Origin of the sequence: Alteromonas sp. RW2A1 (genome assembly GCF_001886475.1) — a bacterium.
GTDB lineage: Bacteria > Pseudomonadota > Gammaproteobacteria > Enterobacterales > Alteromonadaceae > Alteromonas > Alteromonas hispanica.
This window is the reverse complement of the sequence record NZ_CP018031.1, coordinates 498,872-556,542: the sequence shown is the minus strand read 5'-3', so window position 1 is coordinate 556,542 and position 57,671 is coordinate 498,872. Positions and strand designations below refer to the sequence as shown.

Sequence of the window (57,671 nt, the reverse complement as noted above, 5' to 3'; positions counted from 1 at the left end):
GAAACAACGGCAGCATCATCTATTAACTTTATTTCACGGCTAACAATGGTTTGAATTGACATGATCATTTGCGCCGCAGTGACTACAGGGTCAACACTTTTCCACGGATAAGCACCGTGAGCTTGTTTACCGTGAATCACTATTTTAAACGGATCTACCGCTGCCATAGTGCCGCCTGGCTTGTAGCGCACTTTGCCTACGTCGGTATTGGCATTGATGTGAAGCCCAAAAATCACATCTACATCGGGATTTTGAAGTACGCCTTCCTTAACCATAACCTCTGCTCCACCGGTTTCTCCGGCAGGCGCCCCCTCTTCTGCAGGCTGGAATATAAATTTAACTTTACCCTTAAGTTGGCCTTTAATGTCGGTAAGGATTTTGGCGGCCCCCATCAACATGGCCATATGAGTGTCGTGTCCACAGGCATGCATCACAGGAACTTCATTGCCGTTGTATTCACCCATTTGCTCAGACCGATATGGCAAGTCGTTTTGCTCTTTAACAGGCAAGCCGTCCATGTCTGCTCGAAGTGCAACCACAGGACCTGGTTTTCCTGAATCAAGAATGGCTACTACCCCAGTTTTTGCAATGCCCGTTTGTACTTCAAGGCCAAGGGACGTCAAATAAGATTCGATATATTCGGCAGTTTTAAATTCTCGGTTTGATAGCTCAGGATATTGGTGGAAGTGATGGCGCCATTTAATGACATCGGGTTCAACATTGGTAGCAAGGGTATCTACATCGACAGAGGCTGCGCTAGCAGAGACTGCGATGGCCGTGCTAAACGTAAAAAGACTCGCTAAGGTTAACGCAACTAAATTTTTCCTAAACATGATGATTTTCCTTTGTTGTTTTCATCAGAATAAAGCATCTGATTACAGAACACATCACTAACCTTATTGCTGATAATCAAAATAACGCATAGTGAAAAAGAAAAGTATTGTACGGAAGTCTAATGCCTTAGTTAGCGCCGCCAGTTAGAGAAGGTATAAGGGGGCTTAGAAACAAAAAAGCGCCTGGTATCAGGCGCTTTTTTAAAACAATAGCTATTTATTAGCTTTTTTGTCTTCGCATTGCATCGAAAAACTCATTGTTAGTCTTCGTCATAGAGAGCTTACTGATTAAGAACTCCATGGCATCAATTTCTGACATCTCGTGAACGATTTTACGAAGGATCCACATTTTTTGAAGTTCATCTTGCTTCGTAAGAAGTTCTTCACGACGAGTACCAGAACGATTAAAGTCGATAGCTGGGAATACACGTTTTTCCGCAATTTTGCGGTTAAGGTGAAGTTCCATGTTACCAGTACCTTTAAACTCTTCGTAGATAACTTCATCCATTTTAGAGCCGGTATCGATAAGCGCTGTAGCGATAATAGTTAAACTACCACCTTCTTCAACGTTACGGGCAGCACCAAAGAAACGCTTTGGCTTGTGCAACGCATTGGCATCTACACCACCGGTGAGTACTTTACCTGATGATGGAATAACCGTGTTATAGGCACGAGCAAGACGAGTAATTGAGTCGAGAAGGATGACCACATCTTTCTTGTGCTCTACCAACCGCTTCGCTTTTTCAATTACCATCTCTGCAACTTGAACGTGGCGACTTGCTGGTTCATCGAACGTCGATGCGACTACCTCACCTTGTACAAGACGATGCATTTCTGTTACTTCTTCTGGACGCTCATCGATAAGCAATACCATTAGCTCACACTCAGGGTGGTTGGCAGCAATAGATTGAGCGATATTTTGAAGTAGAAGAGTTTTACCTGCTTTAGGCGGTGCTACAATAAGACCGCGCTGACCGCGACCAATAGGCGATGCTAAATCAAGTACTCGCGCTGTAATATCTTCTGTTGAGCCATTACCACGTTCCATGCGCAAACGGTCTGCTGCATGCAAAGGAGTAAGGTTTTCGAACAAGATTTTGTTTCGTGAGTTTTCAGGCTTGTCGAAGTTTACTTCGCGTATTTTTAACAGCGCAAAGTAACGTTCACTGTCTTTTGGTGGACGAATTTTTCCTGCAATGGTGTCACCAGTTCGCAGATTGAAGCGACGTATCTGGCTTGGCGATACATAAATATCATCCGGACCTGCAAGATAAGAAGAGTCAGCTGAACGTAAGAAGCCGAAACCGTCCTGTAAAATCTCTAAAACTCCATCTCCGAAGATATCTTCGCCGCTTTTCGCATGCGTCTTCAAAATGGAGAATATGATGTCTTGTTTTCTGGCGCGAGCCATATTTTCAAGGCCCATTTTTTCGGCCATGTTAACCAACTCGCTAATTGGTTTATTCTTTAATTCGGTTAAATTCATACTGGTGGGTCTTTGTGCTTGAACTTCGCTTACAGGACTTTTGGTCACTCTGTTCTCGTTTAGATTTGGTATCGCCCGGATTTGGACATGTGCAGAATGCTGCTCGGATGAGCGCTGAGAGAAAAGTTAGCACTATATTTAATCAACGTCCAGCGATTTGCTCACTAAATGTTAATTAAATTGGGCTTACTATCCTAAAGTGTAATGCAACAGGGCGTGATCAAAAAACCGATGTAGAGGTTAGCTACACCGGCTTTTCTTGTTCAATTACAGGTTTTCGTTAAGAAACTCTGTAAGTTGAGTTTTTGATAACGCACCTACTTTCGTAGCAGCAACATTACCATTTTTGAAAAGTAACAGTGTTGGAATGCCGCGAATACCGTATTTCGGCGGAGTTTCGTTATTTTCATCGACATTCAACTTGCCAACTGTTAACTTGCCATCAAACTCGGTCGCAACTTCTTCTAAGATAGGCGCGATCATTTTACAGGGGCCACACCATTCGGCCCAAAAGTCAACTAGTACAGGACTGTCAGCATTGATAACATCTGCTTCGAATTTATCGTCAGATAACTGGATAATTTTGTCGCTCATTCTTTTCTCCGTTTGTGGTCTGTTGCTGAGTATACTCAGCTTTACCATAAGTGTTATATAGAAACTGTTTTTTAATGCAAGCACTGATAAGCTATAAGCTATGCCTACTCATTTAACTGAAACTCATTTTTCCGACCTGCCGATCAACAGCAAAGTCGTTGACGCCTTGACGGCAGAGAATTTTTCGCATTGTACACCAATTCAGGCACTTGCACTGCCTCCGTTATTAGAAGGTCTCGATATTGCGGGCCAAGCTCAAACGGGCACGGGAAAAACCATTGCGTTTCTGGTCGCTACATTCCATTACCTGCTAAGCAAAGCAGAAAACTCAAGTAACAGCAAATCAGACGGTCCGCGCGCCATTATTATGGCTCCGACACGTGAACTGGCTGTGCAAATATTTAACGATGCCAAGTTGCTCAGTGAGCATACTGGAATATCGCTTGGGTTGATTTATGGGGGCGAAGGTTACCAAAGTCAACGCGAAACCCTAGAAGAAGGGGTGGATATTATTATTGGCACGACAGGGCGCATTCTGGATTACTACAAACAGGACGTCTTTACGCTAGATAATATCCAGGTAGCCGTACTTGATGAGGCCGATCGTATGTTCGATTTGGGTTTCATTAAAGATATTCGCTTCTTATTCCGCCGCATGCCACCGGCAGGTGAGCGCCTAAGCATGCTGTTCTCTGCCACGCTAAGTTACCGCGTACAGGAATTAGCATACGAGCACATGAACAACCCAACTCATGTTCAAGTAGCGCCCGAACAAACCACGGCAACCCGTGTTAGCCAAGAACTGTTCTATCCATCTGACGAAGATAAGATGCTGCTTCTTCTCACATTGTTAGAAGAAGAATGGCCGGAAAAAGCCATTGTGTTTGCCAATACCAAGCACAGCTGTGAAAAGGTAACTGATTGGCTTACCGCTGATGGACACCGTGTTGGCTTATTAAGCGGCGACGTGCCTCAAAAGAAACGCCTGGGTATTCTAGAAGATTTTACCAAAGGCGCACTGGATATACTTGTTGCCACCGACGTAGCTGCGCGCGGATTACACATCGATGCGGTAACGCACGTGTTTAACTATGATTTACCTGATGACGCCGAAGATTACGTGCACCGCATTGGTCGCACCGGCCGTGCAGGAAGAAGCGGTATTGCTATTAGCTTTGCTTGTGAGAAGTATGCGCTTAACTTACCCGCGATTGAAAAATACATCAACGCCACCATTCCGGTAACAGACTACGATAGAACCGCACTATTGGAAGATATTAAGCCACCAAGACCGCGAAAGAAAAGAGTGCCCAATAATCGAAACTCTTCACGTAGAGGAAATAGCCGAGGGCGTGGTAAACCTCAGCAAAGACATACAAACAAGTAAGATATAAGAAACATTATACGAGATACTATGCAGGCAGAACTCCAGCACGATGCCCAAACCTACGGTGAATATTATGCCGCCGTAGATTTAGGCTCAAACAGTTTTCACATGGTCATTGTCCATGTTGTTAATGGTAGCGTTCAAATTATTGGTAAAATAAAGCAAAAGGTGCGATTAGCAGCAGGGCTTGACGATAATTTTTTGCTTGATGAAACAAGTATGGAACGAGGCTGGCAATGCCTGCAAGTGTTCTCCGAAAGGCTGCAAGATATTCCCCCTTCAAACATCAAGATAGTGGCAACCGCAACGCTGCGTCTTGCAACCAACGCACATGTTTTTGTGCGCAAAGCTGAAGAGATCCTTAACCACAAGCTCAATATAATTAGCGGCGAAGAAGAAGCCAGGCAGATATATTTAGGCGTCGCCTACACCTCCGCTAATCAAGGCAACAGTTTGGTTATTGATATCGGTGGCGCTAGCACTGAAATCATTATCGGTAATGATATGCAGCCTATCCATCTTAAAAGTTTGGACATGGGTTGCGTTACCTTTATGGAGCGCTACTTTCAAGGTGGTGTTATTAACACCGAAAATTTTGATCAAGCAAAGAAAGCGGCTCATTCACTCATAAATGAAGTGTCTAACGCGTTTCTTTGTTTTGATTGGGAAAACTGTTTAGGTGCGTCTGGCACACCACAAGCCATTACTGAAATACTGGTTGCACAGGGGATAAGTGACGCAATAAGGCTAGACTACCTTTACCACCTGCAACAGCAATGTGTTGAATGTGGCTCTTTAGGCCAACTTGAAATAGAGGGTTTAGAAGAAAGCAGAAAAGCGATATTCCCTTCCGGACTTGCTATTTTAATAAGTCTTTTTGAGGCGTTACATATCAAGCATATGAACATTTCTGGAGGCGCGTTACGAGAAGGTTTGATTTACGGCATGTTAGACAATGTCACTGACAATGATCGTAGACAACAAACACTTAATCAGACCAAGCAGCGCTATCATATAGATACAGCCCACGCGGTTTCTGTGAGGCAAGTTGCCCTGTCGCTTTGCTATCAGCTGTGCAGACAACAAAATATCTGTCATTTAGATACCGAAACCATCTTAGGCGCGGCAGCTGAGCTGCACGAGATTGGGCTTCATATAGAATACAAACGTCATCATGAACACGGCGCTTATATTCTTAGCTTTATCGACTTACCAGGGTTTACACGCCTACAGCGAACGGCTATTCGAGAACTAGTATCCCAGCACAGGCTAGCCATATCTGAGGATGTATTCGATAACTATCATCATGATTACCGCCCCATGCTAAAGGGGTTGCTTCGTGTCTTACGTATTGCTGTAGTGCTTTGCTTGCGCAGGCAAAACAAGCATATTCCTGATGTAAAACTTGTTTGTGATGACAGTAAATGGACGCTCACTTTTCCTGAGGGCTGGCTAAAATCTCACCCCTTGATAAACGCTGAATTAGCTAATGAGTGCTGGCTTCAACACAAAGCCGGCTGTGAGCTTGTTTGCATTTAGCTTATTTGCATAAATATCTTAAGCAAAGCCGCATTTATACAGGCTCAACACAAAGAGCCGCCAAATGTACAAAATACATTTGGCGGCGCTTTTGCTCGCTCTTTTAAAAAATAAAGGCTGTTACTTATTTATTCAGTAACTTTTATTCAGCAGTTCTGCGGCTTTCGGAGCGAAGTAAGTAAGAATGCCGTCGGCGCCCGCACGCTTAAATGCGAGTAGAGATTCTAAAACTACCTCATCCTCTTTTAGCCATCCATTTGCAAATGCAGCCTGATGCATAGCGTACTCACCACTCACCTGATAAGCGAAAGTGGGCACGTTGAACTCATCTTTACAGCGGCGAACAATGTCTAAGTACGGCATTCCCGGCTTCACCATTACCATGTCTGCCCCTTCTTCAATATCAAGTGCTATCTCGTGAAGGGCTTCATTAGAGTTTGCTGGGTCCATCTGATAGGTTTTCTTATTTCCACCTTTAATGTTAGCAGCCGAGCCCACCGCGTCTCGAAATGGGCCATAGTAAGACGATGCATATTTTGCAGAGTAAGCCATGATGCAGGTGTTCACATACCCTTTGCTTTCTAGCGCTTCACGAATGCGACCTATACGTCCGTCCATCATGTCAGAGGGTGCAACAATATCAGCCCCCGCTTCGGCATGAGATAGCGCCTGTTTTACTAACACTTCGACTGTTTCGTCGTTAACGACATAGCCGTCGGCGTCAATAAGTCCATCTTGCCCATGGGAGGTGAAGGGATCGAGAGCAACATCTGACATCAACATGACCTCAGGGTACTTTTCTTTTATGGCACTCAGGGCAGTTTGCGTAAGCCCTTCTGGGTTAAACGCTTCTTTAGCACAGTCGGTTTTTAGTGCCATTGGCGTAACAGGAAAAAGCGCAAACGTTCTTATTCCCAAGGCCACCCAATTTTCCATCTCTAACAGCAAGAGATCGAGAGACAGCCGTTCTACATTTGGCATTGACGGAACAGCCTCTCGGGCATTTTCACCTGGCAACACAAATACTGGGTAGATTAAATCATCAACAGAAAGCGCGTGCTCTGCAACGAGACTGCGCAATGCGTCTTTAGCTCTTAGCCTGCGCATACGCTTATTTGGAAAAGAAGTGGTCATAGTTGGTCCTGCAAATGTTGAGATATTACTTTGTTTCGCCCGGTTTGTTTTGCTTTGAACAGCAAGCTATCGGCGAACTTAAATAGAGTTTGGGCTTGCTCTTCGTCTTGAATAACAGCAGTTGATACGCCTGCACTGGCAGTAAGTTTAATTTCACTACCCTCATAGTTAAATGGCTTGTCTGCTAATACTCTGACTATGGTTTCTGCTAAATGTGTAGCACCTGCCAAGTCAGTGTTGGGCAGAATAAAGGCGAACTCTTCTCCACCAATTCGGCATAAGTCGTCACTGGGGCGGTGAATGTGTTGTTGAAACAGCGAAGTCGTGTGTTTTAAACACAAATCGCCCGCGTCGTGCCCATACGTATCATTAATCTTTTTAAAATGGTCAATATCGAGAATGATCAGCGAAAGCGGGATTTCTTCTCTTCTACTTCGTCTGCCTTGGGCACGGAGGCTTTTATCAAAGTGGCGGCGATTGTGCACACCTGTAAGAGGGTCGATAGCGTTAAGCCGCTCTAGCTCCTGATTCACTTCAGAAAGCTCTCTTAATGTCACCTCTAGCTCTAAAGTGCGCTCTTCAACTTTGTATTCTAAGTCTTCTTGATGACGCTGCTGCATGGTCAGCAGGTGCTCTTTGGCTGTATTCGCCTGTTTTTCCTGCTCTAAAGCAAACTGTTTTGCATCAATAAGAGAATCTCGGCTGTGACTAAAATTAATGGCCAAAATGAGCGCTAAAATAAGGGTTTCAACTGCCCCGCCTATAATTAGTAAAGTATTTGACGTTAAGGGGAAATTTACTAAATTAACGTTATCAAAGCTTGCCGCTAACGCACTAACTAAGAGAAAACCCCACGCGATGGTAAAGTATCGTGCAACTCTTTCACCCTTTATTGCCAGCCAGGCTCCAAGCGCTAGGGTGTAAGTAACGATAAAACTTAATGCAATCAAGAATGCTTTAATCATAAATGAGTAAGGCAAGATAACACCGCCAACAAGAGTGATACCGCAAGTCCAACCAATACCAATCATTATTCTATCGCACAACAGGCTGTACTTTTTAATCGGCAGTAAGCTGCGAGTAAACATGCTGGCAAACATGATTGTTGCACTGGCAAAAATAACCGCGGCCTTACCCTGAAACCAAGGGCTATTGCTCCATATATAGGTGAAACCATATCCCTGAAGCGTAGCTATGGTAAGCGCTAAACAAAAAACATATCCTGAATAGAGAAGAAATGAGCGGCTTCCTGTTGTGACAGTCAGAAAGATATTGCTGATCCCCATAGCGATAAGAATTCCGAAAAACACACCCAGCGCGGCATTTCGGTTAGCAGTAAACTGAATGAACTCCCTTTCTTTCCAAATCCGCACGGGCAATCGAATGGTGCCCGTTGTTTTTACTTTAATAAAAACTCGCTGAGAGAACTGACTAGAAGGTAGGGGAAACAAGGGCTTAACATGTTGTAGCGGGCGTACGCTGGTAGGTTGAGTGTCTCCGGCAGAATAAAGCACAACAGGAGTTGCCCCAATACTCTCAAAAACCCCCACGTCGAGAATATCGAGCAGTGCATAGTCGATATGCAGTAAATACTGACTCTCTGGGCTTTGGGTAGGGTCTACGACCAGAGAAAACCATACGGTTTTATCGCTCATGCCTAAGTTGATAGGCGAAGATATCGCAGTCCAGCGGCTCTTCGGCACCTGCTCAACGTTATCGAAGTCTATCTCGTCATTAGTAGTCGTTAAGTACTTTAGCTGAGAATAGTGCGGCGGCAACGAAGTACTAGGGGAGATATTCACAAACAGCCACACAAAAATGGTAACCGCTAAACAGGTGGTAAGCAGCAACCAAGCATCGTGATTACGCAGTAAATACAGCTTTTTTCTCATATCTCAGTCAATACTAAATAAGGTTAGCGTATTAACAAAACTGCTTTTACTAAGCTGTTGGGCCGGAACACCAAGCATATCGCTTACCTGCTCTACAATGTGGGGTAAAAAAGCAGGCTCATTGTTTCTTTTTCTTGGTCTCAGTGTTTTTGGGAAAAGGTAAGGCGCATCGGTCTCGAAAATGAGTTTATCGTGAGGAATACACGCAATAGCATTTCTTAACGACTCACCGCGTTTTTCGTCGCAAACCCACCCTGTAATTCCAATATACAACCCTAAGGCTAAGTAGTCTTTTGCTTCCTCTACACCTCCGGTGAAGCAGTGCGCGATACCATTGGGCAGTTGGGGAATATATCTTCTTAGCAGCGCTATTTGAGGTTCAAAGGCATCACGCTCGTGCAAGTACACGGGCTTTTGCAGCTTGACAGCAATCTTTAGCTGCTCTTCAAACACCGATAGCTGAGTTTCTTGCGCAGAAAAATTGCGATTAAAATCTAAACCACACTCCCCTATTGCGACACAGCCCTTTTGTTGAGCAAGTTGCTCGAGTTGCATCAACCCGTGTGCATTTACGTCTTTTGCATTGTGCGGATGGACACCAATGGTGTAACAACAGATATCGGGGTATTTTAGATATAACTGGTATGCATCATCCCACTCGCTTGGATGGGTGGTAATGATGCATAACCTTGCAACGCCAGCGTCATTCGCTCGCTGAATTACTTCGTCAGCACTAAATCGCCCGTCTAGCAGATTTACGCCGGCGTCGAACAGTTTCATCTACTTTACGCGCTTCACTTTTAAACGCTTATTAAGCCCTTCCACGCTTAAGAAGAACGCGCCGAAAAGACCTTTTTCAATACTTACCGTTTGACCTTTTTCAAGCTTTAAATAGGTATTGTCGACTTGCTGCCACACCGCGCCATCACTGAAGGTAACAACGGTTTTTCCTCGAGCTCCCTCTGATAGGTCGGCAATAGTAAGGACAACCTCAGATACTTCATCGGCTGGCGTGCGCTTTCTATCTAAACCAAAAGAGGCTGCAGGATCGCGCTCTTCAGTAACAGCAGGAGCCGGCGCCGCAGCAACACGAGGACGAGAAGCGGGCACGTTGGCAGTCGAAGGTTTAGGCTTTGCTCTGGGTAGCGCTGGCATTTCGCTCATTTGCATATCTGCATCGTCATACTGGCTCAAAGACTTCGCCATGCGGTCATAACACATTAGGCGCTTTAAGCTGTTTTCTGTAGCACGACACTTTTCAATTGCCTTACCAACACTTTCAGCCTGCGCTGGCAACGCATTTAAAGCCGCCAAAACTGCAATAAAAGGGATTATTCGAGTTTTCATTTTTTTATTCCTTTTTAATAAATTATTTAAGCGTCGTCAGAAGCGTTTGTTGTGTCGTCGCTCGCTTTATTTTCTTCACGCTTTCCCTTACCCGCATACAAACCACCTATCACTACGCCTACTTCAAATAGCAGCCACATAGGGATGGCAAGTAAGGTTTGCGAAATGATATCGGGCGGAGTTAGCAGCATACCAACAACAAAAGCGCCTACTACTACGAAAGGTCGCTTTGCCCGCAACGATTTAGCGTCGGTTATGCCCGTCCAGCACATAAGGATAATGGCAATAGGAATTTCAAACGATACTCCGAACGCAAAAAACAACTTTAATACAAAATTTAGGTAGCTGGAAATATCAGTACTTACTGTTACTCCTTCAGGGGCAACACTGGTGAAAAACGCGAAAGCGATTGGAAATACCACAAAATACGCGAACGCCATACCAGCGTAAAACAAAAGAGTACTAGAAAGCAGCAAGGGAGCGACTAACCGTTTTTCATTACGATAAAGCCCTGGAGCCACAAAACCCCAAACTTGATAAAGTACGTAAGGTATGGCGATGAAAAAGGACAGCACCAACGTAAGCTTAAACGGAGCAAAGAAGGGAGAGGCAACATCGGTAGCAATCATAGTCGCGTTTTCTGGCATAGCATCTAACAGCGGCATAGCCAGCAGTTGATACAAATCTTGCGCGAACGCGGCCAGACACAAGAACACAACAAGCACGCTCAGTAACGCCTTTAGAATTCTGCTGCGTAATTCAATTAAATGAGATAGTAAGTTGTTTGCGTCAGACATTTACTGCTTTTTATAAGGTTCTTGAACCGATTCAGCCGCTTTTTTCAACTCATCCACACTTTTTTCAAGTTCTGGTGAGAGTTCTTTAAGTCCCTGCTGTTCCGCTTTCTTAAGATTTTCATGCAACTCGTGCACGCGCAACTGATGCTCAACTTCTTGCTTAAAGCCAGTTGCCATATTGCGCACGCCACGAACGGTATTGATGGTTGAACGTATGGCTCCCGGCAATCTCTCTGGCCCCAACACTAAAAGAGCCAAAACGCCTATAACCAAAAGCTCCCAAAAACCAATATCAAACATTAGGACTTATCTTTCACATCACTTTCTGTTTTTGTCGCTACTGAGTCAGAAGTACGCTGTTCTTCTACCTGCTTTTTTTGGTCGAAGTCTGCGTCTTTATCGTCTTCAGTGATTTCTTTTTTAAAGCCTTTTATAGCACTACCTAAATCGGTGCCAATGCCTTTTAAACGCTTTGTGCCAAAAAGTAACACTACTATCACTAGTATTATCAGCAGCTGCCAAATACTAATACCACCCATAAAATTTATCTCCCAAACTTCAATGTGCCCAGTATGCCACTGCAAGACGCTCCTTTCACCTGAATATTTATCTTATCGAATAATCATTGACCTTTTACTTCATGCGTTTCATTCTTCTTACTACAAGGTAATCTTTTCGGTTTCACTTACAGTCCACACAGGCTTTACCATTATTAACAAGGAGTTAGTCATTAATGACATGCGCTGTCACTGTGCTATGCCATTTTCTACTTGCTAATTTCTCACCTTCTCAGGGCGAGAGCGAGGCGGTGAAACACAGTCAAAACGCGCCTAGTGGAGTGATAGTGACCACCAACGTTGTCAAGAAAAAGGCCATAGAAGTAGATGACGGTCATCAACATGACTACGAAGAGCAATGGTTTGATATTTGGCAGCGTAGCTTTACTAATTCGATGGACTTTACAGTAAGGCAATTCGATGGCTGGTTTTACAGTAAAGAAAGCGATGAGAAGCTCATGGGTTCACAGGCTAGAGCCCAAGGGCGGGTTCAACTTGCTTGGGAACCTCGCTCTGGCATGTTAACAGATACCGATGTGCGGTTTCGCATTCGAGTAAAACTGCCAGCACTAGAAGAGCGGGTAGATTTGTTACTGAGTGATAACGAAGATGAAACCCAAGATTCAGCCATCAGAGCAGCGAGGGATACAGCAAACAACAACCGAGATCGCACAACTATCGCCCTTCGTTTTCGACCAGATCAAAACTCCCATTATTCTTTTAGAATTGGCGCTGGCAGGCGTGATCAGCTTTACACTCGAGCAAGGTACAGAGATGCGGCAGCGATAAGCGAAAACTGGGCTGTTTTATACGATGCTGAAGTTTATTATTTCACAAGGGATAGACTGGGCGCAGAGCTGGGCGCTGCTTTTCAATACGATCTAAACCCGCAGCATTTAATTCGACAGAACAACCGTTTCTTTTATCGCGATGAGACCGACGATTGGTTTTGGCGACATGAAGTTCACCATTTGTATTCCCTAAATCGTCACAATTCGCTCATTCCCCACTTTATGGTAGAGGGTCTTAGCCAACCCAACTATCGCGTTGAAGAGATTTACAGCGGCTTGAGATGGCGTTCAAATACGGTGAGAGATTGGCTATATTTTGACGTTGAGCCCTTTGTGTTGCTACTGCGAGAGGAAAACTTTTCTCCTTCATTTGGTGTGGCCCTGCGCGTAGAGGCGTATTACGGAGATGTGTCTAACAATTGTGTTTGTGTTGTAAGCAACTTTTTCGGTATAAAAAAGGCCAGTGTTGCACTGGCCTTCAAATGTTTGAATATAGTTGTTCGCAGTTGTGCGCGTAACTAAACGCTAAAGCCTAAGCGCTCTATCACCACGAGCAAGACCACACACACCCGTTCTCGACGACTCGATAACCTCTGCGCATTGGCCCATAGTGGCCGCAAATGCGTCAAGCTTGTCGGTAGTGCCAGTAATTTCGATAGTATAGTTATTGGCGTTCACATCAAGAATGCGGCCGCGGAAAATATCTGAATTACGCTTAACTTCCGCGCGCACTGACTCGGTACGGGTAGCGACTTTAATTAACATTAATTCGCGCTCAATGTGCGTGTTTTCCGTTAAATCTGCCACCTTAAGCACGTCAATAAGCTTATTTACCTGCTTAGTGATCTGCTCGATAACCTTGTCATCACCATGGGTAATGATAGTTAAGCGTGAAAGGCTTGAATCGTCTGTGGGTGCTACGCACAACGAGTCTACGTTATATCCACGCTGAGAGAATACACCAACAATTCGAGATAGTGCGCCAGGGGCGTTTTCCATTAATACTGAAATAATGCGTTTCATTAGGTTCGCTCCGTCTTACTCAAGCGCATGTCATCCATGGCTCCGTACTTAATTTGCATAGGATATACGTGTTCGTTTTGGTCTATAGCAATGTCCATAAACACCAAGCGATCTGTGTAGCTGAAACATTTCTCCATAGCGGCGTCGAGTTCATCTAACTTATCGACCTTAATACCAATGTGGCCATAAGCTTCTGCAAGCTTAACGAAATCAGGCATCGAATCCATGTAGGAGTGTGAATGTCGACCTTTATAGATCATATCTTGCCACTGACGAACCATGCCAAGCGCGCGGTTATTCAACGAAATAATCTTGATAGGTAAGTTGTATTGCAAGCAGGTAGACAGTTCTTGAATATTCATTTGAATACTACCGTCACCCGTTACCACTACTGATGTGGCTTTAGGGTGAGCAAACTGAACTCCCATTGCAGCGGGTAGGCCAAAGCCCATAGTGCCTAGGCCGCCAGAGTTAATCCACTGACGTGGCTTATCGTACTGATAATATAAGGCAGCAAACATTTGATGCTGACCCACGTCCGAGCTCACAAAGGCTTTGCCATCGGTGTGCTTATAGAGCGTTTCAATAACTCGCTGTGGTTTAATAACTTCTTCGCCCTGCTCATAATTCAAGCAAGCCTTTGCTCGCCAAGTTGCTATTTGGCTCCACCAATCGGCAAGCTTTTCAGGCTGAGCAGAAAGGTCTTTCTTATCCACTTGGCTAAGGATTTGATCTAAAACCTTATCTACCGAACCAACCACAGGAATATGTGCGTTCACCGTTTTAGATATAGATGCTGGGTCGATGTCAACATGTATGATATCGGCGTGAGGGCAAAACTTATCAACGTTATTAGTTACACGGTCGTCAAATCGCGCACCTAAAGCAATGATACAGTCGGCATTATGCATCGACTTATTAGCTTCAAGGGTGCCGTGCATGCCAAGCATACCAATAAATTGCTTATGTGTTCCCGGCATGGCACCAAGCCCCATTAGGGTACATGTAACGGGGGCGTTTAGCTTTTCGGCTAGCTCAATCACTTTGCTGGAGGCGTCACAGGCTACTGCTCCACCGCCAACATATAAAATCGGACGTTCCGCTTTCAACAGTGACTCTACTGCTTTTTTGACCTGTTTTGGGTGACCCTTTTCAGTTGGATTGTAAGAGCGCATAGTTACGTCAGACGGGAACACATACGGATGTTCGTCCGCCACACTCACTAAATCTTTCGGTAAATCAACAACTACCGGGCCTGGGCGACCTGTATTAGCAATGTAGTAGGCTTTTGCAATTGCCTCAGGAATATCAACTGAGCGCTTTACAAGGAAGCTATGCTTAACAATAGGACGTGAACACCCTACCATATCAGTTTCTTGGAAAGCATCTTCACCTATGTGCATAGAAGGCACCTGGCCCGATAGCACTACCATAGGAATAGAATCCATATATGCAGTGGCTATACCGGTAATCGTATTTGTTGCTCCAGGACCTGAAGTGACGAGAACGGTGCCGGTTTTGCCAGTTGAACGTGCATACCCATCCGCCATATGTGCGGCTGCCTGTTCATGACGTACGAGGACATGTTTGACATCATCTTGTGCAAATAAAGCATCATAAATGTCAAGTACGGCACCACCTGGATAACCGAACACATGTGTTACTCCTACATCTTTTAGCGCTTCAACCACCATGGCTGCGCCCGACATCATTTTCACTGTTGTATCTCCCGTAAAAGGTTGTGAGTTGTCATCTTTCGCTGACGATGTCCGGACTATATCGAAGCTAATAGGAAGATAAAACACCAAAATGAGGAAAAGTGAGATATATATCCCAATAATAGCAATAATTAGGATGAATATTTCATATCAAAGGCATTATTCACCCAAAATAGGATAATTATTTACAATCAGTTAACAAAATTTGAAATTTATCATCTGTTACGTTTGTTTTACGCATGTATTGAAGGCTAATCAGACACATCCACATCAAGATCGCTATTGTCATTGATGTCTTCGTCATTATCCGCGTCGGTATCGTCAATGACAGGCTTTTGTGAGCCATAGATGCTTGCGGTTTTAGGCCTATTTATTCGTCGTTGATATTTGAGCCACACCTTTTCTTGGGGAGTTGAAGGTTCGCGATGCCCCAAAGCTGACTCAAGATAAGCTTGTTCCTCATCATTTTCCGGAGTTATTTCGCCGTCAACCAGGGCGGCAAATAAACTTCCATGAGATTGCAAAAGCTTACTTTCGGAGATAGAAAAGTCACCAGAACGGGCAAAGCCATAAGGGTAGTTCTTTTTATCGACAAATAATTTACTCGCTACCTGCTGTTTTGAAATAACCGCCATATCCACCTCGTTCAAACTATATTAGTTGGGTGTAGCCAAGCGAGACCAATCTCTTACTTAGCGTAAAAATAGACTACCTATTTGACATATAACGACATGCTATTGGTAGGTTTAGTTGGGTTTGCAGCTACTGTCAAACCCAAAACACGAGGTAGTAAAAACTTAATATTTTAAATCAAAATAAGATGCAGAATGCTTCACGCAGCCTTGTACTATTTAGCGCTTCTCACTGACCCAAACGGTAATAATTCCATCTACAACAACGGTACCATTTGTATCGTATGCTTTTACTGAAATAGGCAGGTCACCAGGCTTCCATGCATCTTCTGGTACTTCAGCCACGCATCGAATATCGGTATCCGCTTTTGCTGGATACTTCACTTCCATCCCTTTTGGGATCCAACGCAAATACTTGGGGATAGACGCCTCACACATAAACCCCATCGCCATTTCCAAGCCATTACATATAGCAATAACGTGAACCGTGCCTATATGGTTTTCCACCACTTTGCGTTTTTTAATTAACACTTCACAGTAGTTTGGTTTGATATCTGTAATAACTGGCGAAACGGTAGCGAAATAAGGAGCCCTGCGCGCTGAATACCAGCTAAACAGCTTTTTGCCAAAGGGCAGTTTTAGAAATTTGTTGTAGGTATTGAGTACGTAGTTTTTTGACATCGTTATCTTGCCACTTTATGTATGATGAGAACAGTGGCCAATAAACCTATGCGCTTTTCTAGAAAAATTCACTAGCGCATATGCATCTGGTTTGACCAGCTTGAATATTAACAAAATAGTCGCATGTTACCTCTGTTGCAATAACCTTTTTTGATAAAAATTAATTTGCCATATAACAAATACAAAAAAAGCAGCTCAATAGAGCTGCTTTGAACTGTATCGATAACAGCTTAGTTAAGCTGCATGTCAAACCCTACGAAGTAAAATCTTCCACGGGCACTCGCCGGATAGGCAAAGTTCGTCAAGAAAGGTTCTTCGTTAGTAACGTTTTTAATACCACCGTACATTTTAACTGTGTCAGTTAGTACATATGAGAAGTTAATATCGTGCTGGAAAAATTCATCCATTACGACCGAGTCATCATAATCACCGCGCTCGTACTCTTCGATTTCAACAAATGCAACTAACTGCTTATCCATGTACTGCGTTTGCCAACCAATTTGTAGATCCTGCCACTTCCATGTCACGGTAAAGTTGCCTGCCCATTCAGGGCGATTAACTTCACCAAGCTCTGGGTTAACTTCGTTCAGATCATTTGGGTTAGTGAACTGGTCAATCTCGTTCACCTTTGTTCCAGAGATTTTTGTTAAAAACGTATGGTCATCAATTTCAAAGTCATAGCCCACACTGAAATCAACACCTGATGTTTCTAAGCGAGCAAAGTTAACCTGCGTTGAGCGCAAGAAGTTAAGGCCGCCGAACTGTGGTGAATTTGCATCGGTATTACGAGTAAACAAAGAACAGAAGTTTTCGTTTAAGTTTTCACCGATATAACATCCGTTGACGATATCATTGGAACTCACAGAACTAATCGCAGATTCAATCTCTATGCTCCAATAGTCAGCGGTCACCGACAGGCCTTCCAACCAGCTTGCCTGATATACGAAGCCCACTGTTGTCGTATCGGCTGTTTCCTCTTGCAATTCTGCGTTACCACCGGTAACGCCAGGGAATGCAGCCGATAGTGGATCGGTGTAAACATACTCACCTGCGTCGTTGAACGGGTTATAACCGATTGACTGGAAATCTGCTACACAGTTGGCTTGTATCTGATCAGCCGCAGCTGGATCATTACCGCGAATACCTGCAATCACGCTAGCATTACACGGGTCAGTAGGACGGAAAGTCGTACCTACTTCAGGGCCGAAAAGCTCTGTGATATTAGGCGCACGAACGGCCTGAGATTGCGACAAGCGAATCATGAGATCCTCGTAAGGCGCATACATTAAGTTTGCACGCCACGTCGTTGTGTCGCCAATAGTAGAGTAATCAGAATAGCGCGCAGCTAAATCTAACGTAAGCTCTTCAGCAAGCATCTCGCCTTCAATTAGAGGAATAGAGACTTCAACAAATACTTCACTTACATCAAATTCACCTGTTTCGTTTGCCGTTTTAATAGACGGCTGGAATACCAGTGAGTTATTAGACGAATAGTCAGAGATAAATGTTCCAGCTTGGAACTGTGAACCTTCAGGAATAATACCAAGTTGCCAATTATCGAAGGTCGCTTCTGATTTTTCTTTTCTATATTCCCCACCAAGAGCAAAGAATACAGGGCCGTATGGAAGTTCAAAATAGTCAGAAGAATCACCAGATAATGAACCACTCACAACGAACTGCTCAATGGTAGTTTTACTGCGGCTATCCTGCGTTACCCAATCAACCGCTTCTTGAGAAATTCCGCCTGCGCCGGCCCAAATATTTAAAGGTACACAGCTGCCGTCACCGGGAGTAAATGAAAAATAACCTGGGTCATAGACTGGAATATTAAATGCGGTGGTGACTTGAGGGGTATCAGCGTCTAAGTTCACACGACAGGTTGCCTCACCCGTTGAAGGGTCTGTAACCGCGTCGATTGCAGAGAAGAAACGGTCTACTACAACAATGTTTTCCGTTCCTTCTTGCTCAAACTCGAATCTTCCGTAATTTAACGCAAGGCTATACTGCCAGTCGTTTTCTAAGAAGCCTTCTAGACCGATAACACCACGTAAGGTTCTACGCTCATTCTCGATTTTACCTTGACCAATTCCAATAGGGTCTGCCGTAATAGCAACGCCACCGATTTCGCTCGCTAACGGCTGTATGAAAGAAGGAAGGTAAGGGTTATCTGCTGCACCAAATAATAGATCCCAGTATGAAGAAGGCTGACTTTCATTTTCTGTTGTCTGAACAACGTACTTAAACTCACCAAACACGGTACTTGTGTCAGTGAGGTCATAGTGGCCTAACAGGTTTACCGCAATTTTGTCATTTGGCGTAATTAGATAGCCACGCTGTTGCTGTATGGTGTTATAAGAATCACCACCGAAGCCTTCAAAGTTACCTGATACCAAGCCATCTTGAATAGGTCTGTAAGAACCATCTTCTAATACGTTCCAGCAACCACCTAGTACACCAAATGATGCGGCGCCAAACGAGCTGTTATACCCTGAGAAAGAGTCTAGGCAGTCTGGCGTACCATTACCATCAAGGTCGATATTGGTCGCAGGATCAAACCCCTCAAACGTATAGGGGTTTCCAGGAATAATGTAGCCATAACCCGAAGTGAATGGGAAAGTGCGGTAAGGAAGGACAGCACGTGGGTTTGCTGTCGCTGCACGGTTAAATAGCGCTAGCTCTTCAGAAGTTAAATTCGGTTGCGTATCAAAGGTGTCAACGTAATTTTGGATAAAAGCGTCTTGAGATGGAATGCTTAAACCGAAATTGAATAGGCCTGTATTGCCATAGTTGTAATACTGTGCCAAGTTGGGTGTACTTGCACCAATATCACCCTGTTGGAATCGTAAAGCAGGGTTAGTCCAATCGCGAGCAGAGCCAATGATTAAACCATTGTCTCTTTCACTTACACGCACACCTTCGTCATTTTGATACTCAACGTTTATTGCAAAATTACCTCTGTCGTTGTCAAAGTTTTCACCATACAAAGCTGACATACTAATTTGCTCACCATCGCCTTCTGACGAAATACCCGTGTTTACGTCAAATTCAAAGCCTTCATAATCATCTTGCAGTATGAAGTTAACTACCCCAGTTACCGCATCGGCACCATAAACGGCAGACGCACCGCCTGTGAGCACCTCTACAGACTTAATAAGTTTTACGGGAATTGAACCCACATCTACAGCAGCAGAACCTGCAACACCGCCAACGTGTCGACGTCCATTTACGAGCGTTAAGGTACGGTTCGAACCTAAACCACGTAGATTTAAGATGTTCGCTCCGTCTGCAAACCCTGAATCAATGGAACTTTCCGCTGTTGTTGATGAGAACAGTGCTGGAATGTCATTGATTACGTCGGTTACAGAAAATTCACCTGACAGCTGGATATCTTCTTCTGATATCGCTTGAACTGGTGAAGGAGATGCTAAGTTGGGATCACGTGCTATACGCGAGCCGGTCACAACCACTTTTTCGATATCCTTTTCATCAACGTCGGCATCTTCCTGAGCCTGAACAGCAGTTGTACTTAACGCTAGTGCAGATGCTACTGCACACGCGAGTACAGTAAGCTTATTTTGCTTTGATGAATCAAAAGCCATGTGTGTTTCTCCGAGTATTTTCTTATCTTTTGAGGCCGCTATTCTTGCTGATAGCTAATGGCAGAAAGACTAATTTTATGTACCTTTAGGTAAGCATGTTTGAGACGCGCTTGAGCGGTACTACTATTTACAGCGTATCTTTGCAAACTGTACTGACATTGCAGCCAGTGCAAGCTTTGTGCCCAACAATTGCTCGTTTATTCGCAATAAGGGCTTTTGAAGCCGCGAATTATGCATATTTATTTATAAAAATCCATTTAATATGCACTCATCAAGCATCCAAGGCGCACTTCGCACTACATTAGTGCAAAAAAAACAAACTTTCACGCCCGCTCACAAGGGATAAACGAAAAATCGGGCAAAATCAAGATAAGCACGCACCAAAACAAGGCAAATAGCCTTGAATATTGATTCAAAGTAAAAGTGAAAAGGGTATAAAATCGCGGCACACAGCCATCAAACCCAACAAACTTAATACTTTCGTATAAATTTGAGAAATATGCGGAAATTTGAAGGTTTTCGAAGCGAGAACAGGAATTCGAGCTCATGTAAAGCAGTGACCGACACTCGGTCGCGGGTCAACAGGGGTCGCATGAAATCAGACACAAAATTAAATAATAAAATGAAGTATAAAAAATTTGGAGCGGGAAACGAGATTTGCTAACTGACCGACACTCGGTCGCCGGCCCACAGGGGTCGCATGAAATTAAATTATAAAATGAAGTATAAGAAATTTGGAGCGGGAAACAGATTTGAACTCGTTGCGAAGCAATGGCCGACACTCGGTCGCGGGCCCACTAAGGGTCGCGCTTTTCACGCTCACTGAAAGTAAAGTTTACTATCAGGTTTAAAATTTGGAGCGGGAAACGAGATTCGCTAACTGGCCGACACTCGGTCGCGGGCCCACTAGGGGTCGCGCTTTTCACGCTCACTGAAAGTAAAGTTTACTATCAGGTTTAAAATTTGGAGCGGGAAACGAGATTCGAACTCGCGACCCCGACCTTGGCAAGGTCGTGCTCTACCAACTGAGCTATTCCCGCAACAAAAAGGCACTTCGTTTGAAGTGGTGCGCATTTTACAAAAATTTTGGGGTAACGCAACCTTTTATTCTACTTTTTTAGTGCCTGTGTTCATGAGTGCTTAAATCGTAAACACTTTCTCTCGGTAATAGCGCATTTCTTCAATAGATTCGCGAATATCGTCTAGCGCAAGATGCACACCTTTTTTCTCAAACCCAGATAGAATCTCTGGTTTCCAACGGCGTGTAAGCTCTTTAATAGTGCTCACATCAATACTTCTGTAATGGAAGTACGCTTCCAATTCTGGCATGTACTTAACCATGAAACGTCTGTCTTGACCTATTGTGTTACCGCACAGCGGAGACTTACCAGCTTCTACCCATTGCTGTAAAAAAGCGATGGTTTCGGCAGCTGCTTCTTGCTCGTTTACCGTACTGTCACGGCAGCGCTTTGTAAGGCCGCTTTCGCCATGCACACGAGTGCACCATTCATCCATACTGTCTAACACGCTATCGGGTTGATGAACGGCTATAACAGGCCCTTCTGCAAGAATGTTGAGCTGCGCATCGGTCACTATGGTTGCAATTTCCATAACCACACAGGTTTCCGGATCGAGCCCCGTCATCTCCATATCTATCCAAACAAGATTGCTATTGTCTTTGCTCATATCATTCCTCAGTGCATTACAGACATGGCAACCATGTCCTACAAACGTTATTATTGTATTAGTATACGTGAAACTAGAAAATAATCGTGGCGAAAAAACCAAAACTTACACAGAGACAGAAGCGTCAAGTGGCTGCTAATCGCAGCAAACGCTTACAGGAAAAACAAGCGACGTCTTTATCGGCAACACCCGATGAGAGCGCTCTTATCAGCGGCACCGTAATAGGCCGTTTCGGTAAGCACGCCGATGTTGAAAGCGCTGAAGGTACTATTTATCGTTGTCACATACGCAGAACTGTCGAGTCTGTAGTTTGCGGCGATACCGTATTTTTCAGTAAGGGAGATACCACAGATACGGGCGTTAACAGTGTTATTGAAATTGTAAAAGACAGACGTTCTGTACTAACTCGCCCAGACTTCTATGACGGTGTAAAACCTATTGCAGCCAATATAGACCGTATAATTGTAGTAAGCGCCATTCTTCCCTCTTTATCTACTAACATCATCGACCGATATTTAGTCGCTTGCGAAGACATTGGTATTACGCCACTTATCGTAATCAACAAAGTAGAACTGTTAAGCGAGGACGAGCGAGCCGATGTAGCGCGTCAACTTATTACCTATGAAAAATTGGGGTATGAAGTGCTTTATACCAGTTGCGCTACGGGTGAAGGCATTGAGGCGCTAAACGCTTACTTAAACAATAATATCAGCGTGTTTGTTGGGCAGTCCGGCGTTGGAAAATCGAGTTTAATAAACCAAGTACTTCCTGATGCAGACGAACTCACTGGAGAAATCTCTACAAACTCAGGCCTTGGACAGCACACAACAACAACCGCCAAGTTACTTCATTTACCCGCGGGGGGAGATCTAATTGACTCCCCGGGCGTGAGAGAATTTGGCCTATGGCATATTCCAAGCGAACGCATTACCTGGGGCTTTATAGAATTTAGAGATTATCTTGGCGGCTGCAAATTTCGAGATTGCAAACACCTCAACGACCCCGGGTGTCTTATCAGAGAAGCGGTTGATGAAGGCAAAATCAGCTCTGAGCGATTTGAAAGCTATCACAGAATTTTAGTTTCAATGGAAGAAAATCGCCCCAGTCATAGCCAGCCGCCAGGGGCGTAAGCTTCAGTGTGCAGGTAGTTTAAAACGTACTTATATCGACTTTGACGCATTCATAATCTTAAAGTTGTTTGTAGCAACGTGACATCATGTACAATTGCTCACCGAGAGCAAGCCTTTGTTTAAAAACGGAGAATTTTCAGTGTTAGATTGGCTTAAAGTTAACTTACAGTACGTCACCCCAAAGCACCTTATTTCACGCTTGGTAGGCAAACTAGCCGCGGCCGAAATGGGAAGTGTGACCACGTCATTAATTAAACTTTTCATTAAACAGTATAACGTCGATATGTCGGAAGCCCTTTATGAAGAGCCGACTCACTATAGAAGCTTTAATGCATTTTTTACTCGTCCTCTCAAACCCGAGGCCCGTACGATTGATACTAATGAAAACGTACTTATTCATGCAGTAGACGGAACGGTAAGTCAATTTGGTGACATTAACAGCGACAGCATTTTTCAAGCTAAAGGCCATGACTTTAGTTTGACAACCCTGCTCGGTGGAAAGCCAGACATTGCTGCGCCGTATAAAAACGGAAAATTCGCCACCGTGTATTTAGCACCTCGCGACTACCACCGTATTCATATGCCAATTGAAGGCACCCTCACCGACATGATTTATGTGCCCGGCGACCTGTTTTCTGTCAACCCGCTAACCGCTCAAAATATTCCTGGCTTATTTGCTCGGAACGAAAGAGTGGTGGCTATTTTCGATACCCCAGTAGGCAAAATGGCTATGGTGTTAGTAGGTGCAACCATTGTTGCAAGCATCGAAACTGTCTGGGCTGGCACGGTAACGCCTCCAGCGGGTCAGAATGTTCAGCACTGGTCGTACGAAAAAGACAGTGAAGCGGCGGTAAAGCTTGAGAAAGGTGCAGAATTAGGCAGGTTTAAACTGGGCTCTACAATTGTTGTTTGTTTCGAAAAAGACACTATCGACTTTGAAGACTTAGCGCCTGGTATGATGACTCGTTTGGGTGAGCCCATGGCAATGAAACGTGGCACAAATGATACCGACAGCTAATTTATGAATGCTGTTAAAAAAAGCCTGATATCGCTGCACCTAACTGTAATACTACTTGGCGGCACGGCACTATTTTCGCGCCTTGTCCCTCTAAGTGCTATTGATATCACGCTGATTCGCTCTGTATTCGCCTGTGTAGCGTTGTTCGCCTTTTTATTTCTCGCAAAAGATAAGGTGAAGCTACACTGCCGGCGTGATTATGCTATTGCCGTTGGTTTAGGCATACTGATGGCGCTGCACTGGGTAACGTATTTTGCTGCAATGCAATATGCCGGTGTATCTGTTGGAATGATTGCGCTTTTCACCTTTCCAGTAATAACCGTACTTATTGAGCCTTTGTTTGAAAAAACAGGGTTAGTCTGGCAAGACATAGTGTCTGCGCTTGCGGTTGTTGCTGGTGTATACCTCATAGTACCCGAGTCTACCCTTGAAAATGAGATAACACTTGGGGTGTTAATTGGTATCGCCTCGGCAGTGCTTTACGCCTTTAGAAACATTATTCACCGCAAACATTTCAAACAGTACAGCGGCGCGAAAGCAATGGCATGGCAAACACTCGTAATCTCGATTGTTATGTTACCAACAATAGGCAACAGTATTGCTCAAGCCTCAACACACGATTGGCTAATGCTGTTACTTTTAGGCACAGTATTTACCGCGCTTCCCCACGCATTAATTGCCGCAAGCTTACGTCACTTAAGAGCCAAAACATTTTCTCTTATTGCCTGCATGCAACCCCTTTACGGTGTTGCGCTTGCCATAGTTGTACTCGATGAAAGCCCAACCTTAAGCACGCTTATTGGTGGCATTCTTATAACGTCAGCCTCTGTTTATGAAACGCTTAATGCACATAAACTACATCAGGCTGATGATACCGATAAATAGGAGCGGTAATGCGAATTTTTGCCCATCGCGGTGCAAGTAAAGTAGCTCCTGAGAATACGATAAAAGCTTTCAAGGTTGCCTTTCAACTAGGTGCTGACGGAATAGAGTTTGATACCTATCAGCACGAAAGCGGCATTATTGTTTTTCACGATAGGCTATTGTTAAGGCGAGCTCGAAAAGCAGGTTATTTATTAGATACCCCGTGGACAGAATTATGCAAACTGGATATTGGCGAGGGCGAAAGAATTCCCACACTATCGGACAGTTTAAAGACGGTGCCACAAGGGCGATGGTGCAATATAGAAATAAAGCATCTTCACTGCGTTGACTCTTGGGTTAGAGAGGTAAAAAAAGCTGTTTTAAACAGTGATATCCAGCCGGAACATATTCTCGTTTCATCGTTTAACCATCATTGGCTGGCTGACATTTCAAAGCTATGGCCCGAAGTGAAAATTGGCGCTCTCACCGCAAGTTTTGAACTAGACTGCACGGCAAGTGCACGTGCGCTGAATGCATATTCAGTCAATATTGCGTTAGATGCAGTAGAAAAGGATTTTGTCGAAAAAGCGCGCTTGGACGGCTTCGACGTTTACGTCTATACCGTTGACGAACCTAGAGATATGAAACAGCTAGAAGCTTGGGGCGTTACAGGAATATTTACCAACGTGCCCGATATAGCGCTAGCGGTGCTAGCACCATAATTTTACTTCGCTTCGGTAGATAAGTGATTTGACAGAACAGTATTTTTGCAGCACTTGCATTGTCTGCAAAGGCGCATATTTAGCCAGTGACCGGTTACAATCAAAAAAGCGCCCAAGGCGATGGTAAACGGCTCGTATGACTCACCAAAAATGTCTTTAAACCAATAAATAACGCCACCGGTGAGTAGTAACACAAGGGGGTAAAGTCGGCCATGATAACGGGTTGCGCCACTGATTAAGGCAACTGCTCCCACAAGGATCGAGAAAGAAAGTATCGTTCTCTCAAACCATACTTGAGCAAAAAACGAAGATCCAATTAAGGGCAATAAGGGCACGAGCACAGGCAACGCCAAGCAATGCAACGCGCACAGACCAGACACCCAAATGCCTAGTTTGTCTAATTTCGCTGGATTGTCGTCAATTGGAGTCATGCAGACCTTTAAATAAAAAATACGCCAGAGACGTTATAATATAACAAAATAAGGGAAATGAAAAATCTCTTCTCATTAAACTTTTCTCAAACCGCTTAACTTTTTTATTTATGAGATTGTTAAAAAGGGTATTTTCCACACTCTTAATGACGCTTTAAAGTGCAGCGATAATAACGTTAATGCTTGCTACCTTGGTGATGAAATGAGGGTTTCGGTTGGAAAGGTGGCAATAAACTGCTCGCTACCATGAGATTCACGTTTTTGAGGGCAGTTTTTATTTGCAGCACAGCTACCTGAACTGTCGCTAGCATAAGGGGTGTTATCATGTTCCTCTTGAGCGGCAAAATAATCTGCCACCGACAACAGGTTAAATCCTTCTTCATCTAAATCTGGTAAATGTTGCTTTAAAAATGCAATGGTCTCAGGGTGTGGGTGTCCGATAACAACAACGTAGCCTGTTTGGTTGGCGACTTGCTTCATTTTCTTAAATTGTTTAGTTAAAAACGCCTTATCTCTGCGATGGTCTAAAAATACATGTCGGCTTGCATTAGGCACCCCTATTCGCTCGGCGACATCTTGAGCCTTGGTCGATACGGTTGTTCTACTGTCGACGAAAAAAAGCCCCTGACGTTTAACCTCTTTCATAAGCGCCTGCATTGCTTCTTCTCGGCCTGTAAATGCGCTTCCCATGTGGTTATTAATACCGATAGCATTAGGAACACTCTTGATTGCCTTGCGCAACGTAAAAGTTATTGCTGCTGGGAACATGTCGGTATGCAAACCTAGAGGGCCCATAAACTTGTTATTAGTAGCCTGCATTGGCATATGCAGCATAACCGGACGGCCTTCTTGTGACGCCTTTTGTGCAATGTGTTCAGACAGCGGCGCTTGGGGGAGAATAGAAAACGCAACCTCTTTAGGAAGTGAAAATGCGGCGATATCCGAGGGCCTGTATCCGAGGTCATCGAGTATGATAATGACACTGGGTTTCGCTGCAGCTAAATGGCTTGTGAAGCCACCTGCTAAAAGCAAGAAAAAAATGATAATAAAACGCACGAGTACTTAACCATATCCAATAAGGGTGATTGTTTTTATTTTTGTTTGGCTTTTTGTTTTGTAATGTCTTTTTAGTAATTTCTTTTTTTACTTCTTATTATGCAGTGGCGGAGACCGTGTTTCCCGGCAAACGTGAGGAACCTTGTTTTGCCCTCGGAAACCTTTTTTGTGCTCAGAAATATTTTGAAGCACCAAAATTTTTTTAGGTCGTTAAAGCACTTTTAATTATCAACATATCATTTATCAAAGAAGCATGTTATCAAAGTAACATGCCCTATTTTAATTTAAAAATGCAGTTGGGTTAATGGCTTTGCCTTTATGGCGAATTTCAAAGTAGAGATTCGGAAACTCTTGCCCCCCACTTCGCCCTACTAGCGCAATACGCTCCCCGCGCCTCACCTCGTCTCCGGCTTGCTTTAATAACGCCTGATTATGCCCGTAAACGCTCATGTAACCATCTCCGTGGTCGACAATAGAGACCAAACCGAAGCCTCGCAACCAGTCGGCATAAAGTACCTTGCCAGGGGCTATACTGTTTACTGGGTCGCCTTCTGCGCCATCAATCACAATACCTTTCCAACGTACCTGTCCTTGGCGTCGGTTGCCGAAGAGTTTGCGAATGCGGCCCTTAACCGGCGCGTCTAACTGCCCTTTCAATTTAGCCAACCCATCGAGAGTGATTGTGGCTTCGCGCGCAGCTCTTTCAGCGGCTATTCGCGCCTTTTCAATGGCATCAACTAACGCTTTTTCATTGGCTTTTAGTGAGGCTATTTTTTGGCTTTCAGACGCAATGGTTTTATTCAGTTTTTTGAGCGTGGCTTTACGGTCATTTTGGCGTGTAAGTAGTATGGCCCGTTGATTTTCTTGTTCGTCTTTAAGCTGTGCAAGTGCTTCAGCCTTTTCAACTAGTTCTTCATTTACTGTTTCGAGTCGTGCCACGTTATCGCGAAAGGTCTCGATTTCTTTTTGACGTGCTTTCGCAACGTACTTGTAATAGGTAATAACACGCTCGAAGGACTTTGCGTCATCTTGATAGAAAAGCATTTTGGCATAATCGTAATGACCGGCCATGAAGGCATTTTTTAATTGACTTGCTAATAAAGACTGTTGCTGTCGAATGGCTGACTTTAAGGTAGCCTGTTCTTTTTGCAGCGCGTTTTGCTCTTTTTCTACACGCTCTAGTGACTGTTTTGTGTTACTTAACGCCTTAGCTACTTTAGCAATCTCTAACTCAGACTGTTTAAGTACACCTTCTAGCTCATCAGCACTCGCCTTGCTGTTTTGCAGTACTTGCTGGCGAGCAACCAGCTCAGCTTGTAATTTAGCTAACCGCTCTTTTTGTTCAGACTGCGCTGCGTCTTGACCATAAACTGGCGTAGACAGGTGCATAAGCAGCCCAAGGAGTAAGGTAAAGAGTGAAGTTCGTAAAACCATAGAAGCGGTGAAGCCATCCTAAAAATCGAGGTTGCTTTTAACGCGTTAGCACGCAAGAGTATTTTCAGTGTATCTGAGCCGCTGTCATAATCCCAGTTCAATTTAGGCGTAATATCAACCAGCTAAACGAAATCGTAATGCCAAAGTGTATCGCAATAAACGGCAGGCTGGTTTCTCGTCAATTTTTCTATATACTTTGCACTCTTTTCAAGGTCTGTAGACAGGGTTAGCAGTAATGGATCAACTTATTGAATTTGCCAGCAACAACATTGTTCTTGCTGGTGTTTGGGTAGCGTTAGTGGGCATGTTGATATTCAGTTACGTCAGCGGGCTTACCTCATCGGTAAAAGAACTCAGTACCCACGAGGCAACATTATTGATAAATAAAGAAGATGCTGTGGTATTTGATATGCGTGCGGCGAAAGACTTTAACGCGGGGCACATTCTTGGCGCGAGACAGATTAAACCTGAAGAACTGCGCGAGAAAAATTTTAAGAAGCTTGAAAACAGTAAAGATAAGCCCATTATCGTAGTATGCGCTATGGGCAATCAAGCTCGTGGTACAGCAAGTGCGATGCAAAAAGATGGCTTCGCAAATGTTAATGTATTGAAAGGCGGGATGAATGCGTGGCAAAGCGCTAACTTACCCGTTTCAAAAAAGTAGGTAACCTTTTATGAGCAAAGTTGAACTTTACACCAAGCGCCACTGCCCATTCTGCCACCGAGCCATAGCGCTGCTAAAACAAAAGGGTGTGGAGTTTACTGAATATCCTATCGACGTGCAGCCAGAGCTTCGCGACGTTATGATAGAACGTGCAAATGGTGGCTGGACAGTACCGCAAATATTCATTGATGAACACCACGTTGGTGGCTGTGACGATATGATGGCTTTAGAAGCCGAACGTAAATTAGACCCTATGTTGGGTTTAGCATAAAGCGTCAGCGCGACAGCAACGCTATAAATTGAAATAAAACAACGAATAAATAGGAAATACCATGGCTGACGAAAATCAGACAAATAACGGTGCAGCTGCAGGCGAGCAAGCTCAGCAAGGACCACAGTTCAATATTCAACGCATTTACACAAAAGACATCTCTTTTGAATCGCCAAATGCACCGGCTATATACACCAAAGAGTGGAAGCCAGAAATAAAGCTCGATATTGATACAAGTACGAATAAACTTGAAGAGAACGTATACGAAGTTGTGCTTTCAGTAACAGTTACCGCAACATTAGGCGAAGAAACTGCATTCCTTTGCGAAGTTCAGCAGGCGGGTATTTTTGCCATTGGCGAAATGCCAGATCAAAACAAAGCTCACACGTTGGGTTCTTTCTGCCCTAACATGCTTTTCCCTTATGCGCGTGAAACTATTTCTAACTTGGTCAACCGCGGTACATTCCCTCCGCTAAATCTTGCTCCAGTTAACTTTGACGCGATCTTTGCAGCTTATGTGCAAAAGCGTGCTCAGCAACAACAGCAAGGTCAAGCGCCTAAGATGGACGCGTAATAGGCGTGAGCATAAACTCGGTTTCTTTGCCCTCGGTTTCTGTGCCCTCAGTTTCTGTTTTAGGGGCGGGATCTTACGGCACCGCTCTGGCCTTTTGTCTTGCTAGAAATAATAATTCTACCTTGCTATGGGGTCGAGACAGCGTGCACATGAAGGCGTTGGCGCAGTCTCGAGAAAACGCGCGATATCTTCCTGGTGCAACGTTTCCTGATGCATTGCACGTAGATGCAAATTTGGAAAATGTCGTGGCCGCCAGTCAAGATATTTTGGTTGTTGTTCCTAGCCATGCATTTGCAGCTATGCTTACTAGCTTGAAACCGCTCCTGCAACCTCATCACCGAATTATTTGGGCAACCAAAGGGTTAGAGCCAAAAACAGGGCGCTTGCTGCGCGAAGTTGCCGAAGAAATTCTAGGCACGCACTATCCCCTAGCCGTTTTATCAGGCCCCACCTTTGCCAAAGAGATGGTAGCGGGATTGCCAACAGCTATTTCGCTTTCATCCACCGATGATACGTTTGCAGATGAGTTTGCCGCGAAGCTCCATTGCGCAAAGTCGTTTAGAGTGTATAAAAACTCAGACTTTACCGGCGTACAGCTTGGCGGAGCAGTTAAGAATGTTATTGCTATCGGCGCAGGATTGGCCGACGGTCTGGGTTTTGGTGCCAATGCGCGAACCGCGTTGATTACACGAGGTCTAGCTGAGCTTACCCGCTTGGGCGTAAAACTTGGTGCGAATCCCGAAACATTTATGGGCATGGCCGGTCTTGGCGATCTGGTGTTAACCTGTACAGACAATCAATCTCGAAACAGACGTTTTGGGCTTGCATTAGGTCAAGGCAAAACCGTCGATGTGGCTATTGACGAAATTGGTCAAGTGGTTGAAGGGTACCGCAACACAGAAGAAGTACATATATTGTCGGAAAAAGTGGGCGTTGAGATGCCCATCTGCGAGCAAATTTATGCAGTCCTTTACCACGACAAAAACCCGAAAGAAGCTGCCCTTGCGCTTTTAGGGCGAGACTTACGAAACGAGGGCTAGATTGGTAGACGCCTTGCGCGCAGCCTATCTTGCCCCTTCATACCCCATTTGACGCCAGCTTTCATAAACGAACACAGATACGGCGTTGGATAAGTTCATACTGCGACTATCTGGCAACATTGGAATTCTCACTCGCTGCCCTTCAGGAAGCGACTGAATAAAGTCATCGGGTAACCCTCTAGTTTCGGGGCCAAATATCAACGCATCACCTTTTTTATATTTCACGTCGCTATGGAACGCTTTACCTTTTGTGGTACATGCAAAAATTCTTGTCGGTTTTGCATCTTCAATATAAGCATCTAAATTCGCATGGCGCTTCACGTGGGCAAACTCATGGTAATCGAGACCTGCACGACGCACACGCTTATCGTCCCACTCAAAACCTAACGGCTCTATAAGGTGCAAAGCGAAACCGCTGTTAGCACACAAACGAATGATGTTTCCTGTGTTTGGCGGTATTTCAGGTTGATAAAGTACAATGTCGAACATGCTAAGCTTCTATTTTTATATTAACTGAGTAAGGCAGCACTAGCGTTCGCTTGGAACCAGTGCTTTCAAGGCATTTATGATATCACGCGCCGTTTGATAAACCGTGGGATAAATAGTCACATAATCGTATTAATGTGGGCTCTCTCAATGCGTCAGACTCTGTAAATAGCTCGTGATATGCGCGCGGAACAATTTCAAGTTCAGCATTTGGCATATTTTGTACAACTCGTCGCTGGCGCTTATTGTCAATAATACTGTCACCATCAGCACTAAATACTAACATGGGAGTAGTAATAGCCTTGGCGCTATCTTCTATTTTGTGCATTGCCTCGTGAGCCGCGCACAGCCACTCCGTGGTTACCCCTCCCAACTGAATGTCTTGTTCTTCATCGTAGAGGGTTCTAAAAAGTGCGTAGCGAGTTTTACTATGAGTGAGCTTATTGAGCGAATATGGAAAAGCTATGTAAGGGGTTTGACCGAAAAAGTAGCCCGACTGCTGCTTTTTCATTCTGTTTACTGCCAGCCCAGTCCGAATCAACCCATTAGCTACCCAGTTAGGAAGAGCTGGCTTGATACCAAACATAGGTGAGGCAAGAACGGCTCTAGAAAAAAGCGTTGGAGCGCGTAGCAGTGTCAATGCTCCTATTGCGCCCCCCATGGAATGGCAAACTAACTGTAGCTCGCCCTGCTGCTTGGGCTTAACTATGTTGTTTACAAAGGTGATGAGGTCGTCAACGTAATCATCAAAACTATCAACATACCCGTGCTGCGGGTCGTGAGTCAGTCGGTCTGACAGCCCTTGTCCACGGTGATCAAGGATGAATACCGCGAAGCCATTTTGATATAAATCGAAAATAAACTCTTTATATTTCAGGTATGACTCTATGCGGCCGGAGCTAATTACTACGGTAGAACGAGGGTACTCGGGAATACAAAATGCATAGCGTATAGAAAACCCTTCATGGCCTTTAAACGCACCTTCTGTTACATGCTCTTGCCAGAACGGATTAATCATAGTGGCAAAGGTAGTCGCCAAATTGTTCTCAGACGTGAACGTCCAATCCATGATACCAGCCTTGATATGGTCATTAATGCTTAGATAATAACTAAAAACCCCGTCACATTACCAACCTGCTTTGCAGATTTTATTACTGGGCAAGGTTCACCGTTTTTACATTTACATAGCTAGCCGAAGAGTTACGGTAAATTCAAAGGTAACGAGAGTGTTACTTTAAGTCCTTTTCCTTCAAGTGGCGCAGCCTTAATAACGCCGTTATGCAACTCAACCGCGGCCTTTGCAATAGAGAGCCCTAAACCTACTCCACCCGATTCTCGCTCCCTTGCCGCTGAAGCACGGTAGAATGGTGAAAATATTTGTTCACAGTCTTCTAGTGATAAACCGTCGCCATCGTCACTTATTTCTATGTGCCAATGCGTATCATCTTGTTCAAATGCCACAGTGGTGAGGTATTTACTGTGTCGAATGGCGTTTCTCAGCACATTTTCTACAGCCCTACAAAGCATATGGCTGTCAACCAACACTGATAGCGTTGGGATAGTGGCAATGCGAAGCTGCTTGTTAGAGTTTGCGGCTTCAAAATTAGCATCTGTAAATACTTCATTTAAAACATCAGATAAAAATGCTTTTTTCAGCGACGCTTGACCTGCTTCTGCGCGGCTTAAGGTAAGCAGTTGGCCTACCAATGCTTCCATTCGGTTAGCCTCTCGCTCGACACGCATGAGTGTGTCAGGGTCGACATTTTGCTGATATGCCAACCCTAGCGCCATTTGCAGCCTAGCGAGTGGTGAGCGAAGTTCGTGAGATACATCTGCCAACAACCGTTTTTGCGCCCCCCCACATTGACTCGAGCTTCTCTGCCATGATGTTAAAATCTCGCGCAAGCTGTCCAAGCTCATCATATCTTTTTGAGGCGTGACCAACTCGGGTATTCCATTGTCCGTTGGCAAGTTTCTTCGCAGAACTTTGGATGTGTAAAATCGGCGTTGTTAACGAACGGGCAAACAACCAGCTCAGAATACTGGTGGTGATTATTGCTATAGAAAGCAAAAGTAAAAAAGAGGGCTTATTTTCTGCAGCGCGATCTAACTTCACTGTAAACAATGCGTATTGTTTATTGGCATAGTTAAAAAGCATGGGGCCAGAATACTTTATGGGTCCTCGCTTAATCGCAATTGCCGTCTCTTGCCCAATTAATTTTTGCATTGCCTTAGCGTCTTTGTCTCGAACTGGTGCGCCTGGAGGGGTAATTATTTGCTTATTTTCGGTATTAATCGCAACTAAGCGACCGCGAGTTTCTCGTTCAAGGCGGTTAAGCAGTTTCACTAACGGGATAGTCTGCCTTCTTTCCCGCTCCAACCGAGTTACCGACGCAGATAAAGTTCGAACATCTTGGGGGGTAATATCAACCACTTCCAACTCTTCAAAAAAGAATCGTGTACCCACGATAGCCAATGCCGCGGTAACTATAAATGTGGCCCAAAACCACAAAAATATTCGCCCCATAATAGCGCGAGTTGGATTTAACTTTTTCAGCATACCGCTACTCCGACAGCAACATATACCCTACGCCCCTCAAGGTTTTAATTTTATCGCCAGGCGTAGCGGCAGAGATTTTCTTACGCAAATTGCTCACATGCATATCGACACTTCTATCGAATGCCTGCAGAGGCTTTCCAAGCACTTTTAAGCTAATTTGCTCTTTTGTCACTCGCTGTGAAGCATTCAGCATAAGCAGGCGAAGGATCATGAACTCTATTGTTGTAAGATCTAAATCCACGTCGTTCACTTTCACCTTCTGACTACTCGGGCTTAGGAATATTTCGTTTATGAGGATGTCCTGCTCTGCACCGCCGCCATTTGCAGATAACGTATGACGACGCACAATTGCCTTAATTCTCGCCACAAGTTCGCGATGATTGAAAGGTTTGGGCAGGTAATCATCGGCACCTAATTCAAGGCCAAGAATACGGTCGTAGTCATCGCCGCGGGCGGTAAGCATCAGCACCGGAGTAGTATGGCTTGCTCTCAATTTTTGAAGCACGTCAAAGCCGTCCATTTTAGGCATCATTACATCCAGCAAAATGAGGTCGTAGTGATGCCCGGAAATAGCTTCTGAAAGCCCAGCTTCACCATCATCTTTAACGGTTACTCGATACCCCATCCCAGAGAGGTAAGACGACAACATATCTGTAAGTTCTTTGTCGTCATCAATTACCAACACAGACTGTAAATGGAAGTCATTATTCATCAAAATATACTCTTTAGCCTTTCAATGCCTTTCCTACAGGTTAAAAACGAAAAGGTTTGATTTAAAAGTTGATACGTCATCTCTTGTAGGTGAAACACTATATCCTTTTGAAGCTTTACCGTCTTTCTATAGAGCTGCCTTTACACAAGCTTTACACTTTGCTGACGGATTTGCGCGCAGTAAAAGACTAATCTCATATTGTCGAAACAAAAGGAGACGATTATGAAAAAGCTACTTATTGCTTCAGCGATTATTGCAACAGTAGGCATTGGCAGCTTTGCCTATGCCAAGCCACACGGCAGCGAGATGCATCACCATGATACAGTGAAATCTTCAGTTAAAAACATGGTTAAACAATTGCGTGGGCTTTCTCTCACTGACGCGCAAAAAGACGAAGTTAAGTCACTCATTGCAACCTTTAAAGAAGAGACAGCGAACTCTAGAAGAGCAAGAAAGGAAGATAGAAAACACAATGGGTTTGATAGGCAGGCGCTTGTTGAGGCAACCGACGCAGAGCTTATCGAAATTATTAAGCAGCGCATTGCCAAGCAGACGAAAAAGCACCTCGCAGTGGCCGCGCTACAACACGATATATTTAATGTATTGACCGCTGAGCAACAGGCGACACTCAATCAGCGTCATCAAGCGTTCAAAGAAAAGCGAGAGGATATGCGACAGGAAATGCTTACTAGTGCCCGTGAAAGGCGTGGTGGCTCTTACCAAGAGCGTCACGACAGTTATGAAGGGCAAAGACGCGGGTCTGCTCATGATTTTGCTCGTGGGCCAGCGCAAAATATGGACATTGAATTCTTTGATAACATTACACTCTCAGAAGAACAAAAAGCGGCGATAGCTGATATTCGTGAGACGCAAAAAGAAAACCGCGCCTTACATCGAGAAACGTTTAAAGCATTTAAACACGCTCAGCGTGAGTTGATAAAAAGTGATAACTTTACTGAGGAAGCGTTCCTCGCGATTGCCGCTCAATATGAGGATGAATTAGTTTCTGCAGCTTTAGACAAGGTTAAATCTAAAAAAGCTATGCTTGCGGTTTTAACCGACGACCAAAAAAATGCGTTAAAAAGCAATAGACGAGAAGCCCGAGGATTGATGGAGTTACTAAACTAACTGCATGACGCCTGTACTTTTCAGATTTCATTTAAATTATTGAAAGTAAAAAGCAAATAGCCGAGTTAACGCTCGGCTATTTAACGTTTTGCTGCCTAAAAACTTGGCTTCACTGGTTTGTAATCGGGTGATAGAAACAGCGGAGAAGTAATGATTAAATCAGCAGTTGCCGGTGTACAGGCCACAGGCACATTCCAAACCGAGCATAACCTCAGCAGAGCTTTCACATCAGGATCGTGAGGGGCAGCATTTAGCGGGTCCCAAAAGAAGAATAATGCATCGAGTTTATTTTCTGCGATTAGCGCGCCAATTTGCTGGTCGCCACCTAGAGGCCCACTTTTAAAACGCTGTACCTCAAGCCCGGTTTCATCGGCTACTAAGCCTCCAGTTGTTCCAGTAGCAACCAGATGACACTGCTCTAATACGTTTTGATGTTGTTTAGCCCAAACCAATAATTCAGGTTTCTTGTGATCATGGGCCACTAGCGCCAGTGTTAGCTTACTCATTACCAGATTTGCCTTTTATTTTGAAAAACGGTTTAACTGCGTTTATTACTCCATAGAAAGTGTACAGCGTACTTGCACGTTTAAGAAGCAAAATTCAGCAAAGTTATTTTTGTATAAATATTCACAAGGGCGTGAACAGTTGTCAAACATCTGTAACAGTTTGCAATGTAATATATGAATTCGCTTATTTAGCTGCTCTTTTGGGTCGTAAGATGAATACAAATAAAATATTTATACATTAATATTGCATATAAATTCAAAATAGGTACACTTATCCACGGTTAAAGCACACGCACTTTTTTGAAAAAGTGACGTAAGACAGGAATTAATGATGACAACATCAACTCACGTGGTGTTTTTTAAGGCAAACCGCGTAACAAAGTTTACCTCTCCCCTGGCTAGCTACACGTTGCATAGCGAGCGACGACACTCGTTCTAATCTATGCTTTTGCAGTAGCACACTTTTTACCTTTGTAATGTGGTCGAGGTTAGGCAATAGACGCCCAATCAGTTTACAAAGGTAAAAAGTGATTTTTTTCCTTTATTTTGAATAAATTTATTATGTATAACGTTTCAATTATTGGTGCCAGTGGTTACACAGGGGCACAACTTGTCCAATTAGTTCAGCAGCACCCTGAACTCGTGCTCAAGGGTACATATGTTTCATCAAACAGCGCCGATGCACATAAGTCTATTGGTGAACTGCATGGAAACCTCGCCCACGTCGACGCAACTCTGCTTCCTATTAACGATGAAGTACTAGAGACGCTGGCTAATAGTGTGGACTTTATATTTTTGGCTACTCCCCATGAGGCAAGCCACGACTGGATGCCCATACTCACTTCGGGTTCCGCAAAGGTGCTCGATTTATCAGGTGCATTCAGGCTAAAAGACACCCAGGTGTTCGAAGATTTTTATGGATTTCCTCATTTACAAAAAGACAGCTTAGAACAAGCGGTTTACGGCTTAGCCGAATGGTATTGTTCAGATATTCAGCCGGCAAAAATTATCGCGGTGCCAGGCTGCTACCCAACGGCCAGCTTAACGGCACTCAAGCCTCTGTGTGAAAACCAGTTGCTAGACAAAGCGGTACGCCCTGTTATTAATGCCGTATCGGGTGTGTCGGGTGCGGGTAGAAAAGCGAATTTAACCACCAGCTTTTTTGAAGTCAGTTTGCACGCTTATGGCGTGCTAGGTCATCGTCATACCCCAGAAATTGAAGCCTATTTAGGCACGCCTGTTATATTCACTCCCCACTTAGGTAATTTTAAGCGCGGTATTCTTGCTACCATCACTGTGAAAGTGAAACCTGGCATAAAGCAAGCCCAACTTGATGAAGTGTATAAAGCTGCCTATGCTGATAAGCCTATTGTTCGTTTGCGCAACAGCTTCCCGAAAATCGATGATGTTGCGCACTCGCCGTTCGTCGATTTGCATTGGAAGCTTGATGAGGCTTCAGGCTATGCCGTTATCACTTCAGCAATTGACAACGTAATGAAAGGCGCTGCGTCGCAGGCTATTCAGTGCGTGAACATTATGACCAAACAGCCAGTAGAAACAGGGTTAGTACTATGAGCCGTTCCCCCATTGTCATAAAAGTTGGCGGCGCATTGTTAGATGACGCGCCAGCAATGACACGATTATTTTTGAGTATAAAGGAAGTACAAAAAAGTCGACACGTTGTGGTGGTGCACGGCGGTGGACCATTAGTTGAGACACTTATGGCAAGTCTTGGGTTAAGCAGTACTAAGATAGACGGGCTTAGGGTAACGCCAGATGAGCACATGCCTTACATTTGTGGTGCATTGGCAGGCTCGGCCAACAAGCAACTATGTGCAGCCGCTTTGGCAACAGGGTTAACACCTGTTGGCTTATCCCTTCTTGATGGCAATATGGTGGTGTGTAAGCCGTTGGCAGACAAATACGGTGCCGTTGGCGCACCTGCAACTGCTGATGCCACGTTTCTAAAAAGCATATTGGCCCAGTCTGTCCTTCCGGTTATTAGTTCAATAGGTTCAAGTGCACAGGGACGACTGCTCAATATTAACGCCGATCAAGCCGCAACAGTCATTGCCGAATTACTCGACGCCGAGCTGTTGCTGCTATCCAACGTTGATGGAGTGCTTGATGCTAACAAAGCACTCATTCCAGCTTTAGATGCACATGCCATTACGCAACACGCGAATAACGGCGTGATAACTGATGGCATGAAGGTGAAAGTAGATGCGGCTTTGCAGTCAGCTCAAACGCTAGCCCGTGCGGTATATATTGCGAGCTGGACCGCCGACATAGCAGACATACTCAATAAAAATACGGGTACACAAATTTTACCCAACGAGATAGCGCCAGTATAAGGCGTCTCAGGAGACACAGAATGAAACAGGATTTATTAACCTTTGCCAATTGGACACCAGAGGCAATGGAAAAGTTACTTCAACTTGCAGTGGAAATAAAACAAGCCCCAGCAAGTTATAGCAACGTGCTCAAAGGCAAGTCGATTGTTGCGCTTTTTGAGAAACCGTCGCTTCGTACCAGAGTGAGCTTTGATATTGGCATTAATAAGCTAGGCGGCCACATGGTATATCTCGATGTGCAGTCGGGTAAACTAGCTGGTCGTGAAGATTCCGTAGATACCGCAGCCAATCTTGCATGCTGGGCTGATGCTATTGTAGCGCGTGTATTTTCTCACACTACCTTAGAGACTTATGCCGAAGCGGCAAACGTACCTGTGGTTAATGCACTTTGCGATAAATATCACCCGTGTCAGGGCCTAGCCGATTACCTTACAATGTTTGAGCGCTTTGGCAAAACTAAAGGTCTGACTATGGCTTACATAGGCGACGGTAACAATGTAACGCACTCGCTTTTGATTGTTGGTGCACTTTTAGGTTGCAACCAAGTTGTTATTACACCGAAAGGACACGAAGCCGATGCCGACGTTGTCGCTCACGCAAAAACATTAGCAGCTAAAACCGGCGCAACCATTGTTGAGAGCCAAGAGTTAGAGGCGGCAAATGGAGCTGATGTTATCTATACCGATACATGGCTGTCGATGGGTGACGATACGCCCCTTGAAGACATTAAAGCGACTTTTATGCCTTATCAAGTCAACGAAGCCTTAATGGAGGCCTCGGGAGCAAGCTATGTTATGCATTGCCAACCAGCCCATCGCGACTTAGAAATTACCGGCTCTCTCATTGATAGCGATAAATCGTTATTAATGCAGCAAGCCGAAAACAGAATGCATGGCCAAAATGCCATCCTTACTCAATTACTCAGTGCCTAAGAGGACTCACTTAGATGCAAAATGTTAAAAAAATCGTACTGGCGTATTCAGGCGGCCTTGATACCTCAGCAATTATTCCATGGTTAAAAGAAAACTATAACTGTGAAGTAGTGGCGTTTGCCGCTGACGTTGGTCAAGGTGACGATGAGCTAGAAGGCTTACATGAAAAAGCTATCGCCTCTGGTGCCAGTGAATGTCACATTGTCGATTTGAAAGAAGAATTTGTTAACGACTATATATTTCCTACCATCACTACAGGTGCTGTTTATGAGGGTGAATACCTTCTAGGAACCTCTATGGCGCGTCCCGTAATAGCTAAAGCCCAAGTAGAAGTGGCTCGAAAAGTAGGTGCGGACGCACTTTGCCATGGTTGTACCGGTAAAGGTAACGACCAGGTGCGTTTCGAAAGCACATTTGCAGCCTTAGCCCCTGACTTAACCGTAATAGCACCTTGGCGCGAATGGGACATGGTAAGCCGTGAAGATTTACTTGATTACCTTGCCGAGCGCAACATAGCTACAACGGCCTCAGCCACCAAAATTTATAGCCGTGACGCAAACGCATGGCATATTTCTCACGAAGGCGGCGAGCTAGAAGATCCGTGGCAGGAGCCCACAAAAGGTGTGTGGACTATGACAGTAGATCCAGAAGATGCACCTGATAAACCTGAACGCGTAAGCCTATCTTTCAACGAGGGCAGATTAACGCATGTTGACGGCGAAGCACTCTCTCCTTACCAAGCGTTGGTAAAACTTAACAATGTCGCTGCAGCTCATGGCGTAGGACGTATTGATATTGTAGAAAATCGTTTGGTAGGTATGAAGTCTCGTGGCTGCTATGAAACTCCAGGGGGCACTGTATTACTTAAGGCATATAAAGCCCTTGAAACCATGGTTCTTGATAAAGCCGCGCTTAAATACCGCGAGCAAATTGGCCTAGAGTTTTCCCATGTAATGTACGACGGCCGCTGGTTTACTGCACTTAACGATGCGTTACTTGCCGGTGCTGCTTCTTTCGCTCAAAAAGTTACTGGCGATATCGTTGTGAAGCTATATAAGGGTCAAGCCACTGTTACGCAGCGCCGCTCGCCGAACAGCCTGTACTCTGAAGACTTTGCTACCTTTGGTGCCGATGATGTTTACGACCAGAAGCACGCTGAAGGGTTTATTCGCCTATTCAGTCTTTCAAGTCGCATTGAAGCATTAAAAAACCAAGGTTAATAATAGGAGTATCACATGGCGTTGTGGGGTGGCCGGTTTGAATCCGGTGCAAGCAGTATGTTTAAACAGGTGAACGACTCATTGCCGTTCGATCGTGTAATGGCAAGCCAAGATATTCAGGGCTCAATAAGCTGGTCTCGAGCCTTGCAAAAGGCGGGCGTTTTATCTCAAGACGAGCAGCAGCAGTTAGAAGCTGCGCTTGTTGAGCTTAAGGCAAAAGCTGATGCCGGCGAGTTAGATTTTGATGCCTCTGATGAAGAAGATATTCACAGTTTTGTTGAAGCTGCGCTTATCGAAAAGTTAGGTGACATTGGCAGAAAATTGCATACTGGACGCAGCCGAAACGATCAGGTAGCCACCGATTTTCGCCTGTGGGTGCGCGAGCACATCGCCTCACTTCGCACTGATGTGCTTGGCGTGATCAAGTCGCTGCTCAATGCAGCAAGCCGACACCAAGAAGCCATTATTCCAGGCTATACTCATTTACAGCGGGCACAGCCTATTCACTTTGCGCACTGGTGTTTAGCTTATGTTGAAATGCTAAAGCGTGATTTAAGCCGTCTTGACGACTTAAAAACGCGCATGAACCAGTGTCCTCTTGGCTCTGGGGCATTAGCCGGAACCACCTTCCCGGTAGACAGATACGCCATTGCTGACGAATTGGGCTTCGATTCTCCGTGCCTTAACAGTCTTGATGCGGTATCTGATAGAGACTTTGTACTTGAGCTTTTGTTTGTTGCAAGTACTAGCATGATGCACTTATCTCGCCTGGCGGAAGATATGATTTTCTACAACTCAGGTGAAGCAGGTTTCCTGCAATTAGGCGATAGCGTGACATCAGGCTCGTCGCTTATGCCACAGAAGAAAAACCCAGATGCGCTAGAGTTAATGCGCGGCAAGTGCGGTCGTGTATTTGGCTCACTTCAAGCATTACTGGTTACCATGAAAGGTTTACCTCTTGCCTACAATAAAGACATGCAGGAAGACAAAGAAGGCGCTATAGATGCTGTAAATCAGTGGCATATTTGTCTATGCATCGCTAGTGAAGTGCTCGACTCTTTGCAACTAAACGAAGAGCGCTGTCGCTTTGCTGCAACCCAGGGCTTTTCAAATGCCACTGAGCTTGCCGATTACTTGGTGGGTAAAGGTGTGCCGTTCAGAACTGGGCACGATATTGCAGGCCGCGTAGTGCTTAAAGCTATTGATAATGGCTGTGCTATTGAAGATCTTCCGTTAGCTGACTTACGCGAAATATGCGACAAGATTGAGGAAGATGTCTATCCAGTGCTCCAATTAGAGTACGGCGTAAATCAACGCAATATTTTAGGTGGAACCAGCAAAGAAACAGTAACAAAAGCACTGTATAAAGAGCTAGAAAGTTTGGACAATCAAGGGTAAAGGAAAATACTTACATGGTATTAGCGCATCACGATGGCATAAAACTGTTTCGCAGTTCGTTGCCTTATATAAATGCTCACCAGGGAAAGACCTTTGTATTGATGTTCGGTGGCGAAGCCATCGAACATCCAAATTTTCCAAATATTATTCACGATATTGCACTATTAAACAGCTTAGGGGTTAGGGTTGTTGTGGTGCATGGTGCAAGGCCTCAAATAGACCAGCGTGTGGCCCTCAGAAATATCGAAAGCCGCTTTGAACAAGGCGTACGTATTACTGACAAACAAACCCTTGAATGCGTTAAAGATGCTGCAGGCTCGGTACGCTCTCAGGTAGAAGCCCTTCTCACCATGGGGTTACCCAATTCACCAATGCACGGCGCTCAAATTCGTGTTTGCTCAGGAAATTTAGTCGTTGCTAAGCCCATGGGCGTTCGCAACGGAGTCGACTTTGAGAACACAGGCCAAGTACGACGAATCGATATTACTGGCATTAATGATCATTTAAACGACGGTTCTATCGTGCTGCTCTCACCAATGGGGTACTCATCGACGGGAGAAGTCTTTAACTTATCTCATGAAGATGTGGCAACTCAGGCAGCGATTACGCTAAAAGCCGATAAGCTTATCGTGTTTTCAAACTATGATGGCGTGTATAACAGCAGCGGAAAGCTTCTTCGTACTATAGAACGTCCTCAGCTAGAAAAAATGATAATGAGTGGCGATATAACCACAGAGCAAACTGTGCTGAGCGCGTTAACCACTAGCGTTTCAGCCGGTGTACCAAGAGCCCATTGCATTAGCTACGAAAATGACGGCGCGTTGCTACAGGAGCTATTTACCCGAGACGGTACGGGTTCTCTGGTTATGGAGCACCACTATGAGCAGTTGCGCGCAGCTACCATAGACGATGTAGGCGGCATACTTAATCTCATCAAACCGCTAGAAGACAGTGGCGTACTTGTAAAACGCTCTAGAGAGCGCTTAGAAAATGAAATTAACCAATTCATTATCATTGTAAGAGATGGAATGATTATCGCGTGTGCCGCGCTATATTTATATCCAGAAGATGAATGTGCAGAGCTTGCGTGTGTGGCAACCCATCCAGACTACCGCGGTAAAAACCGAGGAGAACGGATACTCGAAGAGGTACGTTCACGAGCCAAAGAAGCCGGTATTAATAGTATATTCGTTCTCACCACGGTTACTGCTCATTGGTTTTTAGAACAAGGGTTTGAACCAGCTGATATAAGTGCATTACCGGAAGTTAAAAAGGAGCTTTATAATTTCCAGCGCAATTCAAAAGTATTTACGCTATCTGTGTAAAATGACGAACTGATCCTTACAAAAGCTTACCAATACTTCAAAAAAGGCAAACCTTAAAATTCCATCCTATAATCATAACTGTGTTATGACATTACTTGTCGATTTGTATCTCACTGTTTATTGGATGGTTTGCTTTTATGCACAACAAAGAAAAAATTGTAGCGGCTGCCACAGCCTTATTTGAAGAAAGCGGTTTAGAGGCACTTAGCGTAAGAACAGTAGCCCAGCGGGCTGGACTATCTACTATTGGAATTTATAGTCACTTCAAAGGTAAGCAAGGTTTACTCAATGCGCTTTACATAAAAGGCTGTGAGTTACTGCTTAATGAAATAGAGGGAGTAACCGGGAAAACAGATTCCGATAAAATTCTTGAAGCAAGCGAACGGCTACTTGATTTCTCAGTGAGTCATGGTGCTTACTATCGGCTTGTATTCAACCCAACTGCACATGAATGCATACCATCCGAAGAAGCAGCTACAGCATTTAATCAAATTACACACAAACTTTCGTCACTGACACTTCCCATACATAAAAAGTTTCCAACTCCAGAGAAAGGCAGTGCAAGTGCAAGCCACATATTGGCTCTTATCCATGGCTTTGTTTCGTTAAACGATACAGGTATTTTTGCCTACAACTCTTCTGCTTCCGAATCACGGTCTGACGGTCAGAAAACTTCTTATTCCTTACCGTGGAAAGACCGTGCGCTGCAAGCAATTAGACTTCACGTTTATGCCATAGCCGCAACCCAATAATCTAAACACTGATTATGCGGCGAATACAAGAACGACAATAGGCACAATGTTGAATTCGTACCGAGGGCTAGTCCCTCGGTTTTCTTTACCACGTTAATTAAATTCCCTTTAGCTTTTGCTCGTGGCAAACCGTCTTTATGCGGTTAACGTAATGACTATTTGATTATCAAAATCATAACGCTATTAAAGGGCTGTTAGTTTATGCGCCTCAACACATCTCGAACGCTATTAATTGCGACCTTTTTATTTATTGTTGCCACAATAATTATCAGTGCTGCATATTCCTACCAGACTGTTTGGCGTGCCCACAGCAAAAAGGAAGAGCTCACCTACATGGGTAGTCAAGGATGGGAGTGGTATAACGAAGCACTTAGGCTGCAAATTAAGTATGTAGAAGGTGAATTGCCGGCAATACGCAAAGTGTATAGCAACGATAAATATGCCGCCCTTGTTACCATTAGCGATGCAGGTCGCTTCAGAGGGTTTATATTTTTTGATTCGCCTTGCCAAGAAGGCAGCGTGATAAGCGAAACACGTTACCATTCATCCTCTGGAGAAGAGTCGGTGGACGTACTGCACTGTTTGCGAGGAAAGTTTGTATTTATGAAAACTTGGCCTGCCGAACCCGACCAAAACTGGCAGGGAGATGTGGGAGACTTTTCTTTTGAGGTTGAGCTCAAAGACTGGGACCTTACTCCCCTTAAACGCGCATATTACAAAAGCCAAGCGACACTCATTTAGCAAGCGGCGCTCATTTAGCAAGCGGCGCTTATTTATTACAGAATGCGCTTGACCTTTATACTCTAAACGATAGTTAGTACTACTGTTTTAATGCGTTATCCACATCTGTTGCGCTGTGGCGGTTTGCTAACTGTCCGTCCTCGCCCCAGGTTTTGTTGACAATACGCCCCCTCTTTACGGCCGCTCGCTGTTCTATTTTTTGAGCCCAGTTGAGCAAATGCTGATACTCATGAACTTTAAGGAATGTAGCAGCATCGTACAAATTGCCCAGTACAAGGTTCCCGTACCATGGCCAGATAGCTATATCTGCAATACTGTACTCACTTCCTGCCATATATTCATTATTAGCCAAATGCTTGTCTAACACATCAAGCTGTCGCTTCGTTTCCATGGTAAAACGGTTAATCGGGTATTCCATTGGATATGGCGCGTAACTATAAAAGTGACCAAACCCGCCACCAAGATAAGGCGCGCTGCCCACCTGCCAAAACAACCAGTTCATGCATTCCACTTTTTCATGGGGCTCTTTGGGTATAAACATATCGAACTTGTCGGCCAGATACATCAATATAGAGCCCGATTCAAAAAGCTTTGTTTCCGGCGTTGTCGTTGTGTCTACTAACGCGGGAATTTTACTGTTTGGGTTTACGTCCACAAAGCCTGAAGAAAATTGATCGCCCTCACCGATATTAATTAACCAAGCGTCGTACTCTGCGTTACTGACACCAGCCGCCAACAACTCTTCCAGCATAATGGTGACTTTCTGTCCGTTGGGCGTGGCTAAAGAATAAAGTTGAAAACCATGATTGCCTGTTTCACGTTCTTTGTCGTGAGTCGCGCCAGAAACAGGACGATTGATGCTGGCCCATTTATTACCATCATCTTCATCCTGCGACCATACTTTCGGTGGGCTGTAGTTGTCTGATGTCGACATTGCTTCTCCTTATCATAGTGGTTGTGACCTACTCGCAGCTTAACGGCAGTAGGTGTATTAACGTACTTATTGATAGTTAAAAACAACTTTTAAAGCTCTAAAGCTCAATCCCTTCGACCAGCAAACAAGGTTTCAGGCTTACTGACATAAAAGGCGCACAGTCCTTTGCACGCAAACCATTAAAGCCTTTTTAGCGCTATTCTATGTCGAGCGTAGTAGTTTCACCTGCAACCACAGTTGTAATATCGAGGGTCTGGAGAGAGAAACCGTCTACTTCATCTTCATCAGTTTCCGGCTCGTCAAATAAAGCCGTGCACGAAAAGCTTGCGGTATACTCGCCCTGGGGAACAAAACCTGCTGTAAAATTATATGCCTGCGTAACGTCGTCATAGGTAACTGGCACAATAGCAAATGGACGCACTTCGCTGTCATCTGCACCTTCATCCGCATCGTCGCCTAAGCTATTGATTGAGCTCTGTTCGCCTTCGTAGAGATAAACGGCATTGCCCATAAACAAATCCATTTTTGATGCACATTGTTCATCGTCGAGTAATGTTGGGGTTATGCTTCCTTCCAATGTCCCAACATCATCGTTAAGAACTAGCCGTACGCCCCTTGGCTTCAGCATAATGACAGGCTGTCCGACTGGATCGACCAAACTTTTTCTTAAATCAAACTCTACGGTGTAGGCGGCGTCAAAACCTGGCTGAGCGGTGAAACCATCGAGCTTCAATTCACCACTAGGGACACGAATAGAAAATGTGCCCTCTTCTGTCACGATATACGAGTCTGACGTTACGCTAAGCCTTAGCTGGCTGTAAGCGCCTGTAGGAATCGCTGTTTCTGCAACAATGGTCTCAAATTGACTGCCGGGCAATGTTAATAAGTCAATGCTGCGAGGATCTCCATTCTCGTCTTGTACATCAAATCTAATGGGCGCTCCGTCACCAGTAAGCTCAACCTCATCGAACACAACAACAACTTCTGACGCACTGTCTACTGGCGCATCAGAAACGGCAAGAGAGAAGCCTGTGGTTGTAGGTGATACATCAGAAGAATCGTCAGAAGAACCTCCACATGCACTCAAGACTGCGCTGGTAGCGACAACGAGTGGCAAGTAGATTATATACTTATTGAAGAGTGCCAGAGAAGATAGTTTAGACTTTTTCATAGAAGTACCTTTTTTATTGCCCGCAGTTTAGAAACGCTGTTGAAATAGTTGAACGTTGGAGCTTCATCCACAACGCTTTTCTTCGCATTCGCTCATTCTTAGGCTATTTGTTTTTTATTTGCTGGTTGACTAACTGTAACCAGTAAACGTCTAATGAATGTGTTTTATCAATATCAATTGATATCAATTATTGCGCCAAAAATAAAATAGCCAATAATTTCATTACCTTAATAACATTTTTGAACGAGTAGAAATAAAAGAGATGGGAAAATGTTGCACTTCGGCAACAGGTTTACACGGTGGGGGAATTAAAGTTGCGTAACAGCGATTAAAAAGGCATTAGGCTAAAGCTGTCTTCGATTCACCTGTAACTGCGCACTATAATAAAGTACATATATGACACCCACTATCGAGACGGTACGACTCATGTATTCTTTCACCCTATCGACTTTATCGGCAAACTAGCCGCACTCATTCCACCACCAAGACTTAACTTAACCCGATTTTTTGGCGTATTCGCGCCCAATAGCAACCTTCGAGCGCAAGTCACCGCTTCCCAGCGAGGCTGGGATAGTCCTAAACTTATTAATAAAGAAGATACCCAAACTGATAAGCCTTATCATGCCAAGCGCATGACGTGGGCACAGCGTTTAAGGCGAGTATTCAATATTCAACGTGACTTCAACTTTGGGGCGTAGGTTCCCTTAACTGCAAGAATGAAATTAAAACGCTATTACATGGTGGACGCACTCGCGCTCTAATTTCCCATTTTCTGCACCAATAGACCATCTGCGCATAACATTGCAAACTAACACGTCATACAAAACTGACACAATTCGACATTCCAACAAACTTCGCTAGTCAAAAAGACAGCTGTAACAGGGGTAGTAAATAGCTTAAATACTTACTATACTCGCGCTTCTCGTCAATTTAAACATTACTAAAGGGTTGAATTCTGACGCTGTGCCCTTTTTTAACGCCATCACATTCGTGATCCAGCACTATGTAACAATTCGCTTGTGTAAGCGATAGTAATACGGCCGAGCTTTGTTGTTCGTTTGGCGTTACTTTCAACACCCCGTCTTGCGATGTCGTAAAATATCCTCGCTGACAGTCTACTCTTCCGGTTGTTTTCTCGATATCAACATTGGCAATAGCGTCGAACACGGGAACGCCCAATCCATGTGTTTGCTGTAGTGCTTTAATAAACTGAGAAACTAGTTGTTCAAGAATAACAAAAGCCGCAACGGGGTTTCCGGGTAAACCGCAAAACCACGAGTGAGTGAGTCTGCCGAATGTAAAAGGTTTGCCTGGCTTTATAGCGACTTTCCAAAAGAGTATGTTGCCCATTTGGTTGACTATCTCTTTCATATAGTCAGCGTCGCCTACGGAGATTCCGCCACTACTTATTACGACATCGCAACGAGCGTCAGCACTACGTAGTGTTTCGCGCAATTGATGCTGATCATCTGGAATAATTCCGTAGTCGATTACATTGACGCCAAGTTGCTCTAAAAGCAATGATACCGATACTCGATTGCTTTCATAGTTCTGCCCGGGCCGTAAGGGGGTACCCGGCTCTACTAACTCATTACCCGTTGCAAATACGCCCACCGTTAATTTTTTAAAGACGTCAACGCTAGAGACGCCTATAGATGCAATAAGCGCTAAATGACGGGGAGTAAGGCGAGTGCCTTTTGTAATTACAGCAGAATCCGCAGCAACACCTTCTGCTCGCTTTCTGATATTCGCACCTGAAGACACTTTACCTGTAAAACTGACACCAGAGTCGCTGGTCACTGTAGCGCGCTCTTTCATTATCACGGCATCAGCATTAGGTGGAATTTCAGCACCTGTCATGATGCGCACGCACTCACCAGTCGCCAGCGGTTTAGTGTAGGGATTACCAGCGTATGCAGTGCCTGCAACTTTAAATATTTTGTCGTCAGCTAAATTTGAGGCCTTGAGGGCGTAGCCGTCCATTGCAGCATTATCGTTAAGAGGTATGTTTATTGCTGAAATAATATCCTTCGCTACAATTCTATTTACAGCGTAACGTAATTTGAGCGATTCTTTAGTTGGCTCTACAGGGCTTGTTTTTGCTGCATTCGCCATTATTTTGACCGCGTCTTCTAGTCGTAACAACGAGGGTGGAGTCATGTTTTTTGTCATACGTTTTTTCTTAAGAGCTGCTTATTAGCGGATGTTGTTGAGCATGCGTTGTGCTAACTCGGCTATGCGTATGTTTTGTTCCATTGCTGCAGTTTGCAGTTTTTTATAAGCCTGGTTCTCACTTAGCTTCCCTTGCTGCATCAATAGTAGCTTTACTCTATCAATTGCTTTTTGCTCATTTAGGGCTTGTTTGGCTCCGTTTAGTTCATTAGCAATATCTTGAATGTGTTGAGCCTGTTGACGAATTAAATCGTAAAAGGATTTGTTTACAGAGAGTGATGTTGAGGTAATTCCTGCCTCACTATTCGTATCTGCCATCGAGAGACCCCTAACGGTACTATCGTAAATCATTGAAACTTGCGTATCTTCAATGGAAGGACTACTATTTAAAGAAGCAATCAGCAGTTCGTTGTTATGCAGTTCCTCCTCGGCTTGAGCAATTCTAAGTGTTGCTTTTTCTATCAGCCTATCGGTAATGTGTTCCTCTATGTCTTGCATCGCGTCAATTCGCAATGTGGCTATGTCATACCAAATTTCGCTGAGCTCAGCGGTGCAAGTGTCTGTCTCGCCAAGCTCGCAAATCATTTTACGTAGTCGGCTCAGGTGTTGGGCGTGGTCACTTTCTAGTTGTTGCTGCCACATAGAAAGTTCTGTGTCATCGGCAAATTTACTAAACGTCTCAAACGAGTGATTTTGTGAGTCTGTCAGTGCTGTAATTCGATCGCACAAAGATTGCTGGAAGTGGCTCGAAGAGAACCCAATTGCGCCACAAGCGCGCTCTTGTCCCGCATACTCTTTACCTTGAATAAAATTAAATAGCGCTACTAAAAGTCGAGTGATAGCAGGATCGTTTGCAACGTCGGCGGCTTCAAAAATCACATCAATCAACGCGGCAATTAGGCGACAAAATGCATTGGTCGATTCGGTTGGTGTGAGTTGCTGCATCGCCACTTTGCTGCGCAAATCCTTAAGGTTGTCTATACCTTGCAACGCAAATGTAATGGTAGTAACCAATCGCATGGTAAGTCCATTGTCAGAATTAGATAGGTATAAAGCGTTAAGCAAGCTGCGAAGGGTTTTCTCACTCATCTCACTTGCGGTTTCTTGTTGTGCCCTTTGGGTTGCAAAACGTTCACCTCGTGAACATAGAAATACATTGCTCATACCGCGCTCGCGCTGCAGTTGATGAATCATCTCCGTTACCGCTTTCACTATTTTGCAATTTGATGATAAGTGTCGCAGTGCCTGTATTTCTTGATGCTTGGCTAATAAAAAAAACCGCTTTGTGATATCGCTATGATGGCCCATCGTGAAGTATCCAGAAAAGAGATACATAGGATATGCAAATGTTGTTCCCTTCAATCAAACTGCAAGGGATTCACATCGATATAATCTACGTAAGTAGCTGGACGCCACTATTTACTAGCTTGCTTAAAAATAATGGACTGTTCACAAAAGCAAGCAAAGAGATTGCACTACATAATGCTCCAAATTAGTGCGCTTTTTCTCGAGACAGGTGCAAACGATGGGGGGTATATCGAACACATTTATTCTTAGCGTTGAGTAATTGCCTGTTATAGAAGAGAATTTCATTTAAAGGTTTGTGCCTCAATATTGGCATCAATATTGTTTTACTTTTTGTGAACAATGCAGATTGTTTAAGAACAATATTCGGATAAAGGCGTCCGCAACTTATTTTCTAGGAAATAAGAGCGGGCGCTTTTTTGTACCTGAAATTTAGGTAAAGAATGTTTCTAAGGAATTAATATCAATAGAAAAGGTGATCAAGTATGGCGTATTTACTTCCTTCTGAATTTGCAACCAAGATGGTTGATGCTGGCGAATCCAAAATATATATGTCTACTCGCGACACATTAATTCGCGCTTTTATGGCGGGGGCCATTTTGGCGTTAGCCGCGGTTTTTGCAATAACCATAGCGGTTCAAACAGGGGTGTTTTTAATTGGTGCAATACTCTTCCCTGTTGGTTTTTGTATGCTGTACCTCATGGGGTTTGACCTACTTACCGGTGTTTTTGTGCTTACTCCATTAGCCTGGTTGGCAAAACGACCTGGCGTGACATGGCCGCAGATTTTACGTAACTGGGGGTTGGTGTTTTTAGGTAACTTTGCAGGTGCGCTGTGCGTGGCATTTATGATGTCGTTTGTATTTACCATGGGCTACAACATTGATGGTGGTGCTATAGCGGCTAAGGTGGCGGGTATCGGTGAAGCGAGAACGTTAGGGTATGCAGAGCACGGCGTTGCAGGCTGGTTTTCTATTTTTATTCGCGGCATGTTGTGTAACTGGATGGTATCGCTTGGTGTTGTTGGTGCAATGATATCTACTCACGTAAGCGGTAAAGTGTTGGCTATGTGGATGCCTATCATGCTGTTCTTCTTCATGGGGTTTGAGCATTCGGTGGTTAACATGTTTTTGTTTCCGTTCGGCTTAATTATGGGTGGCGAGTTCTCTGTGATGGATTACTTTATTTGGAATGAAATTCCTACCGCACTGGGTAATTTAGTGGGAGGCTTAGCGTTTACTGGTTTGACTATTTATTCTACGCATGTGCGCACTGCCCCTAAACGCGTTATTGCTACAGGTGCTAGCAACAAAACGGTGCTTGCAGCAAAAGTGAATGACAAAGTATAAGCCGTGATCACCCTTCGCCATGGTGCCTTTTCGAATAAAGGCACAAAACCGATTAATCAGGACCACCATTGTGTGGTGGTGCCTGATTTTTCGCTATCTGCAAATTTCGATGCTATCGCTGTTGTGTCTGATGGAATAAGTAGTAGTCAGGTTAGTCAGTATGCAAGCAACTTCGCCGTTGAAACGTTCGTTCGTGAATTCTCACGAACGAGCAATGTGTGGTCTTTGTCGAGGGCGGCACAACACGTACTGCGTACCATAAACACCGAGCTTTACATAAAAAACCAACAAAGCCCTTATTTTGAAAACCTTGATAAAGGCTATGTCTGTACCTTTAGTGCAGTCATTTTGAAAGGACAGTCTGCGGTGTTACTGCATTGTGGTGATAGCAGCATCTATCACGTACACCGCGGTGAAGTAACGCTTTGCACCCGCCAACACCGAGAAGCCGGCGAGGGTAAAAATACTTATTTAAGTAATGCCCTCGGTATTCGGCCTAACTTAAGCATTGATATGGCGATCCTAACGCTTGCGCCTAGCGATACATTTGTATTGATGACAGATGGCATAGCGGATACCTTGTCACCAAAAACATGGTACGCAATACATCAGCATAATACGTCTAGTATCGACTTGAGTGCACAGCACATAGCGCAAGCAGCACTGAATGCAGATTGCGACGATAACGTCACTGTAGTGCTGCTTGAGGTACTATCCATTGCCAAGGAAGAGAAAGTACATTATGCCTCAAATGGCTTCCTTCCTTTTTTAGATACGCCCAAATCAAACGATGTCATAGACGATTGGACAATACAGCGGCAGTTATATACCAGTGAACGCAGTCTGGTTTTTCTTGCTAAGCATAATCTCCACAATTATCAGGCAGTGTTAAAAATTCCTGCAAAGTCGATGCACGATAACGAGAGCTTTTTAGATGAAGTGGTGAAAGAAGAATGGGTTGGTGCGCGCGTCCAACATGACAATGTCCTTAAAAATTACACGTCCCCTTTTTTACGACATTACTTTTATATTGCCATGGCGTACACACCCGGAATAAGTTTACGCCAATATCGAGACGACGTTGGTAGTGTCTCTCTTTCTGAGGTTCGAGACTGGAGTGCGCAAATCGTTAGCGGCCTAACGGCACTGCATCGGCAAGACGTGCTTCATCAAGATATCAAACCGGATAACATCATGGTTGATGAAAACGGTAAAATTACACTGGTAGACTTTGGTGCCGCGAGCATAGCGGGTTATCATGTTTCGCAAAGTGATGAGCAGCTTGGCATTCCTGGCGATCTATTGTTCACCGCTCCGGAATACTTTGTAGGGCTGTGGCCTGATGAAAGCGCTGATCAATTTTCTTTAGCAGTGGTCTTATATTTTTTATTAAGTGGCGAGTACCCCTTTAACAGTAACGTTGCCAAGAAGAGCAACTACGCAGGGCTACTTAAATTGCGCTATATCAGTCTGCTACAACGAAATGTTGCTGTCCCTATGTGGGTTGACGAAGCGCTGAAACGGGCTTGTCATCCTAAAGCGTCGAAACGCTATCCGAGCTTGTCTGAATTTCTATACGACTTAAATCACCCTAATCCGTCTTACCGTAAAAGCTTGCCCCTGATGGAGCAACATCCAGTGCGGGCATGGCAAACCGTGTCTGGCGTATTGCTGGTATTGCTCATTGTTGTGTTCGTTGTTCATTATACTTAGCGAGCGGCTCCAGCTGCGTAAAGGCAGTGAGTTATTCAGTACTACGCTAATGCACCATAAATAATCTTTTTTGCTTTCTAATGGTGCGATATCACTGGGTCTACGCCAAAGCTATACGGCTAAGTCTTTGTAATATAGTGATGAAAAGCATTGGCACTATACTTGTATTATTATTTTCATAGTCTCGACTAGGTACCTAGGTATCATCGAGTAACAACACAATTAATACTGTACTTAATCAGGCAATGAAGCCCGCAACCAGGAATGGTTGCGGGCTTTTTTTTGCTTTAAATAAAGGTGAACGAGATGACGCTTTCCTCACAGCAGCAACAACGCATAGTGATAATTGGCAACGGTATGGTTGGCCATCACTTTGTTGAGCAACTTATAAACAGCAAAGCCGACTACCATATTACTGTGTTAAGTGGAGAGGGCCGGTTAGCTTACGATCGCGTTTACTTATCGTCGTACTTTACGGGTAAAACCGCAGCCGATTTAGCACTTACCGACGAAAAAACGTATCAGCAGTGGGGGGTGAACGCAGTTACCGGTGCGTGGGTAACTAATATTGATCGTTCCCATCAAGTCGTGACAACTAAAGACGGTACTTCATATCCCTACGATAAACTCGTGTTAGCGACAGGTTCTTACCCTTTTGTGCCTCCTATTCCTGGCAACGAGCAAGAACATTGTTTGGTGTATCGCACCATTGAAGATCTTGAATCTATCAGTGCCTCTGCAGCACAAAGTAAAATAGGCGTTGTTGTGGGAGGTGGTCTACTTGGGCTTGAAGCAGCAAACGCGCTTAAATCTGCAGGCCTAGAAACACATGTGGTTGAATTTGCACCACAGTTAATGGCGGTGCAGCTTGATGCAATGGGAGGCACACTGCTTAAAGATAAAATTGAAGCGCTCGGCGTACAAGTACATACACAAAAAGCCACGGAAGTCATCGAGGCTGGCGAGCAGTGCCGCTACCGAATGAAATTTTCTGATGGTTCACATCTTGAGACCGATATGGTGTTATTTTCTGCCGGTATACGACCTAGTGATCAGTTAGCCCGTGAATTTGATTTAGTAGTGGGTGAACGCGGCGGTATCGTTATCGATAATCAATGTATAACCTCCGATCCTAACGTGTACGCGATTGGTGAATGCGCATTGTGGGAAAATCGTATTTACGGCTTAGTAGCTCCAGGGTACGCCATGGCTCGCGCCGCCGCTGCAAGTCTTACCAACAGTGAGGGCGAATTTGCAGGTGCGGATATGAGCACCAAGCTCAAGCTAATGGGTGTTGAAGTGGGGTCTATTGGCGATGCTCACGGCAAAACTCCAGGGGCGTTGGTATACACCTACCACGACCAACCTGCAGGCGTGTACAAAAAGCTTGTTGTAGATGAAACCAAAACCCAAGTAATAGGTGCGGTGCTTATCGGTGATACCAGCGATTACGATACCTTGTTGCAATATGCCCTAAACAACATTGCGCTGCCCGACGCGCCAGAAGCACTGATATTACCTTCCTCAGGGGAAAAGCCCTTGTTAGGGGCCGATGCCCTTGGCGATAGCGCCACTATTTGTTCATGTCACAACGTATCTAAAGGCGATATTGTCGAGGCTATCGAAAGCGGCAGTTGCTCTTTAGGCGATATAAGGTCGTGCACAAAAGCGAGTACGGGCTGCGGAGGATGTTCGGCATTACTTAAAAACGTTGTCGATGCCGAACTAGAGAAACGGGGCGTAGAAGTATCTAAAGCCATTTGCGAACATTTCAATCACACTCGCCAAGAGCTCTATCACCTTATTCAAGTAGAAAATATTGAGACGTTTGACGAGCTGCTTGAGAAGCATGGTAAAGGGTTGGGCTGCGAAATTTGTAAACCGGCCGCAGCATCGATATTTGCGTCGGTATGGAACGATTATATTCTTCGTCAGGCGCACCAGCCACTTCAAGACACTAACGATACTTATTTGGGCAACATGCAAAAAGACGGCACTTACTCTGTTGTGCCGCGGGTAGCTGGTGGTGAAATTACTCCAGATAAGCTCATTTTATTGGGCGAAGTTGCAAAAGAATACAACCTTTACACCAAAATTACAGGCGGTCAGCGCGTTGACTTATTTGGCGCACGCGTAGAGCAACTCCCTGCAATTTGGCAAAAATTAGTGGCCGGTGGTTTTGAGACCGGACATGCCTATGCGAAGTCGTTACGTACAGTTAAATCTTGTGTGGGCAGCACGTGGTGTAGGTTTGGTGTGCAAGACTCAGTTGGCCAAGCTATCGATTTAGAAAACCGCTATAAGGGCCTACGTGCACCGCATAAAATTAAATTTGGAGTATCGGGATGCACACGTGAATGCGCAGAGGCTCAAGGGAAAGACATTGGCATTATTGCAACGGAAAACGGTTGGAACCTTTACGTCTGCGGTAATGGTGGCATGAAGCCACGCCATGCCGACCTATTCGCCACCGATTTAGATGACGCAACACTGGTGAAATACATCGACCGCGTGCTGATGTTTTACACAAAAACTGCCGATCGGCTTCAGCGCACCTCGGTGTGGATGGAGAACCTTGAAGGTGGGTTGGACTACCTCAAGTCGGTGGTTATCGACGATTCGCTTGGTATTTGTGACGACCTTGAGGCTCAAATGCAACATATTACCGACAGCTATCAGTGCGAATGGAAAACCACCATTGAATCGCCTGAGGCGCTTAAACGGTTCCGCCAGTTTGTAAACAGCGACGAAACCGACTCAAACATTCAGTTTGTTACCGAAAGAGATCAAATTCGTCCTGCCACCAGCGCCGAAAAATACGCAGGTCAACAAGCCATTCCAGTAGATATCATTTAGGAGAAATTTATGCAGGCTCAGGCTGAGGTATTAACAACGTGGAACGATGTGTGTCATACCGACGATCTTGTCACAAATAGTGGTGTGTGTGTGTTGCTTGAGGGCAAGCAAATCGCTCTTTTTAAAATTCACATAGAAGGCAATACTCAGTATTTCGGTGTTAGTAATTGGGATCCGGTTGGGCAAGCTAATGTTTTGTATCGCGGTATTGTGGGCACTTTACAAGGCAACATTGTAGTGGCATCACCGCTTTACAAAGAGCATTACGTACTTGCCACGGGGAAATGCCTAGAACGGGACGATGTCGGCATACAATCATATGAAATACGGGTAGAGCAAAACCGTGTTTTAGTCGCATCGTTATAGCACATTAGCCAATCAGATTGATTATGACTACAACACCTACACCAACGCCACCCAACCACGCTTGTCAAGACGACAGGTTGCTGCAAACTACCTGTCCGTACTGTGGCGTTGGTTGTGGCGTCGATGTTATTCAGCGTGGTGGCATGCAAGGGCAGTTAAGCCAACTTACGGGAAGTCCTGAACACCCTGCAAATTACGGTCGACTCTGTATTAAAGGCACCCACTTATTAGAAACCCTTGATAAGCACAAGCGCTTAACTCAACCTGTTGTTTTTGGTCAAGTTGCGACTTGGGACACGGCAACCAAGGAGATTGCTGGGCGTTTAACACAGATCATTGAGCAGTATGGGCCTGATGCTATCGGATTGTATGGTTCGGGTCAGTTACTGACAGAAGATTACTACGTGGCCAATAAGTTGATGAAAGGCTTTATTGGCACGGCGAATATTGATACGAATTCGAGATTGTGTATGTCATCGGCGGTAGTGGCCTATAAACGCGCCTTTGGCGAGGATATTGTGCCCTGTAACTACGACGATTTAGAGCACACTGACTTACTGATTTTGATAGGCAGTAATGCGGCGTGGACCCACCCCGTGCTTTATCAGCGTATTGAGCGCGCTAAACTTAGAAACCCTGCAATGAAGGTGGTAATTATCGACCCTCGTCGCACCGACAGCAACACGCTAGCAGACTTACATATAGCCCTTCGGCCAGGCTCAGACAGTGCCTTATTTTGCGGTTTGCTTAATTACTTAGCAGACAATAACGCCTTAGATAAACCATTTATT

General features: G+C 44.6%; 53 protein-coding genes, 1 tRNA gene and 2 pseudogenes (2 of these 56 running past the window's edge). 26 read left to right on the top strand and 30 right to left on the bottom strand.

Annotation, left to right across the window (positions count from 1 at the left end):
* From BM528_RS02495 to trxA, 3 genes are all read right to left on the bottom strand, one after another.
* On the bottom strand, positions 1-833 hold the 5' portion of the coding sequence (locus BM528_RS02495; protein WP_071978518.1) for an amidohydrolase. It extends 484 nt beyond the left edge of the window; 833 of the gene's 1,317 nt are visible here — the first part of the coding sequence; its start codon is at positions 831-833; its stop codon lies beyond the left edge, outside the window.
* A gap of 220 nt (positions 834-1,053) precedes the next feature.
* Positions 1,054-2,319, bottom strand: coding sequence for a transcription termination factor Rho (gene rho, locus BM528_RS02490; protein WP_083595354.1), 1,266 nt, complete (start codon positions 2,317-2,319; stop codon positions 1,054-1,056).
* Between the two features lie 267 nt (positions 2,320-2,586).
* Positions 2,587-2,913 carry a thioredoxin TrxA gene (gene trxA, locus BM528_RS02485; protein WP_032095435.1) on the bottom strand — a complete coding sequence of 109 codons (327 nt, stop codon included), beginning with the start codon at positions 2,911-2,913 and terminating at the stop codon, positions 2,587-2,589.
* A gap of 100 nt (positions 2,914-3,013) precedes the next feature.
* On the opposite strand from trxA, the gene rhlB reads away from it, so the two are divergent.
* Entirely contained in the window at positions 3,014-4,300 is a 1,287-nt protein-coding gene (gene rhlB, locus BM528_RS02480; RefSeq protein WP_071978516.1) for an ATP-dependent RNA helicase RhlB, read from the top strand.
* 27 nt (positions 4,301-4,327) lie between these two features.
* Positions 4,328-5,839 carry a Ppx/GppA phosphatase family protein gene (locus tag BM528_RS02475; RefSeq protein ID WP_071978515.1) on the top strand — a complete coding sequence of 504 codons (1,512 nt, stop codon included), beginning with the start codon at positions 4,328-4,330 and terminating at the stop codon, positions 5,837-5,839.
* A gap of 132 nt (positions 5,840-5,971) precedes the next feature.
* Here BM528_RS02475 and hemB read toward each other — a convergent pair whose 3' ends face one another.
* The 7 genes from hemB to tatA are packed head-to-tail and all read right to left on the bottom strand — an operon-like array spanning position 5,972 to position 11,548.
* Positions 5,972-6,973 (bottom strand): porphobilinogen synthase, encoded by a 1,002-nt coding sequence (gene hemB / locus BM528_RS02470; RefSeq protein WP_071978514.1) that lies wholly within the window; start codon positions 6,971-6,973, stop codon positions 5,972-5,974.
* Positions 6,970-8,865: a sensor domain-containing diguanylate cyclase gene (locus tag BM528_RS02465; RefSeq protein ID WP_071978513.1), complete on the bottom strand. Its 1,896-nt coding sequence runs from the start codon at positions 8,863-8,865 to the stop codon at positions 6,970-6,972. Before BM528_RS02465 ends, hemB begins: the two co-directional genes overlap by 4 nt.
* Before the next feature lie 3 nt (positions 8,866-8,868).
* Entirely contained in the window at positions 8,869-9,645 is a 777-nt protein-coding gene (locus BM528_RS02460; RefSeq protein WP_071978512.1) for a TatD family hydrolase, read from the bottom strand.
* Positions 9,646-10,212: a hypothetical protein gene (locus BM528_RS02455; RefSeq protein ID WP_071978511.1), complete on the bottom strand. Its 567-nt coding sequence runs from the start codon at positions 10,210-10,212 to the stop codon at positions 9,646-9,648.
* 26 nt (positions 10,213-10,238) lie between these two features.
* A complete protein-coding gene (gene tatC, locus BM528_RS02450) occupies positions 10,239-11,009 on the bottom strand; it encodes a twin-arginine translocase subunit TatC (RefSeq protein WP_071978510.1) in 771 nt (256 codons plus the stop codon).
* Positions 11,010-11,309 carry a Sec-independent protein translocase protein TatB gene (gene tatB, locus BM528_RS02445; RefSeq protein WP_071978509.1) on the bottom strand — a complete coding sequence of 100 codons (300 nt, stop codon included), beginning with the start codon at positions 11,307-11,309 and terminating at the stop codon, positions 11,010-11,012.
* Positions 11,309-11,548, bottom strand: coding sequence for a Sec-independent protein translocase subunit TatA (gene tatA, locus BM528_RS02440; RefSeq protein ID WP_071981115.1), 240 nt, complete (start codon positions 11,546-11,548; stop codon positions 11,309-11,311). The genes tatB and tatA overlap by 1 nt, the downstream gene beginning before the upstream one ends.
* Before the next feature lie 194 nt (positions 11,549-11,742).
* Here tatA and BM528_RS02435 point away from each other — a divergent pair, with 194 nt between their 5' ends.
* On the top strand, positions 11,743-12,879 hold the full coding sequence (locus BM528_RS02435; RefSeq protein WP_232230554.1) for a hypothetical protein: 1,137 nt from the start codon (positions 11,743-11,745) through the stop codon (positions 12,877-12,879).
* A gap of 3 nt (positions 12,880-12,882) precedes the next feature.
* Here the strand turns inward: BM528_RS02435 and ilvN are convergent, their stop codons facing one another.
* The 7 genes from ilvN to orn all read right to left on the bottom strand — a co-directional run bounded on the left by ilvN (position 12,883) and on the right by orn (position 21,696).
* On the bottom strand, positions 12,883-13,380 hold the full coding sequence (gene ilvN / locus BM528_RS02430) for an acetolactate synthase small subunit (protein WP_071978508.1): 498 nt from the start codon (positions 13,378-13,380) through the stop codon (positions 12,883-12,885).
* Positions 13,380-15,098 (bottom strand): acetolactate synthase 3 large subunit, encoded by a 1,719-nt coding sequence (locus BM528_RS02425; protein WP_071978507.1) that lies wholly within the window; start codon positions 15,096-15,098, stop codon positions 13,380-13,382. Before BM528_RS02425 ends, ilvN begins: the two co-directional genes overlap by 1 nt.
* A 251-nt stretch (positions 15,099-15,349) precedes the next feature.
* Positions 15,350-15,733 carry a DUF413 domain-containing protein gene (maoP, locus tag BM528_RS02420; protein WP_071978506.1) on the bottom strand — a complete coding sequence of 128 codons (384 nt, stop codon included), beginning with the start codon at positions 15,731-15,733 and terminating at the stop codon, positions 15,350-15,352.
* Positions 15,734-15,949: 216 nt separating this feature from the next.
* Complete coding sequence (locus BM528_RS02415) at positions 15,950-16,411, bottom strand: hotdog fold domain-containing protein (RefSeq protein ID WP_071978505.1); 462 nt, start codon at positions 16,409-16,411, stop codon at positions 15,950-15,952.
* A gap of 230 nt (positions 16,412-16,641) precedes the next feature.
* Complete coding sequence (locus BM528_RS02410; RefSeq protein WP_071978504.1) at positions 16,642-20,010, bottom strand: TonB-dependent receptor; 3,369 nt, start codon at positions 20,008-20,010, stop codon at positions 16,642-16,644.
* Between the two features lie 964 nt (positions 20,011-20,974).
* Positions 20,975-21,050 (bottom strand) — tRNA-Gly (locus BM528_RS02405).
* 100 nt (positions 21,051-21,150) lie between these two features.
* Positions 21,151-21,696, bottom strand: coding sequence for an oligoribonuclease (gene orn / locus BM528_RS02400; protein WP_071978503.1), 546 nt, complete (start codon positions 21,694-21,696; stop codon positions 21,151-21,153).
* Positions 21,697-21,782: 86 nt separating this feature from the next.
* On the opposite strand from orn, the gene rsgA reads away from it, so the two are divergent.
* The 4 genes from rsgA (at position 21,783) to BM528_RS02380 (ending at position 25,430) form a co-directional block, all read left to right on the top strand.
* Positions 21,783-22,826 carry a small ribosomal subunit biogenesis GTPase RsgA gene (gene rsgA, locus BM528_RS02395; protein WP_071978502.1) on the top strand — a complete coding sequence of 348 codons (1,044 nt, stop codon included), beginning with the start codon at positions 21,783-21,785 and terminating at the stop codon, positions 22,824-22,826.
* Positions 22,827-22,965: 139 nt separating this feature from the next.
* Positions 22,966-23,844, top strand: coding sequence for an archaetidylserine decarboxylase (gene asd / locus BM528_RS02390; protein ID WP_071978501.1), 879 nt, complete (start codon positions 22,966-22,968; stop codon positions 23,842-23,844).
* Positions 23,845-23,847: 3 nt separating this feature from the next.
* Positions 23,848-24,729 carry a DMT family transporter gene (locus BM528_RS02385; protein ID WP_071978500.1) on the top strand — a complete coding sequence of 294 codons (882 nt, stop codon included), beginning with the start codon at positions 23,848-23,850 and terminating at the stop codon, positions 24,727-24,729.
* Positions 24,730-24,737: 8 nt separating this feature from the next.
* Positions 24,738-25,430 carry a glycerophosphodiester phosphodiesterase gene (locus BM528_RS02380; RefSeq protein WP_071978499.1) on the top strand — a complete coding sequence of 231 codons (693 nt, stop codon included), beginning with the start codon at positions 24,738-24,740 and terminating at the stop codon, positions 25,428-25,430.
* Positions 25,431-25,432: 2 nt separating this feature from the next.
* On the opposite strand, the gene BM528_RS02375 is transcribed toward BM528_RS02380, so the two are convergent.
* The 3 genes from BM528_RS02375 to BM528_RS02365 all read right to left on the bottom strand — a co-directional run bounded on the left by BM528_RS02375 (position 25,433) and on the right by BM528_RS02365 (position 28,306).
* Positions 25,433-25,861 carry a MerC domain-containing protein gene (locus tag BM528_RS02375; protein WP_071978498.1) on the bottom strand — a complete coding sequence of 143 codons (429 nt, stop codon included), beginning with the start codon at positions 25,859-25,861 and terminating at the stop codon, positions 25,433-25,435.
* A 186-nt stretch (positions 25,862-26,047) separates the two neighbouring features.
* Positions 26,048-26,917: a divergent polysaccharide deacetylase family protein gene (locus BM528_RS02370; RefSeq protein ID WP_083595174.1), complete on the bottom strand. Its 870-nt coding sequence runs from the start codon at positions 26,915-26,917 to the stop codon at positions 26,048-26,050.
* Between the two features lie 279 nt (positions 26,918-27,196).
* The gene (locus tag BM528_RS02365) at positions 27,197-28,306 is read right to left on the bottom strand and encodes a murein hydrolase activator EnvC family protein (RefSeq protein WP_071981114.1); all 1,110 of its coding nucleotides are present in this window, start codon (positions 28,304-28,306) and stop codon (positions 27,197-27,199) included.
* A gap of 280 nt (positions 28,307-28,586) precedes the next feature.
* On the opposite strand from BM528_RS02365, the gene BM528_RS02360 reads away from it, so the two are divergent.
* The 4 genes from BM528_RS02360 (at position 28,587) to gpsA (ending at position 30,900) form a co-directional block, all read left to right on the top strand.
* Positions 28,587-29,015, top strand: a complete 429-nt coding sequence (locus tag BM528_RS02360; protein ID WP_071978497.1) for a rhodanese-like domain-containing protein — start codon at positions 28,587-28,589, stop codon at positions 29,013-29,015.
* Between the two features lie 10 nt (positions 29,016-29,025).
* Positions 29,026-29,286, top strand: a complete 261-nt coding sequence (gene grxC / locus BM528_RS02355) for a glutaredoxin 3 (RefSeq protein WP_071978496.1) — start codon at positions 29,026-29,028, stop codon at positions 29,284-29,286.
* A gap of 61 nt (positions 29,287-29,347) precedes the next feature.
* Positions 29,348-29,860: a protein-export chaperone SecB gene (gene secB, locus BM528_RS02350; RefSeq protein WP_071978495.1), complete on the top strand. Its 513-nt coding sequence runs from the start codon at positions 29,348-29,350 to the stop codon at positions 29,858-29,860.
* 26 nt (positions 29,861-29,886) lie between these two features.
* On the top strand, positions 29,887-30,900 hold the full coding sequence (gene gpsA, locus BM528_RS02345; RefSeq protein ID WP_442855908.1) for an NAD(P)H-dependent glycerol-3-phosphate dehydrogenase: 1,014 nt from the start codon (positions 29,887-29,889) through the stop codon (positions 30,898-30,900).
* Between the two features lie 24 nt (positions 30,901-30,924).
* On the opposite strand, the gene trmL is transcribed toward gpsA, so the two are convergent.
* From trmL to BM528_RS02325, 5 genes are all read right to left on the bottom strand, one after another.
* Positions 30,925-31,389, bottom strand: a complete 465-nt coding sequence (trmL, locus tag BM528_RS02340) for a tRNA (uridine(34)/cytosine(34)/5-carboxymethylaminomethyluridine(34)-2'-O)-methyltransferase TrmL (protein ID WP_071978494.1) — start codon at positions 31,387-31,389, stop codon at positions 30,925-30,927.
* A gap of 82 nt (positions 31,390-31,471) precedes the next feature.
* The gene (locus BM528_RS02335; RefSeq protein WP_071978493.1) at positions 31,472-32,455 is read right to left on the bottom strand and encodes an alpha/beta fold hydrolase; all 984 of its coding nucleotides are present in this window, start codon (positions 32,453-32,455) and stop codon (positions 31,472-31,474) included.
* Positions 32,456-32,586: 131 nt separating this feature from the next.
* A complete protein-coding gene (locus BM528_RS18725; protein ID WP_232230553.1) occupies positions 32,587-33,225 on the bottom strand; it encodes an ATP-binding protein in 639 nt (212 codons plus the stop codon).
* Positions 33,185-33,946, bottom strand: coding sequence for a HAMP domain-containing protein (locus BM528_RS18720; protein ID WP_232230552.1), 762 nt, complete (start codon positions 33,944-33,946; stop codon positions 33,185-33,187). The genes BM528_RS18725 and BM528_RS18720 overlap by 41 nt, the downstream gene beginning before the upstream one ends.
* A 4-nt stretch (positions 33,947-33,950) precedes the next feature.
* Positions 33,951-34,658 carry a response regulator transcription factor gene (locus BM528_RS02325; RefSeq protein ID WP_071978492.1) on the bottom strand — a complete coding sequence of 236 codons (708 nt, stop codon included), beginning with the start codon at positions 34,656-34,658 and terminating at the stop codon, positions 33,951-33,953.
* Between the two features lie 222 nt (positions 34,659-34,880).
* Here BM528_RS02325 and BM528_RS02320 point away from each other — a divergent pair, with 222 nt between their 5' ends.
* Positions 34,881-35,786: a Spy/CpxP family protein refolding chaperone gene (locus BM528_RS02320; protein WP_071978491.1), complete on the top strand. Its 906-nt coding sequence runs from the start codon at positions 34,881-34,883 to the stop codon at positions 35,784-35,786.
* A 95-nt stretch (positions 35,787-35,881) separates the two neighbouring features.
* On the opposite strand, the gene BM528_RS02315 is transcribed toward BM528_RS02320, so the two are convergent.
* A complete protein-coding gene (locus BM528_RS02315) occupies positions 35,882-36,292 on the bottom strand; it encodes a methylglyoxal synthase (protein WP_071978490.1) in 411 nt (136 codons plus the stop codon).
* Between the two features lie 561 nt (positions 36,293-36,853).
* Between BM528_RS02315 and argC the strand changes: the two genes are divergently transcribed.
* The 8 genes from argC (at position 36,854) to BM528_RS02275 (ending at position 45,014) form a co-directional block, all read left to right on the top strand.
* Entirely contained in the window at positions 36,854-37,867 is a 1,014-nt protein-coding gene (argC, locus tag BM528_RS02310) for an N-acetyl-gamma-glutamyl-phosphate reductase (protein ID WP_071978489.1), read from the top strand.
* Positions 37,864-38,646 carry an acetylglutamate kinase gene (gene argB, locus BM528_RS02305; protein ID WP_071978488.1) on the top strand — a complete coding sequence of 261 codons (783 nt, stop codon included), beginning with the start codon at positions 37,864-37,866 and terminating at the stop codon, positions 38,644-38,646. Before argC ends, argB begins: the two co-directional genes overlap by 4 nt.
* Before the next feature lie 20 nt (positions 38,647-38,666).
* Positions 38,667-39,578 (top strand): ornithine carbamoyltransferase, encoded by a 912-nt coding sequence (locus tag BM528_RS02300; protein WP_071978487.1) that lies wholly within the window; start codon positions 38,667-38,669, stop codon positions 39,576-39,578.
* A gap of 14 nt (positions 39,579-39,592) precedes the next feature.
* On the top strand, positions 39,593-40,798 hold the full coding sequence (locus BM528_RS02295) for an argininosuccinate synthase (RefSeq protein WP_071978486.1): 1,206 nt from the start codon (positions 39,593-39,595) through the stop codon (positions 40,796-40,798).
* A gap of 15 nt (positions 40,799-40,813) precedes the next feature.
* Positions 40,814-42,196 carry an argininosuccinate lyase gene (gene argH / locus BM528_RS02290; RefSeq protein ID WP_071978485.1) on the top strand — a complete coding sequence of 461 codons (1,383 nt, stop codon included), beginning with the start codon at positions 40,814-40,816 and terminating at the stop codon, positions 42,194-42,196.
* 14 nt (positions 42,197-42,210) lie between these two features.
* Positions 42,211-43,521 (top strand): amino-acid N-acetyltransferase, encoded by a 1,311-nt coding sequence (argA, locus tag BM528_RS02285; RefSeq protein ID WP_071978484.1) that lies wholly within the window; start codon positions 42,211-42,213, stop codon positions 43,519-43,521.
* Positions 43,522-43,658: 137 nt separating this feature from the next.
* Complete coding sequence (locus BM528_RS02280; RefSeq protein WP_071978483.1) at positions 43,659-44,273, top strand: TetR/AcrR family transcriptional regulator; 615 nt, start codon at positions 43,659-43,661, stop codon at positions 44,271-44,273.
* Positions 44,274-44,474: 201 nt separating this feature from the next.
* Positions 44,475-45,014 (top strand): hypothetical protein, encoded by a 540-nt coding sequence (locus BM528_RS02275; protein WP_071978482.1) that lies wholly within the window; start codon positions 44,475-44,477, stop codon positions 45,012-45,014.
* A gap of 79 nt (positions 45,015-45,093) precedes the next feature.
* On the opposite strand, the gene yghU is transcribed toward BM528_RS02275, so the two are convergent.
* Together yghU and BM528_RS02265 are read right to left on the bottom strand one after the other, a co-directional pair.
* Positions 45,094-45,948, bottom strand: a complete 855-nt coding sequence (gene yghU, locus BM528_RS02270) for a glutathione-dependent disulfide-bond oxidoreductase (protein WP_071978481.1) — start codon at positions 45,946-45,948, stop codon at positions 45,094-45,096.
* A gap of 196 nt (positions 45,949-46,144) precedes the next feature.
* Positions 46,145-47,119 carry a DUF4382 domain-containing protein gene (locus BM528_RS02265; protein ID WP_071978480.1) on the bottom strand — a complete coding sequence of 325 codons (975 nt, stop codon included), beginning with the start codon at positions 47,117-47,119 and terminating at the stop codon, positions 46,145-46,147.
* Positions 47,120-47,526: 407 nt separating this feature from the next.
* On the opposite strand from BM528_RS02265, the pseudogene BM528_RS18715 reads away from it, so the two are divergent.
* A pseudogene (locus tag BM528_RS18715) lies at positions 47,527-47,673 on the top strand (transposase); the annotation flags it as partial.
* A 376-nt stretch (positions 47,674-48,049) separates the two neighbouring features.
* Here the strand turns inward: BM528_RS18715 and moeA are convergent.
* Positions 48,050-49,291 carry a molybdopterin molybdotransferase MoeA gene (gene moeA / locus BM528_RS02255; protein ID WP_071978479.1) on the bottom strand — a complete coding sequence of 414 codons (1,242 nt, stop codon included), beginning with the start codon at positions 49,289-49,291 and terminating at the stop codon, positions 48,050-48,052.
* A 24-nt stretch (positions 49,292-49,315) separates the two neighbouring features.
* On the bottom strand, positions 49,316-50,599 hold the full coding sequence (locus BM528_RS02250) for a nitrate regulatory protein (RefSeq protein WP_198033590.1): 1,284 nt from the start codon (positions 50,597-50,599) through the stop codon (positions 49,316-49,318).
* A gap of 482 nt (positions 50,600-51,081) precedes the next feature.
* Between BM528_RS02250 and BM528_RS02245 the strand changes: the two genes are divergently transcribed.
* The 5 genes and pseudogenes from BM528_RS02245 to BM528_RS19035 form a co-directional block, all read left to right on the top strand.
* On the top strand, positions 51,082-51,945 hold the full coding sequence (locus BM528_RS02245; RefSeq protein ID WP_071978477.1) for a formate/nitrite transporter family protein: 864 nt from the start codon (positions 51,082-51,084) through the stop codon (positions 51,943-51,945).
* A 3-nt stretch (positions 51,946-51,948) separates the two neighbouring features.
* On the top strand, positions 51,949-53,658 hold the full coding sequence (locus BM528_RS02240; protein ID WP_083595172.1) for a bifunctional protein-serine/threonine kinase/phosphatase: 1,710 nt from the start codon (positions 51,949-51,951) through the stop codon (positions 53,656-53,658).
* A 306-nt stretch (positions 53,659-53,964) separates the two neighbouring features.
* Positions 53,965-56,514: a nitrite reductase large subunit NirB gene (gene nirB, locus BM528_RS02235; RefSeq protein ID WP_071978476.1), complete on the top strand. Its 2,550-nt coding sequence runs from the start codon at positions 53,965-53,967 to the stop codon at positions 56,512-56,514.
* A gap of 9 nt (positions 56,515-56,523) precedes the next feature.
* Positions 56,524-56,880, top strand: a complete 357-nt coding sequence (nirD, locus tag BM528_RS02230; protein WP_071978475.1) for a nitrite reductase small subunit NirD — start codon at positions 56,524-56,526, stop codon at positions 56,878-56,880.
* A gap of 23 nt (positions 56,881-56,903) precedes the next feature.
* Positions 56,904-57,671 (top strand): annotated as a pseudogene (locus BM528_RS19035) (molybdopterin-dependent oxidoreductase); its annotated part runs 714 nt beyond the window's last position; the annotation flags it as partial.

Coding starts and splice junctions, on each gene's coding strand:
- BM528_RS02380 (WP_071978499.1), top strand. CDS start 24,738: ATGCGAATTTTTGCCCATCGCGGTGCAAGTAAAGTAGCTCCTGAGAAT.
- BM528_RS02250 (WP_198033590.1), bottom strand. CDS start 50,599: ATGGGCCATCATAGCGATATCACAAAGCGGTTTTTTTTATTAGCCAAG.
- BM528_RS02275 (WP_071978482.1), top strand. CDS start 44,475: ATGCGCCTCAACACATCTCGAACGCTATTAATTGCGACCTTTTTATTT.
- BM528_RS02265 (WP_071978480.1), bottom strand. CDS start 47,119: ATGAAAAAGTCTAAACTATCTTCTCTGGCACTCTTCAATAAGTATATA.
- tatC (WP_071978510.1), bottom strand. CDS start 11,009: ATGTCTGACGCAAACAACTTACTATCTCATTTAATTGAATTACGCAGC.
- argH (WP_071978485.1), top strand. CDS start 40,814: ATGGCGTTGTGGGGTGGCCGGTTTGAATCCGGTGCAAGCAGTATGTTT.
- BM528_RS02375 (WP_071978498.1), bottom strand. CDS start 25,861: ATGACTCCAATTGACGACAATCCAGCGAAATTAGACAAACTAGGCATT.
- BM528_RS02415 (WP_071978505.1), bottom strand. CDS start 16,411: ATGTCAAAAAACTACGTACTCAATACCTACAACAAATTTCTAAAACTG.
- argB (WP_071978488.1), top strand. CDS start 37,864: ATGAGCCGTTCCCCCATTGTCATAAAAGTTGGCGGCGCATTGTTAGAT.
- argC (WP_071978489.1), top strand. CDS start 36,854: ATGTATAACGTTTCAATTATTGGTGCCAGTGGTTACACAGGGGCACAA.
- BM528_RS02325 (WP_071978492.1), bottom strand. CDS start 34,658: ATGAATAATGACTTCCATTTACAGTCTGTGTTGGTAATTGATGACGAC.
- rhlB (WP_071978516.1), top strand. CDS start 3,014: ATGCCTACTCATTTAACTGAAACTCATTTTTCCGACCTGCCGATCAAC.
- rho (WP_083595354.1), bottom strand. CDS start 2,319: ATGAATTTAACCGAATTAAAGAATAAACCAATTAGCGAGTTGGTTAAC.
- tatB (WP_071978509.1), bottom strand. CDS start 11,309: ATGTTTGATATTGGTTTTTGGGAGCTTTTGGTTATAGGCGTTTTGGCT.
- BM528_RS02360 (WP_071978497.1), top strand. CDS start 28,587: ATGGATCAACTTATTGAATTTGCCAGCAACAACATTGTTCTTGCTGGT.
- BM528_RS02245 (WP_071978477.1), top strand. CDS start 51,082: ATGGCGTATTTACTTCCTTCTGAATTTGCAACCAAGATGGTTGATGCT.
- trxA (WP_032095435.1), bottom strand. CDS start 2,913: ATGAGCGACAAAATTATCCAGTTATCTGACGATAAATTCGAAGCAGAT.
- tatA (WP_071981115.1), bottom strand. CDS start 11,548: ATGGGTGGTATTAGTATTTGGCAGCTGCTGATAATACTAGTGATAGTA.
- BM528_RS02385 (WP_071978500.1), top strand. CDS start 23,848: ATGAATGCTGTTAAAAAAAGCCTGATATCGCTGCACCTAACTGTAATA.
- BM528_RS02475 (WP_071978515.1), top strand. CDS start 4,328: ATGCAGGCAGAACTCCAGCACGATGCCCAAACCTACGGTGAATATTAT.
- nirD (WP_071978475.1), top strand. CDS start 56,524: ATGCAGGCTCAGGCTGAGGTATTAACAACGTGGAACGATGTGTGTCAT.
- nirB (WP_071978476.1), top strand. CDS start 53,965: ATGACGCTTTCCTCACAGCAGCAACAACGCATAGTGATAATTGGCAAC.
- BM528_RS02460 (WP_071978512.1), bottom strand. CDS start 9,645: ATGAAACTGTTCGACGCCGGCGTAAATCTGCTAGACGGGCGATTTAGT.
- ilvN (WP_071978508.1), bottom strand. CDS start 13,380: ATGAAACGCATTATTTCAGTATTAATGGAAAACGCCCCTGGCGCACTA.
- grxC (WP_071978496.1), top strand. CDS start 29,026: ATGAGCAAAGTTGAACTTTACACCAAGCGCCACTGCCCATTCTGCCAC.
- BM528_RS02435 (WP_232230554.1), top strand. CDS start 11,743: ATGACATGCGCTGTCACTGTGCTATGCCATTTTCTACTTGCTAATTTC.
- BM528_RS02365 (WP_071981114.1), bottom strand. CDS start 28,306: ATGCACCTGTCTACGCCAGTTTATGGTCAAGACGCAGCGCAGTCTGAA.
- maoP (WP_071978506.1), bottom strand. CDS start 15,733: ATGGCGGTTATTTCAAAACAGCAGGTAGCGAGTAAATTATTTGTCGAT.
- secB (WP_071978495.1), top strand. CDS start 29,348: ATGGCTGACGAAAATCAGACAAATAACGGTGCAGCTGCAGGCGAGCAA.
- BM528_RS02455 (WP_071978511.1), bottom strand. CDS start 10,212: ATGAAAACTCGAATAATCCCTTTTATTGCAGTTTTGGCGGCTTTAAAT.
- moeA (WP_071978479.1), bottom strand. CDS start 49,291: ATGACAAAAAACATGACTCCACCCTCGTTGTTACGACTAGAAGACGCG.
- BM528_RS18720 (WP_232230552.1), bottom strand. CDS start 33,946: ATGCTGAAAAAGTTAAATCCAACTCGCGCTATTATGGGGCGAATATTT.
- BM528_RS02335 (WP_071978493.1), bottom strand. CDS start 32,455: ATGGATTGGACGTTCACGTCTGAGAACAATTTGGCGACTACCTTTGCC.
- hemB (WP_071978514.1), bottom strand. CDS start 6,973: ATGACCACTTCTTTTCCAAATAAGCGTATGCGCAGGCTAAGAGCTAAA.
- BM528_RS02315 (WP_071978490.1), bottom strand. CDS start 36,292: ATGAGTAAGCTAACACTGGCGCTAGTGGCCCATGATCACAAGAAACCT.
- argA (WP_071978484.1), top strand. CDS start 42,211: ATGGTATTAGCGCATCACGATGGCATAAAACTGTTTCGCAGTTCGTTG.
- BM528_RS02320 (WP_071978491.1), top strand. CDS start 34,881: ATGAAAAAGCTACTTATTGCTTCAGCGATTATTGCAACAGTAGGCATT.
- trmL (WP_071978494.1), bottom strand. CDS start 31,389: ATGTTCGACATTGTACTTTATCAACCTGAAATACCGCCAAACACAGGA.
- BM528_RS02465 (WP_071978513.1), bottom strand. CDS start 8,865: ATGAGAAAAAAGCTGTATTTACTGCGTAATCACGATGCTTGGTTGCTG.
- yghU (WP_071978481.1), bottom strand. CDS start 45,948: ATGTCGACATCAGACAACTACAGCCCACCGAAAGTATGGTCGCAGGAT.
- BM528_RS02280 (WP_071978483.1), top strand. CDS start 43,659: ATGCACAACAAAGAAAAAATTGTAGCGGCTGCCACAGCCTTATTTGAA.
- BM528_RS02300 (WP_071978487.1), top strand. CDS start 38,667: ATGAAACAGGATTTATTAACCTTTGCCAATTGGACACCAGAGGCAATG.
- orn (WP_071978503.1), bottom strand. CDS start 21,696: ATGAGCAAAGACAATAGCAATCTTGTTTGGATAGATATGGAGATGACG.
- BM528_RS02295 (WP_071978486.1), top strand. CDS start 39,593: ATGCAAAATGTTAAAAAAATCGTACTGGCGTATTCAGGCGGCCTTGAT.
- BM528_RS02410 (WP_071978504.1), bottom strand. CDS start 20,010: ATGGCTTTTGATTCATCAAAGCAAAATAAGCTTACTGTACTCGCGTGT.